This window comes from Shewanella sp. 10N.286.51.B2 (genome assembly GCF_041469265.1).
Lineage (GTDB): Bacteria > Pseudomonadota > Gammaproteobacteria > Enterobacterales > Shewanellaceae > Shewanella.
The window spans coordinates 1-49,276 of sequence record NZ_JBFRKH010000037.1 but is presented as its reverse complement, the minus strand read 5'-3'; the positions used below and the strand labels follow the sequence as shown (position 1 = coordinate 49,276).

Here is a 49,276-nt window from a genome sequence, read left to right as displayed (position 1 = left end):
TTTCTAGGTCTGGCCATCTTTAGTCACCAAGTAATGAGCAATAACTCAAGCCTAGTAAGGAGTACAATATTTAGCCACTTAGAATGGGTGGCCATGTTATGGTGAAGTGCCAAGCTTATTGGCTAAGCTCACCCCTTATGTACTGCAAGGTAAAATCAAACACCGCGCCCATGTACTTAATGGCTTAGAGTCATCAATCGACGGATTGAACTTATTCTTATCTGGTGCCAACAAAGGCAAATTGATGGTTAAGCTGTAATAGACTTCAACGCCATCACTGACAAGCGATAGGGTTAAAGCAACAAAAAGGTATTAATGCAGTGGCATTAATACCTTTTTATTATGTCATCTTCTCCATCTTTCGCTGTACAATTAATAGACAAAGATCATCGAAAAATATATTGGAATTAATTTATTCACATTTTACTAAATAGTATTACTGGTAGCATTGGCCATGCCATGAGCAGACCAATATTATTCGACCAAGCTGATTGAGTGCTTTCAACACCGGTTAATTGTTCACTTAAAATATCACCGATTGCGACTGAATTAATTAAACTATCAGGGCTTATGTAAAATTCATTGCCGTTAGCATCTGTAAAAATAACACCTAAACTTAATCCAAACGAAGGGTGGCTAATCTCAACTCGATCCATTGTCAGGGTAACATTTTCATCAAATAGCACTACCTCGAATGGGTCATTGGTATGTGATCGTTGTCGCCAATTTTCAATATTATCAGGCTTGATAAGATAAAACTGATTTGAATATGCTGCCCCCTGATAGCCCCAACCCGAAACTAACTCAACTTTTGCACCTAAATAAGGAAATATCAGTTTATTTGTGGGTTTGTCCCACATAAAAAATGCAAATACCATTGAAACAATAATAATCAGGGAGTACTTAAGTCGCTTGTGATAGTCCCTAATGATTATAAAGAATAAAACCATAAATGGCGTAGCCCAAAGAAAACCTGTGAAGCCTAGATTAACAGCCCCAGCAAAGATAAATAGCAGACTGACAGTTAAAAAAACAATATCTTTTGTTGGTTTAGATATAAATGCGATTAATAAATCGAGTCTCATAGAAGTCTTTAAACCTGAGCCCATTTAAGGGGTCTTATTTATAGTGGAAGTGAATACAATTAACAGACAAAGCAAAACGTTTAGCTCAAATAATCTCCACACAGAAAGAGATAAGCTCATCTAAGCCGACTTTAACTCGGATTGAGTAAACTCTTTAGACATAGCTTTTCTGATTGAGTCGTCCTCGATTCATTGTCACTTAAACCCCTGCTATTAAGCAGGGAAGTTATAACCAGCGCCTAACACTTTGTTTATATCTAATATAATCGTTTCCAAAAATAGAAGTTAACAATACTTCTTCTGGTTTTATTTGAAATTTATTCATATACCAAACAAATAAAATCAAAGTTATAAGGTTAATTGGATTGCTTAAATATAAACAGTAACCCAGTAACGCCATTAGCATGCCAACATACATTGGGTTTCGACTGTATCTATAGATACCAGAGTTAATGAGAGTCGTGACATTTTTAGTATTCACTGGATTAACTGTAGTTTTATGTTTCTTAAATGAAATAACACCAGCCAACGCAAAAACTACACCGAGAATAAAAAATGTTAGTAATATTTCAAGCTAGAATGGCAACTCAAAGACGACAAGTTTGATGTATAAGTTGATTAAGTACATTAATCCTGCAAAAACAACCGTAATAATCAATGGTGGTATTTATTGTTCGATACTCACAATACTGTCCTTGCATGCATAACGCCGCGCTCTATGGCAATTTGTGCTAATTAAAAGCCATCTATTCGATGGTGAAGTAACATCACTCTTTTCATTCAGATTGCGATTCAGTTAATAGCTTAGCATAGGATGATAATTAATCATGTGCCCATTTAATGAATTTTTCAATTTGATATATTTAGTAAAAAATCACAATAAGAGTTGTCATTACTACAAAATGTAAATCTTGCCATTCAAACACATCAATTGTTATCGTGGGCAGCGTTTCTAGAGCCTATCAATGCAAATTGTCGCACTCGTCGATACGCCATAAAACTAAAAAGACGAACCAGGCTGTGCTAAAAAAGCTAATTCTTCTATGGTTGATGTTCGACCAAGCAACTCATTTCGATGGGGGTAACGGCCAAAACGTTCAATAATTTTTAAGTGTTTTAATTCAAATTGATAATTAGATTCAAGCCCATTACTTTTAAATAGCGCTAACCCTTGTTGATGCACTTTTAACGACTCACTGTGCATATAGGGCATATACAAAAAAGTTCGCTCGATTGCGGTTAATTGTTGATCAAGCCCCTGTAAAATGGCCTCTTGGGATAAGGCTAATGCCATGGGATCAGCGCTAAATGCTCGAGCATCATCACGGTAAATATTGCGGGAGAACTGATCCAATATGATAATTTCAGCTAAGCGCCCTTGCAGATGCTGACGCCATAACCATAATTCCCCCGCTATGGCTTGAGTATGTAACTTACCAAAGCGTGTGCGAATTAATTCATCAAAGCTAACATCTTTTTTAAACCATTGGGCAGGCTCAATTTCAGTAAACCAAAAGTTAATAACCTGCTTTACCTCGTCCATTCAAACTCCTCGTGGTAAAAATAAATTTTTGGGGCGTATTCTAGGGTTTATTCTATGCTAGATTAAAATCAGGTTTAGCTTAGTCATAATAAAGCCGGCCTTACGCTAATAACTGGCTGATACCAAAATACAATGACTGCTATTTTGTTTGATAATTATGGAAAATATATGCCACAAAGCAATACGGATGTAGCTAAAAAAACCGCTAAAACTGACATTAACAATGAAGTTCAACCTAAAGTGACAGCGGCTTCGCCTGAGTCTATTAGGCAAGATCCTCTCATTGCAAAAATGCTTAAGCGTTCGCCGTCAGATATTGCCGATAGTTTCACTGATGCGCAGCTCAATGCGATTAAGCAAGCCTTGGGTCCATCGACTTGGGGTGGTCACTTTCTTGATAGCCGTGGCACCTTTAAGTTTCCTTTTATTAAATGGCGTTTTTATTACGTCTTATTATTAGGTAAAAACAAACGCGCCTATACTCGCCGCGAAAAACGAATATCGCTAGTGATGATGATTACCACTGTCACCGGTTTTATACTTTTCAGCATGTTATTTGGTTTGTTAGCTCTGTATTTATTAAAGTCTGCCTTAGGTATCGACTTGTTTCCTGATACCTCGTTAGGGATTTGGCATTACTTTAAAAGCTTGTTTAACTGATGTGTTTAGACTGAGTTTTTGAACCTTGTTCTAGTTGATGTTATCAATAGCGATTGTCATAGCCTATTCTCATAGCCAATTGTCAGTGCTTGTTGTAAGCGCCTAGTTACGCAATTGAAAATAAATTTTAACCAATAAAAAACGCGCTAGAGCGCATTTTTTATTTCTGCTTTTGAATGCAGTGATTCAACACCTAACACCTAGTCAATTCATCGCCCTGCTAATGCCGTTGCTGGCGCTATTTTGGTTGCTTTATAGGCCGGATAAATAGTCGCCAGTAAACTCATCACAAAGCCCATACCAACAACCACTAACACATCTTGTTGCTGTAGCTGTGACGGCAAGAAGTCGATAAAGTAAATATCAGATTCTAGTAATTTAATCCCAAAAAATTGCTCAACAGCATTGGCAAACGCACTCAGATTAAGTGCCAATGTCACGCCTATAGCAGCGCCAATAGTGCAACCTAAAGCACCATTGAGTGCACCTTGCATAATAAATATCGCCATCACTTGGGCACGCTTTAATCCCATTGTCATCAAAATAGCGATTTCGGCGCTTTTATCTCGCACTGCCATCACCAAAGTAGAAACAATATTAAAACAAGCCACGGCAATCACCAGTGCAAGTACCAAATACATCACCATTCTAACCAGCTGAATATCTTGATATAAATGCCCTTGTGAACGAGTCCAGTTATTTAAATGCAAATACTGATTTTGTGCATAACCCAAATCGCGAGTAATGCGCGGCGCACTGAAAACTTTATTAACCGTAATGCGCAGGCCTGTCACTGAGCCCACAGGCAGTTTCAGTACTTCAGCAAGATACGGCAAAGACACATAGGCTTGAGTTGATTCTATTTCTCCACCCAAGTCATACACACCAGCAACCACAAAGCGATGACTTTTCGCCGCAGTTAACTTATTGGTTTGCCCCATATCTGGGGTGTACATTGATAAGGTGTCACCGACCTTTAAACCAAGTTTGTCTAATAAGCTGCGACCAACGACAATGTTGTTGGAGTGAGTACTTAAAGAGGCCCACGCCTGTGCTGGCATAAATTCATCAATGGTTGAAACCTCTTTTTCAAGTGCTGGCTCAATACCATTAAGCTCTAGCCCTTGAAAGCCGCCCGGCTTTTGTACCAAGCCCTGCATTTTAATAAACGGCGCGGTAGCAACAATTTCTGGCATGCTTTTAGCCGTTTCTGCAATGCCTTGCCAGTCATGTAATGGCTCGTTAACGCTCAGCAGTTCACCATGTGCAACAACGCCTAATAACCTCTGCTCTAATTCAAGTTCAAAGCCATTCATGGCTGATAACACTAAAATTAACACTGCCACACCCAGCGCAATACCTGCGGTGGAGGCAAATGAAATAAAGCCAATAAAGCCGTTAGATTGTCTTGCGCGATAAAAACGCCAACCGATAACTAGTGGCAGTAATGACTTCATTATTTCTCTTCCGCTACTTGCTGTAAAACGCCGTCTTTCATGGTTAATTGACGATCCATTTTCGCTGCTAATTTATAATCATGGGTTACCACTACAAAGGCTGTGCCCAGTTGCTGAGCAAGCTCACGAATCAGTTCGTACACACTATCGCCGCTGCTGGCATCTAAGTTACCGGTTGGCTCATCGGCCAATACTAACTTGGGTTTATTAATCAGCGCCCGTGCAATGGCGACACGTTGGCGCTCGCCGCCTGAAAGCTGCGCAGGAATATGCTCTAAACGATGCCCTAGTCCAACTCTCTCTAATAAGGCTGTAGCTTCAGCTAACGATTGCTTTTTATCTCGACCTTGAATAAACGCTGGCATGGCGACATTTTCAAGCGCAGAAAACTCAGGTAATAGGTGATGGAATTGATAAATAAAGCCTAAGTCTTTATTTCTGACTTCAGCTTGTCTAGCTGCGCTTAGCTGATAAAGGTCTTCACCATCTAGCTTCACGGTGCCAGATGTTGGGATATCTAAGGTGCCCATAATATGCAGTAAGGTACTTTTACCTGAGCCAGAGGTGCCGACAATGGCCAATTGCTCACCTTGATAAACCGTTAAATCAACGCTCGAAAGCACCTTGGTGGTGGTTTCACCGTCATGAAATTGCTTAGTGACCTTGTTAACTTCTAATACTACTGGTTGTTTATTCATTATTCATATCTCAAGGCTGTTGCAGGTTGCACTCGCGCAGCCGTTAATGCGGGATAAATGGTGGCAAGTAATGTCATGATAAGAGTGCCTACAACAATGACCATAATTTGTTGACTTGCTATGATCACCGGTAAATTTTGCCCTACTCCAAGTACTGATATACCCAAGACATTAAGCATACTATTTAAATTTAAAGTAATTGTGACCCCAGCTAAGGTGCCTAATGCCAAACCAATAATGGCATTCAGTGAGCCCTGAACAATAAAGATGTTCATCACCGATTGCGTCGTTAAGCCTTGGGTTTTTAGCACTGCTACATCGGTGGTTTTATCTATTACCATCATCACTAATGCCGACACAATATTAAACGCCGCCACGGCAACGATTAAACTGAGCATCAATGACATCATGTTTTTTTCCATTTTTACCGCAGCAAATAAATGGCCAAAATCATCGCGCCAATCGCGGGTTTCAATAGCTATGCCTTGCTGAGCTAATTTATCTGTCAATGTAACGCCCATTTCAGGGGCGATGAAGGGATCGGTTAAGTAAACCCGTAATTCATTAATTTCACTGGGGCTTACACGCATTAACCGTCTTGCATCTTGATAATGCACATAGGCTAATACTCCATCCACTTGCGAGCCCATTTCAAATAAACCTGCCACGGTAAATTTACGCTGGCTTGGCACGGGGCCTAATGGTGAGTACACCACCCCATCGCCACTTAAAATGCGGATTTTGTCACCAACATTGATGGATAATTTTCTGGCAAGGTCGCTGCCTAGCACCACGTTGTAACTACCTGGAGTGAGCTGCTCAAAAGCGCTGGAATAGGTATTGGCAACGATGGCTGAAAGGTTTTGCTCATACTCAGGGAACACACCATACACTTGTACAGCGCTGATATTTTTACTTGATTGCACCATAGCTTGAGTGGTCACCGTGGGTGCGAGCCCTTGTACTTGCGGCAATGTTGTTAACGACTTAGCTTGGGTTTGCCAATCACTAAAGCCTGCATCATTAATGAGGGTTAGTTGTGGCACTGCGCCTAAAATTCGCTGTTTAAGCTGACCTTCTAGACCGTTCATCACTGAGCTGACAATGATCAGCGCGGCTACCCCTAAAAAAATGCCCGATACCGCAAAAAAAGTAATGAAAGATGCAAAAGCATTGGCTTTACGCGTCCGCCAATAGCGGTAGCCCATGAATAATGAAAACCGAAAGTTCATAAAGAAAAGTGCATCCTTGGTGTTTATTGGAATAAAAAACAGCAGTTTAATTTAACACAAAGGCTAAAACTTGCTAAATCATTAAGATGGGCATGATAATAGGGGTATTAGTCTGATAAATAAAGAGACAAACCTTGTTAACTGAATCCAATGCATATTTTACCGTGCCCCATGACTTTGCTGTTTATCTTGAAAACTGGTCAGGTTCTCAAGGCATTCCGTCTGAACAAGACTTACGCTCGATGCAATCGGTTGGGCTTAAATTACTGTCAGAAGTCAAAGAGTTAGAAGCAAGCTGTTTACTGCAATTAAGAAGTATTGATAACGATGCTAAAGCTGTGGTCGACTTTCTTAAACTGCAATCACGTAAAGTAGATTTAGTGCTGCATCATGTGCTAGAAAAAGAAGTCCAAAGCGGTGAAAAATTCCAAGGCAGCCATTTTGGTGGTAGCGGCATCAGTTTAATTACCCCTAAGCCACTGACCATTGGTGAGTATTTTAAAACCTCGATTTATATCAGTAGCGAGTTAGTGGCCATTTTGTGTCTTTGTCAGGTGAGCCAATGCAAGCTCATTAACTTTGATGATGACGCAGAGCAAAATAATAAAAGAAATCAGCCACAATATGCCGTCAGCTTAGATTTTAGTCAGATTTTAGATGCCGATGTAGAGCAACTGGTTAAAGCCAGCTTAACAGTGCAGCAAAAAATGCTTCAGCAGCGCAAACAAATTCGCCAACAAGCAGCCAAATAACACATATTGCCTGCATATTGTTTTAAGCTTGCTTATAATAGCTATCATAATCTGGTGCTAATCAACTATCGCCAATACAAATTTAGCCAAGCCTGATTGGTTTTGATGATCACAATCTGCGGGCTAAATTTATCACTTTTATAAAAGAAGTTAGTTAGATATTCAATGAAGAATTTTAGCGTTCTAACACCGCCAAGTGTAAAAAAAGGCCAACAGTTTCAAACCTTAACAACACTGGGGGGGGTCTCACAAGCTATTACGCTTTCTAGCCTAATTTCCCAGCATTCGGGTACTAGTCTGGTTGTTACCAATGACACCCCAAGCGCATTACAGCTTGAGGTTGAACTGGGTTACCTTCTGGCAGAATCTGACATCAATGTGTGTTTATTCCCAGATAGAGAAACCCTGCCTTACGACAGCTTCTCGCCCCATCAAGACTTGATTTCACAGCGCTTAGAAACCTTGGCAAAAATGAGCCAGTCACATCACAATGTGATAATCGTACCGGTGAACACCTTGATGGTGAAGTTACCGCCAAAATCGTTTTTAACCTCCAATGTCATGCTACTTAAAAAAGGTGACATTTACGGCTTACAGCAGGTTAGGCAGCACCTAACCGACACCGGCTACTACTTGGTTGATCAAGTTTATGAGCATGGTGAGTTTGCGATCCGTGGCTCGATTTTAGATATTTTCCCTACGGGATCTTCCCAGCCTTTGCGCATTGAATTATTTGACGATGAAGTAGAAACCATCCGCTATTTTGATGTGGACTCTCAGCGCTCAAAAGAAGAAATTGATTCAATACGCATGTTGCCCGCAAAAGAGTTCCCTACCGATACAGCGGGTATTGAAGGCTTTAGACAACGTTACCGTCGCCGCTTTGAAGTGATTTCAAAAGAAGCGGAATCGGTTTATCAGCAAGTGAGCCGTAATTTAATGCCCGCGGGTATTGAAAACTATTTACCGCTATTTTTTGAAGAGTGCGCCACTTTATTTGACTATATTCCTCAGGATACTCAACTGATCACCCTTGGGGATATTGAACAAGCCAGTGAGCATCATTTAACTGAAATTAAAACTCGCTATGAAGATCGCCGCGTTGACCCGTTAAGACCGTTACTGGCGCCCCAAGAGCTATACATAATCACCGATGAGTTATTTGCAGCCTTTAAAAAATACACCCGCTCGCAAATTAGCACGCCTAACAAAAATGCCGAGGGCGAGCTTGAGCTTATTGTAAAAGCCAAGCAGGCAAATGTAGCCAGGCTGCCTGATGTTAATGCCAACCATAAGCTCAAACAGCCGTTAATTAACCTGCAAGCGTACACCAAGGCCCAAGGTCAGACTAAAGGACAATTATTATTCAGCGCTGAATCTGAAGGGCGACGTGAAGCCTTAATTGAATTGCTTGGCAAAATTGACATCAAACCTAAGTTATTTAGCCATTTAAATGCCTTTATAACCGCTAAAGACAACATAGGTTTAATCGTCTCGCCGTTATCACAAGGTTGCATGTTACTTGACACCCCTAAAGGTGATATCAGCGTAATTTGTGAAACAGAGTTATTTGGCCAACGAATTTCTCAGCGTCGTCGCCGTGAAAAGCAAAAACAAGTTAGCTCAGATGTACTGGTAAAAAACTTAGCAGAGCTTAAAGTCGGCGAGCCTATTGTGCATTTAGAGCATGGTGTTGCGCTTTATCAGGGGCTTGTCACCTTAGATACGGGCGGCTTAGTGGCCGAGTACCTGCAACTTGAATATACCGCAGGCGATAAGCTGTATGTCCCAGTGTCATCGCTGCACCTTATTAGCCGTTACAGCATTGGCGCCGATGAAAAGCCGACATTAAATAAACTGGGTAATGAAACCTGGTCAAAAGCCAAGAAAAAAGCCATTGAAAAAATCCGCGATGTGGCGGCTGAATTACTGGATGTTTACGCTAGACGCCAAGCTCGCCCGGGTGATGCGCTAAAAATTGATGCAGAAGAATATGCCCAATTTTCACAAGGTTTCCCCTTTGAAGAAACCGTCGATCAAGAAACTGCAATTGAAGCCGTACTAAGCGATATGCAAACCCCAATGGCCATGGACCGCCTTGTGTGTGGTGACGTTGGTTTTGGTAAAACCGAAGTTGCGATGCGCGCAGCATTTGTGGCAGTCAATGCCGGTAAACAGGTGGTGGTGTTAGTGCCAACTACCCTACTTGCACAGCAACACTATGAAAACTTTAAAGATCGTTTTGCCGATTGGCCAATGGTAATTGAAGTGATGTCGCGGTTTCGCTCAGCTAAAGAGCAAACTCAAGTGCTGCAGTCATTATCAGATGGCAAAGTCGACATTGTCATTGGTACCCATAAGTTACTGCAGGCTGAAGCAAACTTTGAAAACTTAGGCTTATTGGTTATTGATGAAGAACACCGCTTTGGGGTGCGCCAAAAAGAAAAGATAAAAGCCCTGCGGGCTAATGTCGATATCTTAACCCTTACTGCCACGCCGATTCCACGTACCCTAAATATGGCCATGTCGGGTATGCGTGATTTATCCATTATTGCCACCCCACCGGCTAAGCGCTTAGCAGTAAAAACCTTTGTACGTGAGTACGATATTGCCACGGTAAGAGAAGCTATTTTGCGTGAAATTTTGCGTGGTGGGCAAGTTTATTTCTTACACAATAATGTCGAAACCATTGAAAAATGCGCTGAAAACATTCGCCAATTACTGCCTGAAGCTCGAGTGGTTACCGCCCACGGCCAAATGCGCGAACGTGAACTTGAAAAAGTCATGTCAGAATTTTATCACCAACGTTTTAATGTGCTGGTGTGTACCACCATTATTGAAACCGGAATTGATGTTCCCAGTGCTAACACCATTATTATCGACAGAGCGGATAAGTTTGGTTTAGCACAATTGCATCAATTACGTGGTCGTGTGGGCCGTTCACATCACCAAGCATATGCTTATTTGATGACGCCGCACCCTAAATTAATGAGCGCAGATGCCCGTAAGCGATTAACCGCCATTGATGCCTTAGAAGACTTAGGTGCAGGCTTTATGCTCGCCACTCAAGATTTAGAAATTCGCGGCGCCGGTGAATTACTCGGTGATGAACAAAGCGGCCATATTTCTAAAATTGGTTTTAGCTTGTACATGGAAATGCTTGAATCAGCAGTAAAAGCATTAAAAGAAGGTAAAGAGCCTTCACTAGATTATATGCTTAAATCCCAGTGTGAAGTTGAATTACGCATTCCAGCGCTACTGCCTGATGATTATGTTTCTGATGTTAATATGCGCTTATCGCTTTATAAACGCATTGCTAACTGCGAAACTGAACGCATGCTTGATGAGTTAAAAGTTGAGTTTATTGACCGTTTTGGCATGTTGCCAGAACCGACTAAAAACTTAATGGAATTAACCTTATATAAGCATCAGGCAACAGCTTTAGGTGCAACAAAGATTGAAATGCATGCCAAAGGTGGCAGCATTGAATTTAGTGACGACCATAAAATTGACCCAATGTTTATCATTGGCTTATTACAAAGTCAGCCACAAATTTATCGAATGGAAGGCCCAAATAAGTTAAAGTTCACCTTGCCTGCTGAAACCAGCAAGCAACGACTAGACTTAATTAAGACCTTGCTCGAGCAACTTGATAAACATCGTACTGGAGAAACTAAATAGTGCTGCGTAACATTGCTTTTTCTATTGCCGCTATATCGGCACTATCGACACCAATGCAAGCCCAAGCTAAAACATGGTTTGAGGTTGAAGTATATGTGTTTGAAAGACAAACCAACAGTGTCGAAAAGTGGCAAGACGATAATGCAGCGGCGCCAAACCGAAAGAATATCGATTTGATCACCCCAATGATCAGTAACGATATTACCGGGGTTGCACTAGGTTTAAACGGCTGCACCTCAACTGACTGGAGTAGCAGCGAAATCGACTGCCAAGATCCGTTAGTGAGCGCCAACAAAACCGCCTTTCCAAGCCAAGTGCCATTTTCTATTGCTGCTGCGAGTGAGCAGCAAGCCTATTTAGGTGATGGTCCTGTATTACTGGCTGAGTCTCAAAGTGAATTTGGTGAAATCATCCAAGCGGTGCGCCGCGAGTCAAACGTGCGCAGTTTACTTCACCTGACTTGGCAACAAGATATGCAATCTCGTAATCGTGCCAAACCGATACGTATTTTTGCAGGTAAAGATTACTCTGAAGACTTTGAATATTCTGGCAATGCTATTTCTGAGCAAGTAGAGGATGAATTTTCAGGCTTTGATTTTAATTCAAGTTTTGCCAGTTTAGCGCCAGAGCCTCAAACCACTCCAGTGTGGGAATTAGACGGTAATATTAATATTTACCTAAGTCATTATTTGTTTATTGAAACCAACTTAGCACTGCGCCAGCCAATCCAAAAGCAAACAGCGTCCAGTGAATACTTTCAATACTCTGAGCAAGCTGATATAGACAAGGTAATGAGTCCATTTTTACAATCGATTCCTATGGTGCAAAACCGCCGCGTGAGAAGTGGTGAAATCCATTATTTTGATCATCCAAGGCTCGGCATTGTGATGCAAATCCGTAAAATGGAACAACCGACGGAAACTCGTCCTGTGGCGTTATTGCTTGATGACACTGAGGTAAATACCGCGGTTACTGATACCAATCTTGATGCTATTGTTGATGCTATTGTTGATACTGAGGCAGAAAGCGGCCCTGAATCCATGGTTGAAAACGCAGTCGCAACTGAAGAGCGGACGCTGAAAAGCTTTTAACTCAAACCACTATAAACCTCTAGAAAAAAAACAGCTAATCATAGGATTAGCTGTTATCACAAGTCTCTAGTAAAACTTAAAAAAGCCCTAGAAATAAAGTTTTTAAAATAATATGACAGTGAGCTTGGGTCGCATGCCAAACTCACTGTATCAATATGTAACATAGGCGCTGCGGTTTTACTATTGTCTCACGTGTGACTGGCCGTTAATTAACCAGCCATAATTTATCGTGCAACTGCAAACAAACTCTGTCGTTTAACAGCAAGCCAAACTTAACCGCTCAAAAATCATCTAAGGCTCAATTTCTATTATTTTTTTGCCGCTAATATTTGCTTTGCCAATTGCTGCGCATGTTGCCAGCGCTCAGACTGTTCAAGGGCATTAATCACCTGCTTAGCATTCGCTCTTAATGCGAGTGCAGATTTAAATTCAGACAATTGCTCAGGCCAAGTAAACTCGGTTAATAAGGTTTTAACCCCTTCAGGATCATTACAAACCAAAATCATATTACAACCTGCTGATAATGCTGCTTGGGCTCTGCCAATATAATCGCCAGCAAAACTTGCGCCTTTCATGCCTAAATCATCTGAGAAAATCACCCCGTCAAATTTAAGCTCTTTACGCAGCACCTGTTGCAGCCAATAGTTTGAAAAACCTGCCGGATTTGGATCTACTTGCGAATAAACCACATGGGCAGGCATAACGCCATTTAGCTGCTGCTGGCCTATTAACTGCTTAAAAGGCTGCATATCATGATTAAAAATAGTCTCTTTAGTGCGCGTATCTACAGCCATCGCCACATGGGTATCTGCTTTTACACTGCCGTGACCGGGAAAGTGTTTACCCACTGTCGCCATACCCGCTTGAGTCATGCCTTGAATAAAGCTGTGAGCTAAACTGGTCACTTGCTCAGGTTCGGCGCTAAAGCTGCGAGTGCCAATAACATCACTGATACCATTAACATCTAATACTGGCGCAAAGCTTAAGTCGATATCACAAGCTAAAAGCTCAATCGCCATTAAAAAGCCTAACTCTTGGCTCCAACGTTTCGCAAGCGCCATATCGCCCTTGGCGGCAGGCAAAATATCCCCCATGGCTGGTAGCAGAGTAAACTCTTCACGAAAGCGTTGTACCCTGCCACCTTCATGATCAACCGCAATCAATAAATCACGGCGAATATGTCGAACAGATTTAATCAAAGCCTGTAATTGTGCTTTATTAGAAAAATTGCGTGTAAATAATATAATGCCGCCCACTTTATCGTGGCTTAATAGCTCGGCTTCTTCTTCGCTGACCGTAACGCCAGCCAAATCCATCATTAGATAACTCACGCTTACTCCTAAAATATCCTGTTAAATGTTAATTACCACTGTCATTGTTGATAAATTTAAAAACAACACCTTGATAACTGACGCTGCAATAAACTCACCTAATCTGAACCACTATGCATAAGAAAATCTAATGAAGTATCTCGTAAAAAGTATGGGATACTGCAGTTAAATGGCGCCATTGCTCTAGATAAAAATACCAGCTACTTAGGCTATATTGCTTGGTATAATCGCAGTTAATTGCAAACTTAGTCTGCCAAATTAACGCCATTATGCCGCTAAATTTTAATTTCCCTAAGGAAATTCCCAATAAAATGACCCGTTACAGGGAGATAACTAACATTGCCGCACAATTTTTACTCACTGCGAGCGCTAGAATAAAACGCCAAAAAATTTAAACGACTAAAATAATAAAAACTGATTAAAGGTTAATAACAATGATTAGTGTATTTGATATGTTCAAAATCGGTATTGGGCCTTCAAGCTCCCATACTGTTGGCCCGATGAAAGCGGGTAAATTATTTATGCAGCACTTAAGCGATCAAGGCTTGCTGGCACAAACTGACGAACTACAATCGCAACTGTTTGGCTCTTTAGGCCAAACAGGTAAAGGCCATGGTACCGGTAAAGCCGTCATATTGGGCTTAATGGGTGAAGACCCCGATACCGTCGACACCGATGCTATTGATGCCATTCTTGAACAAGTCTCCACTTCGCAAACCCTTAAAATTGAAGATGGCCGTTTCGTTAAATTTACCCGTGATAATGGGGTGACTTACCATCGCCGTAAAAGCCTACCAGCTCACGCCAATGCCATGACCTTGTATGCTTTTGCTAAAGGCGAATGCCTCTATGAGCGCACTTATTATTCCGTTGGTGGCGGCTTCATTTTAGACGAAGATGAAATCACTCAACGTGACGCCTCACCTGCGACCCCGATAAAATCCGCCCCTTATGATTTTAATTCTGCCGCGCAGTTACTGGATTTGTGTTGTGAAAATGGTTTAAGTATTTCTTCACTCATGATGTCAAATGAGCTAAGTATTGCCAGCGAAGAGGACGTTAAACAAGGCTTGTGGAATATCTGGCAAACCATGAAAACCTGTATTGAACGTGGTTACCAAAAAGAAGGCATGTTACCCGGAGGTTTAAAGCTGCGCCGCCGCGCGCCAGCTTTATATCGCCGCTTGCAAGCAGAAGGCCGTAATAACAATGACCCATTAACCGCCATGGACTGGGTTGATTTATTCGCATTATCTGTCAATGAGCAAAACGCCGCTGGCGATCGGGTCGTCACTGCACCAACCAATGGCGCTGCTGGCATTATTCCGGCAGTATTATGCTACTACCACACCTTCGTTCAAGAAGTTGATGAGGAAGTCTGTTGCCGCTTCTTATTAACCGCGGCCGCTATTGGTATTTTGTATAAGAAGAACGCCTCTATCTCGGGAGCTGAAGTAGGCTGTCAGGGTGAAGTGGGCGTGGCTTGCTCAATGGCAGCAGGTGCACTCACTGAAATAATGGGCGGCACTGTCGAACATGTGGAGAATGCAGCTGAAATTGGTATGGAACATAACTTAGGTTTAACTTGCGACCCTGTTGGCGGCTTAGTACAAGTGCCTTGTATTGAACGTAATGCCATGGGCGCAGTAAAAGCCATCAACGCTTCACGTATGGCATTGCGCGGCGATGGCAACCATAAAGTCACCCTAGACAAAGTCATCAAAACTATGATGGATACCGGTAAAGATATGCGCAGCAAATACAAAGAAACCGCCAAAGGTGGTTTAGCAGTAAATATTGTTGAGTGTTAAGCGCTTAATCTTAATCACTAAAGGTTAACTCAATCTCATATCTTGGTCTTTAATCTGTTCATAGATTAAAGACGTGATTTAAAAGAGGCTGCCAAGCCTCTTTTTTGTGGCTATTACAAGAACCAAGTGAAAACGGTGGATTTCAAACCATTGTTGCCGTCAAGAAAGTCACAGCCGAACATGAACGTTAACAAGGGGTGGTAGTACACATCATCATAAATAATCCAAAAACAAAAAGTCCGTTGGTGGTTAGCCAACGGACTTTTTGTTTGTGAAACGTGATGATATTTAATATAAATGCCATTCATATTTCACTATCTGGCAAGCTATTGATTTTACACAACTGATGCGGGCAGTAAATGTAATGAATCAATATCTTCAATCAATTTGTAAGCCATTAGTGGGGAGGCTAACAACTCAAATTGATTACGCTTCTTTAGCGTCAGCTGGCATTTCTTTAGCTTCAGCTTCAGCTACTTCAGGAAGTGCAGCAAGAAAAAGTGCACTAGCAAATAAATTTTTGAATGCTGTCATGTCATATTCCTTCAATTTAAACGGTTAACTGGTTTCTATGGAATAGACTATATTCTTAGGTTATAAATAAGTAAAATGACAAAAAATTACTTACTGGATTCCATATTGGCATGAACATATCAATTAAAAACTTACAATGTTTTTTAACTGTGATTGAGGTTGGTCACTTTACCCTCGCCGCTGAGCAACTTTATATGACGCAGCCGACCTTGAGTAAAACCATTAAAAAAATGGAACAAACCCTTGATCAGACATTGTTGATCCGTAACAACCAAAAAGTGGAAGTCACTGAAGCGGGTTTATTGCTGGCTAAAAGCGCTCAGCAAATCGTTGGTCAGTGGAATCGAATGTATGAAGATATGAATGCATTAACCGGTTTAAGAATTGGTCGTCTGCGCTTAGGTTTAAGCCCTATGACTGGCGGGATGTTTATTAATATGCTGGCATCTTTTACTCGCACTTATCCCGGCATTGATGTCAATGTGTTGGAGGTTGGCGGCGTTGCGGTCGAAAAAGCCCTACTCAATGACAGTTTAGATATTGGCGTAACCGCTTTGCCATGCAGTAACACTGACGAATTTAATATCTTACAGCTGCAAAGATACCCACTCAATGTATGCGTGCATGTTGAGCATGAACTGGCAAATCACAGCTGTATTCATTGGCAAGATCTCACCGGACTGCCTTTTGTGCAATACAACGACCAATTCTCTATCGGTAAAGTGATCAGTCAAAGTTGCCAAGATGCCGGTTTCAAGCTCAATGTAGTTTCTCAAACTGGGCAGTGGGAGTTTATGGCGGCAATGGCCAAAGTCAAAATGGCTTTTGCCATCTTACCGGCACCGATTTGTAAGCGAGTTACCTCAAAAAAATTAATTTTTATTCCCTTAGCTGAACAGGTCGCTTGGGAGTTAGCCTTTATTTGGCGTAAAAATTTACCCTTAACCGCTGCGGCCGCGGCTTTTATTGCTCAAGCAAAACCATCTTATAAAGAAGATATTTAACTTGAACTACAAATCATCGCACTAATAAGGGTCATGACGCTAAGTAAGGTTAACTTTGCAGCTTAAATTCGCCAGCTATACTTATTAGGTTATTTGAATTTAAGCTGAGTACACCCTATGGGCTCTGAATATGAAAAAGGTAAGATCGAAAAAAGCATTTTTGTTCGCTTTGCAGCAGCTGCAGGGCTAAATTTTCAATCGGTTGAAAAACAGTCCCCTGAAGAAGGAAAGCCTGATTTAAAATGCATGACCGATGGCAAGGTTATTTACTTTGAATTAACTGAGGCTTGCTCTGAAGATGTGGCCAAAGCCATCTCGCACCCTAAAAGCATTAATTGCAATGACTTAAGCGCAGAAAAAAGCACAGACAAAAGCACTGCCACATCAAGCAGTACAACTAATTACCCTAGCGACACTGACATTAAAGATTACACCTCTGAAACCTATAAAAAGAAGATCAATAAACGCTACTCGGTATCAGAGCCCATTGATTTACTGATTTATAATGTCGGCAGAACCTTACTTACCGATGATGTATTAGTTAACAATGTCAAAGCCTTAGCCAAAGATAATAAAGGCCCTTTTCGAAAGGTGTGGTATTTTGGCGAACATGTCACTGAGCTATAGTACTTAATTTTAGTACTTAATTTTAGTACTTAATTTTAGTACTGAGTATTAGTACTGCGTTTTGTTTTTGTGCAGTAACATGCTCAGGATTGATGACCGTAGTCACTCATATACTATGATGACTCGTCCGGTCGATTTAGCCCTAATCAATAAGGGCAGGATGAACACAAACAGTGTTAATCATGCCCGTAATAAATCATTGCTTTAATTAAGTCATTATTAATTAGACTTTAGCTACTTAAGCCTTATTTATACCTTAGTTTTCCAAACGCTTTCAATAAACAGTTAAAACGCTTCATAGGCATTGGCGGCGATAGGCTTGACTGCCTTCATCGCTGATACTCAATACTGCACTAGCATCTTTGATAATACAGCGACCATCCTCTACTTTGGCCGTTATATTGGTGCCATTATATTCAAAGGCTTTAACGCTACATTGCTCAAAATTTAATGCATCGGTTACGGTTTGACTACCATGATCCCAGTTAGAAAACAGTGTATTACCTTCACTCCAAAAAGTATTTTCAGCTTCAATGCTAAAATCACATGCTTGAAACCTTAAGGCATATATTGCCCCTGTCACACCTGCGCCGCCGCCCATGTTGACAGTAATAGTGCCCTGCTCTCTATTAGTATCAACCAATGACATTGAGCGGCTAAAACGTTCCTCTGAAGCTAAAGATAAATCAAAGCCGCCCTCGGTTTCATTAATGCGGCTATAAGATTTAACGCTTTTATCGGGGTTTAAATACAATACATAGCCCACCCCTGCGCCATATTGATTCGCGCCAGTGATTAAATCGGCCACGCCATCACCATTTAAATCACCAGCTGCCACTAAGGCATGGCCAAAGTGTCCACCAGCAGTGCCATTAGGGTTTGAATCTAAGGGAATGGTTTCATCAAAGCCTGCTAGACCTGGAGCAATTTTCAGTTTATCTACAACTTCATAAGTGTCGCTATCAAGAGACAAAACCCAAATAGCACCCATACCACTGTCTGACTCAAATGCACCGACTGCGAGCTCTTGAGTACCATTATTATCAAGATCCCCAAGCAACGCTGACTCTCGACCGCCAAAACTATCATTGGCAGTTAACCCATCACCAAAGCCACCCTTATTGCTGCCTATGGTGACGATATCATCATCAATAACCTCTGCATTTTCATCAAAAAATAACAGTTGAATGCTGCCACCATCAACACTACTGGGTTGGGCGGCCACTAAATCGATTTTACCGTCTTCATTTATATCCCCAATAGCGCTCAGACCTTGAGCCACAATACCGCCATTTTTAACCATGGATTTGACTGTGCCATCGCGATTAAGGTGCAGAATGTACACAGCCGGTATACTGGCTGCGGGCGCCGATACGGCAATATCGGGAATAGTATCGCCGTTGTAATCACCAATGCCAGCAACGCCATAACCAAAAAAATCGCCCTCATCTAGGCTATCTGAAAACCGGCCTTGCACCATGGAGATTTTTTGATTTGCCTTGACGGTACCGTCTTGATTCATAAATAAAATATACACAGCACCGGCATCCGTTGCGCCGTCATCATCCGAGCGAGCACCGACGACCAAATCATCAATACCATCACCATTAATATCACCGGCATTGTCATGATCGCGGCCAAAACGATCGCCACTGTCCAAATCTGCTAAAAAACCAGACTCACCTTCGGCAATACGAACAACCTCACTTGGGCCAAATGCTACAAAGTCGCCTAAACTGGGTTCAGTGGGAGTGGTCTGCGGCGGTGTGCTGGTTGGTGGATTGACTATCTCGTCTGTGGGTAAGCCAGTACTATCATCTGAACCGCCGCAAGCTTGCAGCGCCAGTGTTATTGTTACGAGAAGTGTGAATAAGTTTGGTCGCGATTTATTGTAATCCATCAGTATTCCCTATTGCTGAAGTTGTTATTGTTAATTTGGATATCTCGAGGCTGTTTAGGTCGCTATCAAAATGTGACCTTGCGCACTTTTAATAATGATTTTTTAATCAACACATTGTTTTTAAATCATCATATATGAAAAGCTAGCCAAACTACGTCAAGACAAGTTAAAGAAATGTAAAGCGGGTAGTCGCGATAAAATAAAGGTGTCAGCGGATTTGACCACAAGGCGGATTCTGAAGAGATAAAATAGCTAACGTTAAATAATCACCTTGAATTATACCTCTTTGGGGCTAACTCAAAAATTGAGTTCTTAGATATTGATGACGTCAGTTAGGCAGTAAAAAGAGCCTTGGGGGGCTTATCAAAAGCCATAAAATACTTGAGCAGCAAACAATCACAACAGACAATTTAACTTCTTTAACACAAAATCACAGAATAATCGCATTGTAACCACGCTAAAAATGAGATCTTCATCACTATAAGTAATACCCGCTACAATTACAGCTCACACTTTGAGCTAGAGTATTAAACAATGTTCATCTAGATGATCTCGATCAAAAAGCAACATCCCTAAATGCAGTCTATTGTAGCCACTTTAGCAAAAGCGAATAATGGGTTTACGCTTTCGTTAACAAAGTCACTTAAACTAGTAAAAATCTAAAATATTATAATATGCACTCCAATAGAGGTACGCATGACCATATTACAACTGCTCGCAAGTCTGACACCAATCATCAGTGTCATGGTGTTTTTAGTTTTATTACGTATGCCCGCATCGAAAGCGATGCCGATATCTATGGTAGCTACCGGCTTAGCTGCTTTATTTATTTGGCAAATGGATACCACTTTAATCGCCGCCTCAGTGGTAGAGGGACTGTTATCCGCACTCACTCCTCTCACCATCATTTTTGGTGCTGTATTTTTACTTAACACCCTTAAATATTCTGGTGCAATGGATACTATCCGCGCTGGTTTTACCAATATTAGTGCTGATGCTCGTGTTCAGGTCATTATTATCTGTTGGTTGTTTGGCTCATTCATTGAAGGCTCAGCTGGTTTTGGTACCCCTGCAGCGATTGGTGCGCCACTATTAGTGTTACTGGGTGTTCCGCCGATTGCATCTGCCGTTGTGGCATTGATCGCTGACTCAACCTCTGTGTCATTTGGTGCTATTGGTTTGCCTGTGCTATTTGGTATCGAGCAAGGATTAACTGAAGGCGGCGTGAACATGGCTGCTGTTCAAATCGCCCAACATGGCGGTAATTTTGCTGACTACGCTCAGTATATTGCAATGCACATGATCACCATTGACTTAATCACTGGTAGTTTATTGCCTTTGGTCATGGTGTGCGTACTAACCGGGTTCTTTGGTAGAAACAAGTCTTTCCTTGAAGGTCTTCAAGTTTGGAAGTTCGCTATTTTTGCCGGCCTAGCATTCACTGTACCCGCTTGGTTAATTAACTATTTTGCAGGTCCTGAATTCCCATCAGTGATTGGTGCATTAGTCGGCATGGCTGTGGTTATTCCTGTAGCTAAAAAAGGTTGGTTACTGCCATCAAAACCTTGGCATGATTTTGCTGAATCTGACTTTGATAATGCCGCGGTAACAGAGCAGTCTGCTACCCCTGCTAAATTCAGCCAAATGGCAGCATGGTCTCCTTACCTCATCATGGCTGCGTTATTGGTCTTGTCACGTGTTGTTGAACCATTCAAAGCCTTCTTAAACAGCTTCAATATCAGCTGGACTGGCTTACTCGGTACTGAATTAAAAGCAGGTTTTGCGACCTTCTATGCCCCTGGTATTTTCTTTATCGTGGTATGTTTAATTGGTTTTGTATTATTCAAAATGAATAGCAAATCTATTAAGCAATCATTCACCACATCTTGTTCTTCAATGCTGCCTACGATTATTTCTTTAGGTGCTTCAGTACCTATGGTGAAAATTTTCCTTAACTCAGGTGAAAACAGCGCAAACTTAGCATCAATGCCTGTAGCACTAGCTGACTTACTGGCTAACACTATGGGCGCGGTATGGGCATGGACAGCACCGGTTGTGGGTATCTTCGGTTCGTTCTTATCTGGCTCTGCCACTTTCTCTAATATGATGTTCTCTGGACTACAATATTCTGTTGCAGACAACATTGGAATGAACCATGCGCTAGTTTTAGCACTCCAAGGTATTGGCGCTAACGCAGGTAACATGATGTGTGTCATGAATGTTGTTGCTGCTGCTACTGTTGTTGGCATGGCAGGTCGCGAATCAGAAATCATTCGTAAGACCATGCCTATCGCACTAGTTTATGCCTTTGTTGCTGGTACTATCGCAGTCGCTTGGGGCGGTTTCTAAGATTGAATTAATTGCAAGCAATCATCAGGTTGCTTGCTCTCATTGTAGATAACAAAATATGAGTACAAAATATGACTATTAATTATCAAACAGTCATGGATGAGTTATTGGTTAAGTTAGGCAAAGATGCCGTTAGTAACGACCCTGTACGTCGTTTCGCTTGGTCAACAGATGCAAGTTATTTCAGAATTGTCCCTGAAATTGTTGTTCATGCAGATGACGTCGAGCAAGTTAAAGCCACGCTAGAAATTGCCAATAAACATCAAGTCCCTGTGACTTATCGCGCTGCTGGTACCAGTTTATCAGGCCAAGCCATTGGTGAAGGTATTTTGCTTATCTTAGGTCATGATGGCTTCAGAAAAATTGAAATCACTGAAGACAGCCAAAAAATCACTTTAGGCTCAGCAGTTATCGGCTCTGATGCTAACGCAGCCTTAAAGCCATTAAACAAGAAAATCGGTCCAGATCCAGCAACCTTAACCTCTGCCAAAATTGGCGGTATTGTCGCTAACAATGCCTCGGGTATGTGCTGTGGTACTGCGCAAAACTCTTATCAGACCATTGCATCAGCTAAGTTAATCTTTGCCGATGGTACTGAACTTGATACTGGCTGTGATCAGTCTAAAGCCGCATTTAAAGCAACACATGGTGAGTTACTGCAGTCGTTAATGGACTTAGCAGAAATGACGCAAAATAACCCTACCCTTGCGGCGCGAATTAAGAAAAAGTTCTCTATCAAAAATACCACGGGTTACAGTATCAATGCGTTAATTGACTATAGCGACCCATTTGACATCATTAACCACTTGATTGTGGGCTCAGAAGGCACACTGGCTTTCGTTAATGAAGTGACCTACCACACTGTGGAAGAAGCGAAATTTAAAGCTTCTGCCATGGCAGTATTTTTCAGTATGGAAGATGCCGCTAGTGCCGTACCACCATTAAACATTGATGCGGTAGCAGCAGTAGAATTACTTGACTGGGCATCGATTAAAGCCGTAACAGGTAAACCTGGCATGCCAGAGTGGTTGTCACATTTGCCTGAAGGTTCGGCGATTTTACTTATCGAATGTCGCGCAAATGACTCAGAAACCTTAGCGCAATACACTGAAACAGTAACCGCTAAAATAGCTCATATTAAAACTGAGCGCCCAATTACCTTCAGTGCCGACCCTGCGGTATTTAGTAAATACTGGGCAATGCGCTCGGGGTTATTCCCAATTATTGGCGGCGCGCGCCCAAAAGGTACTTCAGTTATCATTGAAGATGTGGCATTTGAATTACCACACCTTGCACAAGCTGCGGCTGATTTAACCGCACTATTCCATAAGCACGGCTACCCTGAAGGGGTTATTTACGGCCATGCATTGGCAGGTAACTTCCACTTTATTATCACCCCAACTTTTGCCAGCGACGCTGATATCAAGCGCTTCCATGCGTTTATGGAAGATGTGGCTGAAATGGTGATTAATAAGTACGATGGCTCAATGAAAGCTGAGCATGGTACCGGCCGTGCTGTCGCGCCATTTGTAGAAATGGAATGGGGTGCTGATGCTTATACGTTAATGAAACAAATTAAGCATATTTTCGACCCAACCACGTTATTGAACCCAGGTGTGTTATTAAACGATGACGCCGAAGTTCATGTTAAAAATATTAAACCTTGCCCAGTTGTGGATGACTTTGTCGATCGTTGTATTGAGTGTGGTTTTTGTGAAAAAACCTGCCCAACTTCAGCGCTAAACTTTTCCCCTCGTCAACGTATCGCAACCTTGCGTGAAATTGAGCGTTTAGAGCAATCGGGTGAAAAAGAAGCCGCCGAAGCAATGCGCGTCAGCTCAAAGTATGACGTGATTGATACTTGTGCAGCTTGTCAACTTTGTACTATTGCTTGTCCAGTTGACAACAGCATGGGTAATTTGGTGCGTAAATTGCGTACTCCGCACATTACTACGACAGAGCAAAAAGTACTCGACTTTCAAGCTAATCACTTTGGTTTAGTTAACCAAGCGATCAGTACAGGCTTTGACGCCTTAGGTGTTATTCATAAAATCACTGGTGATGGTGTCACCAACTCAATTATGAATGTCGGCCGTATGATCACTAAAGAAGTGCCATATTGGAATCCTGACTTTCCTAAGGGCGGCAAAGTCGCTAAACCATCGGCTCATATTCCTGGTCAGCAGACGGTATTGTACTTCCCTGCATGTGGCGGTCGTACTTTTGGCCCGACACCAAAAGACCCTAACAAGGTAACGCTGCCAGAAGTAGTTGTGACTTTGCTAGAACGTGCAGGCTACAACGTGATCACCCCAGACAATACTCGTGAGCTGTGTTGTGGCCAATTGTGGGAGTCAAAAGGTGATTTCAAAAACGCGGATGCTAAGCGTGATGAACTGATTGATACCCTGAGTGAGCTAAGCGAAAACGGTAAAGTCCCTGTGCTTGTTGACGCATTGTCTTGTACTTATCGCACTCTAACCGGTAATCCTAAAGTAGCGATTACAGATTTAGTTGAGTTCATGCACGACAATATTTTGCCGAACATTAAACCAAGTATCACCAAGAAATCTAGCGTGACCCTGCACCAAGGTTGTAGTGCCCGCAAGATGAAACTTGAGCCAAAACTTCAAGCCATTGCTGATGCCTGTTCTGAAAAAGTGGTATTGCCAGATGGTATTGCTTGTTGTGGTTATGCCGGTGAAAAAGGTCTTTATAAACCAGAAATTAATGCCAGCGCCCTGCGTAATATTAAAAAGCTGATCCCAGCTGAAACCAAAGAAGGTTACTACGCTAACAGAACCTGTGAAGTGGGCTTGACCCAGCACAGTGGCATTTCGTATCGCCATTTAGCATACCTACTGGAAGAATGTACTCGCTAGGCATTTAAGCTAAGCAAGTATAAAAAGCACTGAAGTTGATATTATCAATTCAGTGCTTTTTTTTGTGCCAATTAAAACGACCTCCTCGATTGATTTAGATGATTTATCGCGCAAATTATGTTTGTATGAATGGGCAAAAAACCTTTTATGGATAGCATTAAAGATTAAGACTCGAGGCGAGTGAATGAAAAATATTATCTGCGACATTGATGGCGTTTTACTGCACGACAACAAGCTCATACCAGGAAGTGACAAGTTTATTCATCGGGTACTTGAACAAGGCAACCCACTGGTTATTCTCACCAATTACCCTGTGCAAACCGGAAAAGACTTACAAAATCGCCTTGGCGCTGCAGGCATTAACGTTCCTGAAACCTGTTTTTATACCTCAGCCATGGCCACCGCTGACTTTTTAAAGCATCAACAAGGCAGTAAAGCCTATGTGATTGGTGAAGGCGCCCTCACCCATGAACTTTACAATGCAGGCTTTACCATCACAGATATTAATCCTGATTTTGTAATTGTCGGTGAAACCCGTTCATTTAACTGGGACATGATCCATAAAGCATCAAAATTTATAGCTGCAGGAGCGCGTTTTATTGCCACCAATCCTGATACTCACGGGCCAGCTTATAGTCCTGCATGCGGCGCATTATGCTCACCCATTGAGCGTATCACTGGCAAAATGCCTTTTTATGTGGGCAAACCCAGTTCGTGGATTATTCGCTCAGCACTTAATCACATAAAAGGTCATTCAGATAACACCATCATTATTGGCGATAACATGCGCACGGATATTTTAGCTGGATTTCAAGCGGGACTAGAAACCATCTTGGTTACCAGTGGCGTTAGTCAATTTACCGATATTGATAAAGAGCCATTTAGACCTAACCATGTGTTCAAATGCGCAGGCGATATTGATGTGGTTTAAGCCATTATTTCCTGTTGATTAACATTAGGTAACATAATTTCAAGCCTATGCTCTTGTGTGATGCATAGGCTTGATTCATTATGCGGCTACAATAATCTTTATTGCCTTTATGCCGCTGTAGTTTTGTCTGAAATATCGTCTACAAATATAGCCTGTAAACCTGCAATAACACATAAAAACGATAACAATAGGAATAAGACCTATGAAGAAAATACTCCCCTTATGCGCACTTACCCTTTTAAGCGCCTGCAGCCAACAAAGTACTGATACCAATCAAAGTTTACAAAGTCAGCAATTAGCAGCAGAAACCAGCACCATCACTTTTGATGAAGCGCGTTTTAGACAAGATATTAAAACCTTATCCTCAGATGAATTTGAAGGCCGAGCGCCAACAACTCACGGCGAAAAATTAACCTTAGATTACCTAACAGCAGCTTTTGAAGAAATGGGCTTACAAGGGGCTTATCAAGGCAGTTATCTACAACCAGTGCCCATGGTCAGTTACACCGCCAGTGAGCAACAAGCGGTCAGTTTAGCCGGCATTGAGCTTAAATATCGCAAAGACATCGTCCTAATCACCCGCCATGATAAAGGCGGAGTCAATATTAGCAATGCCCCATTAGTGTTTGTTGGCTACGGTATTAACGCTCCAGAATACCAATGGAATGATTATGACGGTCTTGATATGACGGGTAAAATTGCCGTTATATTAGTTAATGATCCAGGCTTTGCTAACCCAGAATCGAAAAAGTTTAACGGTAAAGCAATGACCTACTACGGTCGCTGGACATACAAGTACGAAGAAGCCAGCCGCCAAGGCGCCTTAGGCGCTATCATCATTCACGATACTGCACCTGCGGCATATCCATGGTCAGTTGTTGAAAATAGCTGGACAGGTCCACAGCAAGACTTGGTATTCAGTAAAGCGGTACAAGATGAGCGCATTGCGGTTGAAGGTTGGATAACCATGGACAGCGCTACTGCCTTATTCAAAAAATCAGGCTTTGAGCTTGATACTTTAATGGCCAGAGCCGCTAACAGCGCCATAAACATCGATCTTAAGCAAAGCGCAGATATCGCCTTTAGCAGCAAGGCAGAGTATGCCGACAGTTACAATGTTGTGGCCACCTTACCAGGTAGCGATGCCGCAGATGAACATGTGTTATTTACAGCTCACTGGGATCACCTTGGGGTTGACCCAACTAAAGACGGCGACAATATTTACAATGGCGCACTTGATAATGCCACTGGCACCGCGGGTATTATGGAAATTGCCCGCCAGTTTGCCAAACAGGCAAAAGCAGGAAACCCCTTACAACGTTCAGTTACCTTTATTGCCACCACAGGTGAAGAGCAAGGCTTATTAGGTTCACGCTATTATGCCGCGAACCCTATCTATCCTATTGATAAATCGGTGGCGGTATTTAATTTAGACAGCACCAATGTTTATGGTAAAACCCAAGATTACACCATAGTGGGTAAAGGCCAATCTGAACTTGAACGCTATTTAACAGAGATAGCGACATCGCAAAATAGAACGGTCACCCGTGAACGCAATCCTGCATCAGGTGGTTTTTTCCGCTCAGATCATTTCAGTTTTGCAAAACTCGGTGTCCCAGCTGTATTTGCCGGTGGTGGTAGTGTGCCGTTAGATGAGCAAACTGCCCAATACAAACAGCAAATGCAAAAGTTAATGAAAGGCTGCTACCACAACGTCTGTGATCATTACCGTGAAGAGTGGGACTTATCAGGCGCGCTGCAAGATATTAGCGTGTACTACCAAGCGGCAGAAACATTAGCCAACAGCCAAGATTGGCCTGGTTACTATGAAGCTTCTGAGTTTAATCGCCTTCGACCAGCGAAAACTGAGTCAATAACCAACTAGGGCCAAATAAATTTTCGTGAACTTGGCGCTTAATTTGAGCATGCCAATAAAAAGATAAAATCAGCAATGCCGTTTTGTGTTAATCATAAAGCGGCATTTTTGTACAAATAACACCCAAAATAACAATGTTTTTATTGATTTTTTATTTATTAATTTTGATTCCATAATCATAAAATCTGAGTCTATATCCACACCGTTAAATATAGATACCTCAACAAAAACTCACTATATTTAAACGATCCTCAAAATAGATAGCCTCAAAGTTAGATTTTGCCGCACCAAAAGGCTAATTTAACAAGAATAATTCAACAAAAGAGTTTGTACACTGATAAAAATGCTGTCAAAGTAGATTTCAGATACAGATCCTTAAGTTTGTAATCATCAATTTTAAGTGACCTTTTAAATTAGATTTAACCTGATATTTGCTGGAGCCACATTATGTGTTCAATTTTTTCGATTTTAGATATCCAATCAGACGCTAAAGAATTGCGTCAAGTGGCTTTAGAAATGTCTAAGCTATTGCGTCACCGTGGACCAGACTGGTCTGGTGTCTATGCCGATGATAAAGTCATTCTTGCCCATGAAAGACTTGCCATTGTCGATGTCGATCATGGCGCTCAGCCATTAATCAGTGAAGACGAAACCATTGTGCTGGCGGTTAACGGTGAAATTTATAACCACAAACAACTGAAAGCTGAGTTAGGCGACAAATACCGCTACAAAACCAACTCTGATTGTGAAGTTATCTTGGCCTTATACCAAGAATACGGTGTCGATTTTTTAGATAAATTAAACGGTATTTTTGCGTTTGTGCTTTACGATAAAACTCAAGATGCCTTCTTAATTGGCCGTGATCACATGGGGATTATTCCATTGTATTCAGGCCGCGATAGCTTAGGTAACTACTATATTGCATCAGAAATGAAAGCTCTAATGCCAGTATGTAAAACCGTTGAAGAATTTAAACCAGGCCATTACCATTTCTCAAAAGATGGCGATTTAACCCAGTATTATCACCGTGACTGGTGTGATTATGACGCAGTAAAAGATAACCCAGCCAGCAAAGAAGAATTACGTGATGCGCTAGAAGCCGCTGTAAAACGTCAATTAATGTCTGATGTCCCTTATGGGGTATTGTTATCTGGCGGCCTAGATTCATCGGTAATTTCAGCGATTACTCAAACTTATGCTAAGCATCGTATCGAAAACGACGGTGAAACCGATGCTTGGTGGCCGCAACTGCATTCATTTGCAGTGGGACTTGAAGGCGCACCAGATTTAATCGCTGCCAAAAAAGTTGCTGATTCAATTGGCACTATTCACCATGAAATTCATTTCACCTTCCAGGAAGGTTTAGATGCGATTAAAGAAGTGATTTACCACTTAGAAACTTATGATGTCACCACCATTCGTGCGGCGACACCTATGTATTTAATGGCCCGTAAAATTAAAGCTATGGGTATTAAAATGGTACTGTCAGGCGAAGGGGCTGATGAATTATTTGGTGGTTACTTGTATTTTCATAAAGCGCCAAATGCACAGGCATTCCATGAAGAATTAGTCAGAAAGCTGGATAAATTACATTTATTTGATTGCTTGCGTGCTAACAAAGCCATGGCAGCTTGGGGACTAGAAGCCCGTGTACCATTCTTAGATAAAGAGTTTATGGATGTGGCAATGCGCATTAACCCCGAAGCCAAGATGTCTAAAGATGGCCGCATTGAAAAGAACATTTTACGTGAAGCCTTTGAACACGCTCTTCCCCATGAAGTGGTATGGCGTCAAAAAGAGCAATTTAGTGATGGTGTTGGTTATTCATGGATTGACGGCCTAAAAGATATTGCCGCAGAACAAGTTGATGACTTGCAGCTCGCAAATGCTAAATTTAGATTCCCATACAACACCCCAGAATCTAAAGAAGCTTATTACTACCGCTGTTTCTTTGAAGAGTTCTTCCCCCTAGAAACCGCAGCCGAAACAGTGCCAGGAGGCAAAACGGTAGCCTGCTCAACCCCTGAAGCCTTACTTTGGGATGCAAGCTTACAAGGCATTAACGACCCATCAGGCCGTGCCGTTAAAAATGTGCATGACAGTGCTTATTAAGCATAATCTAGTGTCATAAGTCATTTAACAGCCATCTAAATTATAGGTGGCTGTTTTAGTTACTGTTCACCAATTTTCATTAATGATTCAATTCAAACTTTATTCGTTTCCAGTTAAACTGCAGCTACAACTTCCACCATATAAAAAGCCACTATGACTGCCGTTTCCATTTTTCATCTTGAAATGCTTTGCCTTGAACAATTCAATCCCAAATTAGATGCTAAAGATCTCACCGTCATCAAAGCTGAAAAACAACAATTTGAATTTAATAAATTTTTATATCAGTTTGTGGGGAGTGCTTGGCAATGGACCGACAAGTTGTCTTGGACTGATGAGCAATGGCAAGCTTACAGCGAGGCTGACAACTTGCATCTGTATGTGGCTTATTTTCAAGGCTCACCAGCGGGCTACTTTGAGCTGCAACAACAAGCACAGGGTAACGTTGAAATCATGTATTTTGGTTTAGGCAATCGTTTTATCGGCCAAGGAATGGGCGGTTATTTACTAAGCCAAGCCATTGAGAATGCATGGGCACTTTCAGGCACCCAACGCATCTGGGTTCATACCTGCTCTTTAGATCATCCTAGTGCCTTACTCAATTATCAAGCTCGCGGCTTCAAACTGTTCAAAACTGAGATCGAATAATAACTCTAAACCCATGATGATTTAAAAGCCCCATTATCCAAAAAGCGCTGCTAAACATGTCGTTTAGCAGCGCTTTTTAATCAGCATAAATTTAATCGCTCGATTAATAGGGCTTTCTTTGCTCTGCCCTAATTTTTAAACTATCAACTAAAGCCAATTTTTCAGCATCATTCATAGTATGCCAAGCAAGAATTTCATCATAGCTTCGGTGGCAACCAAGACAAATATCAGCTTCATCTAAGCAGCAATTTGCCATACAAGGATTACGTGGGCCATTCGGGCCACTGGAGGCGATCATTATTCTGACCAAACGGCATATTCATTGCCGTTAACATCGTCAAAATGAAATCGTTTTCCGCCAGGAAAGTTAAATATCGCTTTAACAATACTGCCACCAGCAGCAATAATGTTCCGCTGGCTAGTTTCTAAACATTGGCTGTATAACACGATAAGTGGGCTACCACAGCTCACCTTGAAGTTTTCATCAGCAACATAAAAGCCGCCTTCAATACCTACATCTAAAAAGCAGCTGTATTCAGGGCCGTAATCTTTAAATTGCCAACCAAATGCTTCGGTAAAGAATGCCTTTGTCTTGATCAAGTCTTTAACCGGTAATTCGATATAGTTAATCTTATGATGCTGGGACATTGGCACTCCTTCAATTTAAACTCACTCGCTTAAAAGTAGTGGAGATTAGGACTATTGTCGATTATTAATCGAGCAAAGCAAGAAAACTTACGCTTGTACTAACGCCGCTACAGCACCAATGATACCGCCAAATACGCCGCCCCAAACAACCAGCCAGCCTAAATGTTTACGGATCATTTCTTGAATAATATCTTTAACCATTTCTGGGGTTAATTCATTTAAACGTTGCTCAACAATATTTGCGACTTTCGCTTGTAAGTCCGCCATCACGTTGGGCTGTTCTAACTCGTTTATAAGGATTTGATTAAACGCTTCACTTTGAGCAAGGTCAGTCAGCGATAGCTTCATTTTTTCGATAAAAGGCTCTTTTAACGGTATTAAAGCTTCTGTACCGCCAAACATTGCTAGCATTCCACCAAATGAGGATTGCTCTACTGTAGTGATTAACGCATCAAATGATGGCTCTAAATCCACCTTTTCAATAACGGGTGTTAAGTCTATTGCTGAAGCATTATTTTCCGTCAGTAATCTATCAATATTTTCTTGAGTAAAAAACTGCTCCATCATCAGATGCTTAATGCCACCTTTAAACTCTTCAAAGCGAGATGGGATCACACCTGAGCCATATAAGCCTGGTACTTTTTCAAATAACATATGCACTGCCAGCCAGTTTGTCACTGCGCCTGACAAGGCAAATAAACCAATAGTAAAAACCACTGGTAAAGCTAAAAAATGCCCCGCAACAACTAATGCAGCGGCGATGACATTGACTATTAAACTCTTGTTCAATCTAAAATCCTCGGACATAAAAAAACCTTTGGCATTTTATCAATTTCCAAAGGTTATACTAGGGGCTGACTCAATAATAAAATTTATAACTAAGGTTCACTGTGGTAAAGGTACATTCCCTCAACTTCAGTCATATTCGTCAAGCTTGAGCTTAGCTCATTTTTATTGACCTGAGTTCGTTTTACAAAAAGGACCTCTGTGCCTAGTGCTAACGTTTTAGCTTTATCGAGCAGAGCAGTCGCGATCCCCTTGCCTCGAAACTCTTCAGCAACGAACACATCATCAAAATACCAAACCGATTTTAATAATAAAGAAGAATAGGATGGGTATAACTGAACAAAGCCTAATGCTTGTTCATCTTCTAACGCCACGAATATCATCGAATCATTTTCAGCTAAACGGGAGGTAACAAAGTGGCGACATTTTTGCGGTTCAGCATTAAAGCCTAAACTTTGCCTATAATCATCAAATAATGTGACTAGAACATTGAGATCAAGTTCAGAGGCGAGTCTAATTTGCATCCTTGCATCCTTTTTTTAAGAGAATCAAACCATACAGTTGCTACATCTGAGTAAGAAATTACCCTTGGCTATTACACCACGAGATAAAGCATTGATTAATCTATATAGCTAACCAAGACAGGTAATTTGATACCACAGCAGCCCAAAAATCTAAATGAAGAAATTATTCATTAATACATAAGCTTAATTTGTAACCTCGCAATTGTCTATTTAAAAAGCAAATGAAGATAAATTGTAAAAAAGTTTTAAAACCGACGAGTAACTGAACCTTAATTTGGTTAAAATGTCTAAATTCAACTATAGCCATTATTCAGCAATAGGCTCGATGTTTATGAAGTCATCTTTAAAAGCGTTAACATTAGCATTCAAACAGCGCCCTCGTTACCAAAAAATCGTCATTTACACTGCGATGTTGTATCTGATTTTTGTCATGATATTAGGATTATTAATCCCTTTTATCGCAACAAAACAACTGCCTAAAAGCCTATCAGCTTTACTCGGTAGAGATGTCAGCATTGAAGCCATCAAGATTAACCCTTTCAGCTTTGAATTGAGTGTCGATAACATCAATATCGCAGAAGATGACACAGCTAACACCTTCATGCACATTAACCATATTGCCACCGATATTATGGTGTGGAAGTCTCTTTTTAACTTAGATGTATCACTAGACTACCTGACTATTGATGGTACTGATGTCGCCTTAGCAAGATTTGCGTCAAGCGCTAACGGTTCTAATAGTGCTTACCAATATAATTTTTCAGATATTGTCACCACCTTAGCCAACAATTCGATTGATGAAGAAGTTAAACCAGAGCCCAATGACAGTGACCCTATCTCCTTCAACATCAACAATTTCACTTTTGCCAATGCAAATATTAAGATTACCGATGCCATTACCGATTCAGCTTTAAGCTATAACGAGATATCAATATTACTAAAGCAATTTAGCACCACGGCGCTATTAGATAGCAGCACTAACGCCAATCAATTTTCATTGAAGCTTGATGATAATCAAACCGGTAAAATTACCCTCAATGGCCAAGTGCAACTTAGCCCACTGATAGTTAATGGCCAATTGGATGTCAATTCACTGTCAGTAACGCCTTATTGGCGTTTGGTCGATAGCTTATTTGAGGCTAGCCTGACATCAGCTGATATCAAGCTCAATAGCACCTTTTTAATCACGCAAAAAAGCCCTGACACCCCAATAGAAGTTTCACTAACAAACACTGATTTTGCCCTAAAAAATTTAACCGCCAAAGATGCTAACAGAAACGTAGCCAGTATTGGTTTACTTGCTCTTAATGGGATAACCGTATCAACGGCCAAGCGCAGCATTGATATCAATGAGCTGCAAACAAACAATGCTGACTTCTGGCTTACTGCAGCGCCAGAGAATATCAATTTCGTGAATTTATTCTCACCAAAACTTGAACAGCTTGAGCACATTTTAGGCACCTCAGAGCCTGCAGCTAATTCAACGATTAATGCACCTAAAAACGCTAACACTGACGTCATTGAGCCAAACTCAAATACTGAAAGTGAACCACAATGGCTAGTCACGTTAAATAAACTGAACCTAAGTGACTATAAAATTGAAGTCACTGAAAGTGTTGCCACTGAGCTTGAAAATTATTGGCTGTTTAGTGGCTTATCACTGTCAACAGAGCAATTTAAATCTGATCTATCATTACCCCTAAGCTACCAGTTGGGCGTTGATATCAATAATCAAAGCCGCATTGATTCTAGCGGCCAATTTGATGCTAAAAATATCAATTTAGAAGCCGAACTTGATTATCAAAATGCCAGCTTAGCTAAGTTACAGCCCTATATATCGCCATTTATGAACATCACCCTTGAATCCGGTTTTTTCAGTACCAAAGGTCATATCAGTGCCGATACTAAGGATAAATTAATCTATCAAGGCCAAGCTTCAATCATTGATTTAAAGATAAAAGATAATTTGCTTAAACAGCCACTGCTAAACTGGCAAGCGATGACTGTTAGTGAGCTTAAGTTTGATCAACACGCTAAATCCCTGTCCATTGATGAAATCTTGTTTGATACCCTATTTAGCCGTTTGATCATTGCTGAAGATAGAAGCACTAACATTGCCGATTTAGTCGTTAGCCAAGTTCAGCCCGCTGATAGTACGATCGTCACCGAAGCAGCACCTGAAACAGCACCTGCAGAGACCGCATTATCTTCAAACAATGAGGCAAAAGCGCAAATCAACGCCCAAGTCGCCACCTCAGATACCACTGAAGCAGCATTTAACTTATCGATTAATAGAGTTGCTTTTAAAGATAGCTCCGCCTTCTTTGCCGATAATTCATTAACACCAAACTTTGCCTCAGGAATTGAGCAACTTAATGGTGAGATCACCCAATTATCTTCCAATCCAGACACTAGAGCTTCAGTTGATTTAGCCGGTAAAATCGATAAATATGCCCCTGTGACGTTAAAAGGCGATGTAAACCCGCTATTAGCTAACCCATACCTTGATTTAAACTTAGCCTTTAATAAGGTGGAGCTCACTTCAGTTAACCCCTATTCTGGTACTTACGCGGGCTATTACATCGACAAGGGCCAATTGTCGCTAGCGCTTAATTATCAGCTGGAAAATAATCAATTAGTGGGCAGTAATCACTTGGTTATTGATCAATTACAACTGGGTAAACCCACAGATAGCTCCCTCGCCACTTCTTTGCCTATCACCTTAGCCATTGCCCTATTACAAGACCGACATGGTGTGATAGACCTCGGGGTTGATGTTGATGGTGATTTAGACTCGCCAAGTTTCAGCATTGGCGGCATTGTGATGACCGCTATCACTAACGTCATTACCAAAGCCATCACAGCGCCGTTTTCACTGTTGGCAGGTTTAGTTGGCGGTGATGATGACGAGATGGATAAAATTGCATTTGATTATGGTCAATTTGATATTACTGATAAGCAGCAAAGCACATTAACATCACTGGCAAAGGCCCTTAACGATAGACCGCTACTGAAGCTTAATGTTAGAGGTGACGTTGATCTAGTTAACGACCAACAAGCCTTGCAAGTACAGCAGTTACATCAAAAGCTGGCGCAATTAGCACAAATACCCGCAGAGGAATTACCGGCGGATTTATCTGCTAGCCAATACCCTCAGCAAGGGCCATTAACTGACACATTAATAGCTTTATATCAATCAGATTTACAACTAGATCCGCAGTTAATTAAACAAGCCATTAGTGAAGAGCACCCACAAATTGACAGTGTCGAGCTTCAAACTCGCTGGCACATCGCTTTATATAACTTTACTCTTAATCAGCAAGATATCTCAGAAGACGAACTCGGCGAATTAGCTCAGCAACGTGCTAACGCGGTTAAAACCTTTTTGGTAGAGCAGGCTCAAATCGACCCAAGTCGAGTGTTTATTTTAGAAAGCAGAGTCAATACCGACAAAAATGCGGCCTTAGCGACCTTAAGTCTGGATGCTAACTAAGTAAAATTCGATTCAAAACAGAGCGTCACTAACATTTTAGAACAGCACTGTAATAGATACAGTACTGTTCTCTGTGATAAACATCACGTAAACTGTGGCAAAATGGATTGCGGTAAAAATGGATTATCGCAAAAGCTGTTTAATCCATTACATAAAATAACAAGATCAATTATTAAAACTGAATATTTAAGGAAGCAGTATGTTTGTCATTCGTTGGATCCTTGGCCGTATCATCTTATTACTTAACTTTGTTTTCCCTCCTAAAAAGCGTCAGCGACCTATCATTGAACAAGCTAAAATTGATGAGCAAACAAAGTCGTTAGCCCTTTATCAATATGCCGCTTGTCCTTTTTGCGTTAAGGTACGCCGTTCAATTCGCCGCCAAGGCCTTAATATTGCTACAGTTGATGCCAAACAAGACGTTCATAAACAGCAACTGGTTAATGAAGGCGGTCACTTAAAAGTGCCATGTTTAAAAATACAACAAGATGGTCAAACTCAGTGGATGTATGAGTCTAAGGACATTATTGCTTATTTATCGAAACAATACGCTTAAGCGCTTTTATTGAGATAACTGCTGGCTTGAATTGATTTAAGCCAGTACATTTGTTTTACGCCCTTGATAACAAGCAGCCTCAAGCCCCCAATCATCCATCGCCAATATCTGACAGCTATTTTTTACAGATAAAATCCAGAAGGATTAATTTAGTGTTCAAGTTTTTATTTACGCTTACCAGTACATTACTCCTCAGTGCATGTGCAACCCAAGCACCCGATCCCGAATTATTCGCAGGTAAATATAGAGATACCTTTAGCTCATCAATAAAAGGCGAAGGCATCAAACTATTTACTTATAAAGCTAAGGTCGCTAATGCAACAGACCGCGGTATAGAAGATCCACTGCCACATCAGCAGCGTATTGATCGCCGTAAGCAAGATGCCCGCAGTTATGCAAGAGAACAGGAGCGTCGAGCCGACTTTTTGGCGCTATGGAGTGCTCAGGTGGATTTAGGTCTAGAGAAAACCCTCGATATGAATGGCTACTGTAAAGAAGGCTATATTGTACTTCATCGCAATGTCAGTGAAGGCAGAGGTGAGATTCGAGGCGAATGCAATGATGGTGCAACTGCAGCCGACATTCAGAAATTTAGCCGTAAGTATTAACCTTTGGTGCCTAAATGTTAATTCCATTAACATTCAAACTGGCTAATTAGCACAAGATCAATAAATAACGCAGTTATACTGTATACCCATAGTAGATTGCGCTAAACTTAGCGCTATTCAAGACATTTAGCTTAGCGCACCACTAGCTAATTTTATTTTCCAAATCGTGCCCTGCTGGCACTTTTTAAAAGAGTTACCAAGTATCATGAACAGAAAACAGCTAATGATAAAAAAGACCGCCAAGCGGGCTAAAGCCAAAAAAAATAAAATTACGCCGGATAATCCGCAAAAAAATCCAAAGGTTGGCTATATTTCAAAAGCTGAGCGAGCGCGAATTGCTTTAGAAGAAGAGCAACAATTGTTAGCAGCAGACAACAACTCTGCAGCTGAAGTGCTTGAAGCCAAGGAAAATACCCAAGCTTAATCGCCACAAAGGTTTTTATAAAAAGACCTTTATAAAAAGATTATTAAAAAAGCCCTCAACATACTATGTTGAGGGCTTTTTACATCTTGTTGCCCATTGAGTTTTACAAGGCAGCATTCAGACAGCGACTTGAGTCAATCTGTGATGCACTAGCTTTTCGGCGTTCGCGGGTTATCTAAATCCCCATCACGGACAATCTCTTCACACAATGGCTCTTCGTTTAATTGCGCTAACTGAATATATGATGACGACTGCGGTGAGCTGGTCGGGCTCATTTCTAATTCAATCTCATCATCAATGGTCTGTGGCTTAATTAGCTGCTGAGGCCCTTGTGAAGCCGCTTGAAGCTTATCAACCAAACGATAACCCAACCACACTCCGCCAACACCAAATAAAATAGACCCAATCGCTTGACCAATTAATACGCCGTATACGCCGCCCATTTGCGCGCCAAAATAAACAAAAGGAATGGTGCCTAAGGTCGCTTTACCTACGTTAAAAAAAGTTGAGTATTTGGGTTTACCAAGATTATTAAATGCGGCATTAGCGACAAATAACACCCCTGAAAACACGAAAAATATTGCAATGTATTTACAGAAAAACAAAATAATATCTGCCGCGTCACCTTTCATATCAAAGGCTGACACAATCACATTTCTGGATAAAAACAGCAATAACGACACCACTAACACGTAAACAAAACAAAATTGAATCGCCTTAGTTAAGCTTTCTTTTACTCGTTCAAATTCTTGCGCGCCATAGTTTTGCCCGATAATAGGCCCTACTGCGCCGCTTAAAGCAAAAATCATCCCAAAGCTTACGGGGATTAACCTACCAAGCACCGCCCAACCAGCAACATAACTGTCACCAAAATCAGCAACCGCTTTAGTGACCACCGCGTTACCAATTGGTGTCGCCACATTGGTAATCATCGCAGGCAGAGCAATGGAATAAACAATGCTAATATCTTCAACAAAATGCTGACGGTTAAACTGACCTAACATCTTATGCTTCACAATGACCCCTCTGGCAGAGACCACAAATACCGCAATTCGGGCAATAACTGAGGCAATTGCTGCGCCTTCAATGCCCATCCCTAAGGCAAAAATGAATATCGGATCTAGTACCAGATTTACACCGCCACCCGCTAAGGTAGACAACATGGACAATTTCGCATCGCCAATGGCTCTTAAAGCGCCACCTAACGCCATAGCTAAACAAATAAAAGGTAAAGAAGGCACCAAAATTTGCAGATAACTTTGCGCCAACACCGCAGTTTTCCCCGTTGCGCCAATGAGAGCCAGTAACTCGGGAATAAATATAAACACCACAATCGCAACAAAAATACTGGTTAGCAGAGAGATCAACGCGCTGTTAAGCAACATTCTTTTAGCTAGCACCATATTTTTAGCGCCAACAGCACGGGAGACAAGCGCCCCAAGCGCAATGGATAAACCAATCCCAATTGAAGTCGTAAAAAAAGAAATCGCCCCGGCATAACCCACGGCGGCAGCTAATTCCAACTCACCGAGCAAACTGAGGAAAAAGATATCTAATAAATCCACCACAAACAGCGCAGAAATTCCCACTGCGGCGGTGGAGCTCATAACCAATATATGACGAAATATTGGCCCTTGAACAAATTTAGCTTCGGTCATGACTCCCCTTCAAGGTTGCTGATTTCTAACTCACTGCCACAGTGATGGCAAAACAATGCATGTAATTGATGACCACGAGCGCCGCAGTTACTGCATTTTCTTAAATCTTTATTCAGTTCTCTTTCTGCGCCCATTTCATGGGAAATTTCAGCAGTTAATATTCCCGTTGGTATCGCAATAATAGAATAACCTATCAACATGGTCAGCGATGCAATGGCTTGGCCTAAATTGGTTTGCGGAGTGATATCACCATATCCAACCGTGGTTATGGTAACGATAGTCCAATACATGGACTTAGGGATCGAAGTAAACCCGTTACTTGGCCCCTCAACCACATACATCACCACACTCAGCGCCATAATAATCAGACTCACTGAAAAGAAGAAGATGAAGACTTTGCGTCTAGCGTGGATCATCGCCTTAAGTAAAATATTGCCTTCACTTAAATAGCGTAATAACTTTAACACTCTGAAAATTCTGAATAACCGTAATACTCTAAAGGCCAATGAAATATTGGCTCCTGGGATAATCAGCGCTAAAAAGCTTGGCAGAATTGACATTAAATCCACAATGCCATAAAAGCTACGCATATAGGACCAGCGATTAAGTGAGCCGTATATTCTCAGCAAATACTCAAAGGTAAATAACCAAGTAAACCCCCATTCAGCGTAATAAATCGCTTGGCCATACTGAGCATGTACGCTATCTATCGTGTCTAAGACAATCAGCGTTACACTGAGTAAAATACAAATAATCAGTGTTATATCAAAGCCTTTACCCAAAGGGGTATCGGTACCAAATATAATGGTTCGGATTTGCTTTTTATAATGGTTATCGTGTTTATCTTCTAACGTCATGGGTTACTCTACAATCCACTTAAATTTAATACCGCCCTAAGGAAAAAGTAAGGTATTATCACTAACGATATCTGCTCTAATCATTTTTATGTGAAGCATATTTTGAACTGATACTCATGTTAACATTATTAACATAAAACAAATTAGAAAATCCTGCTTTTTTGGAGTCTGCATGCGCTTGGTTAAATCCCTTATTTTTATCGTCATTTTACAGTCTAGTACGGTTCTTGCGTCTGTTGATAAATTAACTCAAGCAAAAGTTGATTTAGTTGTTGTGAACAAGTCAGAAGCTAAAATGTCTATCTACCAGCAAGGCAAGGTATTAAAAACCTATCAAATTGCCATGGGCGATGCCCCACAAGGCCATAAATTTAAAGAAGGCGATCAACGCACTCCCCAAGGCCGCTATGTTTTAGACTATAAAAAGTCAGACAGTGCATTTTATAAATCAATTCATATTTCTTACCCTAATGAAGAAGATAAATTACGTGCCAATGCCCTAGGTGTTAGTCCTGGCGGCATGATTATGATCCACGGTCAAAACCCCAACTCAGAATTACCCCCTGAACAAGCTCAGCAATACAATTGGACTAACGGCTGTATTGCGGTGACTAATAAAGAAATGGATGAGTTGTGGCGAGTCATCGAAGAAGGCACCCCAATCGAAATTTGGCCTTAACCTTCACAGCTTAATAATATTAACAATATCGTGATAGCGGTTGAGTGCGACTAATACTCCAGCCTATACAAACGGATACTACCGATGAATTACCCTTATTTAATAGAAACTTGGCCAGAATTTAGCGCACGCATTGAGGCCTTCATTAGCCAACTTGGTTTAGATAAACTGTCTCTTGAATGTGATCACTGCGCTTTAAGAGTCAATGACGCAGATAAAGCAAAATTACTCACAGAGCAATTCAGTGAGCACGGTGAAGTGATTTCGAATAATATGATTAACGGCCGACCGATATTGATCATTAAACTGACCCAGCCACTGACACTGGCAGATAAAAACGTTACTTGTGTTGAGCTGCCCTACCCATCAGATAAAAACTATCCCGTTGAAGGCTGGGAACATGTTGAGCTAGTCATGCCTTCTACTGCACAAACCTGCGAGCAATTAGTTACCGAGTTAGTTGAAAAAGTACCGACACTCGCCCCTATCATCGCTGGTGAAACAGCCATTAAAGTTAAGCAAAGCTCGCCTAAAGGGGATAATGAACGCTTAGCCAATCCCACAATTGCCTTTAAAGCCGAGGGCATTTGCGTCAAAGTGCATCCATTAGGGATCGAAGCCATTATTGCGAGCGAGCTAAATTAAAACGGCATAAAAAAGCCGTTATTAACATAACGGCTTTAAGTACCAGCCCTGTTTAAGAAGGGTTATTTGTCGTAATATTGGCTTATTGCTTTTCTGCGGTTTTAGCCTTGTTTTCAGCCGCAAGCACACTCTCCATTGACGGCACAATTGACACTGGATCCAGACGCTTTTGGAACCAGTTCAAACGCCAATCGAGATGCGGTCCAGTCACCCGCCCTGTCGCACCAATTTCAGCTAGTGGTTGGCCTTGAGTGACCACATCACCTTCTTTGGCATATAACTTACTCAGATGTAAAAAAGTCGAGTTAATACCATATCCATGGTCAATGATTAACGTGCCACCTGAATAGAACATATCTGGCACTGATAAGGTAATAACCCCATCAGCCGGAGACACGACAACCGTTCCCGTAGGACGGGCAACATCTACACCATAATGCGGGTTACCCGGCTTACCATTGTAAACTCGCTGACTACCATAAACCCCTGAAATCCTGCCAGTTACCGGCCAGATAAACGCTTGCATAAAGGCATCTTGCTCACTGAACACATTACGTGCGGCGCGAGTTTGCTTTGAGTCCTTTGCAGCTCTAGCTTGCGCCACAGGATCTGGCTGCATGATTTTTTTACTAATGCCGGTTAAGCGATCAATTTTATATTCACGGCTCGCAATTGTCAGTGGTTTAAGTTGTGTTAACCCATCAGTATAAGTCACTTCTAGCAGCTGCTCTGTTTTTGCTTCGCGCTCAAAACCAATAGCAAATTGGCCTTTTGGAGTCACTTTTACCACTTCGCCATTAAGCTTGACTGCGCTACCAGCAGGAACAGTGCCACGCACTAACGCGCCTTGCTCTAACTTGCCTTGTATATTAATACTGCCATAACTGGCAACAGAAAACAGCGTAACCATAACCAATGAAGATAGTTTTAATCCCTTCAAAAACATATAAATAACCTTAATCCTTGCTAATTCAGCTCACACTCAAAATGCTAAGTTTACTTAACGGCGATGGCGCCTTTACCCACACCTTCAAAGGCAATGACTTTGAACACAGAATCTGGAGATTTAGCAGCCATAGTGTCAGCAATAAATTGTGCTAACAACTCAACGGTGGTGTCGTGGGGAATGATGTCACAATTCGCTTTGGGCATTGCCAATTGAAAGTCACCTTGTGGGGCTTGATAATGAAAGCCCAAATGGCTGTCATCAGAGATACGGGTTTGCGGTGATAATGCTAAGGCGTGCACAGAGACAACATCTTCTTCACTGCCTAAGTAAATATCTTGCCAGCGATCGGCCCAGTATTTATCCCATTTAGGCGCAGCAATGCCGTTTTCAAACACAGTTATAGGGCTACGGTGACCGTGAGCAATACGCTGGCAGTTACCGTCATGCTTTCGTAAACCATGGGTGTAGTGGTAATAAGGGCTTTCAAGCACTTCGGTGCGCAAAGTTAAGCTAATGCCTTGAACATTATCAGGCAGTGCCTGACGTAATGCTTTAATTAAAAAGGCATTAACGCTTTCAAAATCGATAACTTCAGTAGGTATAAGCGCAAAGGCTTGTGATGGGCATGCCAGATGAATATCACCTTGCTGACTGGTGAAATCCATCCATACTCTGTCGCCCTGCTGCTGCCAACGAACGTCACTGCATGCGGTAGGTATTAATAGTCGGTGATCTGCTACATCATCAATGGTACTTTTGATGGTCTTTTTGACTTTAGAAAAATCGAGCACCATATTTTGCTCATCTAAACCACCATCAAGCAATACATCAACAATCCAGCTTTCGCCCACCATGCCCCGAATTGGACATAAATAAGAAAAGTCGATTACGGTTAAATCTTTTACAAACAGTTGCATTCAAGCTCCTAGACAGAAAAACAGTCCGTCTCAGTTTAAAAGTGTCCCAAATAGCGATAGCTAAGGGGATCCTAAAATTAAAGCTATTCTAAACAAAAGCAGACCAAGGCGCGAGAAACATCAGCAAATATAGTAAAAAACTCATAAGCACAATTAATAGGGGTAAAAGGAAAACTACTCAATTTTATAACCCACACCGTAAATAGAGTGCAGTAAATCAGCTTGTTTATTATTGAGTAATAATTTTGAACGTAAGTTTTTGATATGACTGTCAATGGTGCGAGAGCTCACAACGCGGTCATCGACATAGCAAACTTGCATTAAACTATCACGGGAATGCACCACGCCCGGTCTTTTAAGCATAGTATGCAAAAGCCTGAACTCAACGGGGGTTAAATCGACCTCTACGCTAGCAGCGTGGCATTTAAAACGCTCAAGATTTATCACTAGATGCTTATAGGCTATTTCATCTTCAGCAAGTTGAGCGCTAGGCTCCATTCGTCTAATAATTGCTTTAACCCTTGCTACCACTTCCCTTGCTGAAAAAGGTTTACAGACATAATCATCAGCGCCAATTTCTAAGCCAATTAAACGATCAATCTCTTCAACGCGCGCAGTTAACATCAAAATCGGCACGTTTGAAAATGACCGCACTTCTTTACAGATAGTCAAGCCATCTTTGTGCGGTAACATTAAATCTAAAATGACAAAATCAATAGCGTCATTTTGGATCCTTGCGACAGCATCAAGCCCATCGTGTAAAACCGCAGTGACAAAGCCTTCAAGGGTTAAAAAATCCACAAGCACTTGGGCTATTTTGGGCTCATCCTCTACAATCAATACGCGTTTATTTTGATAATGATTATTCATGATCTATGAATACTCCGTTACTTGTAACAACAGCCAAGTAGCTAGGCCAATGGCAATACAATCTCAATACATAAACCGCCAAGATTAGAAGGCCTTGCGGTAATTGTCCCTTTATGGGCTTCTACAATATTTCGGCAAATCGTGAGTCCAAGGCCTGCGCCATTACTACGGCGCACCCGAGAGCTATCTTGTCGATGAAGCGCCTCAAATAGTAGCTCGCAATCGTCTGTCGCTACTGAAGGTTTAGTATCATTAATTAATATCAGCACCTTGGTATTTTGCTGAATTAAATCGACATCAATACTACCTGGAGAGTCTGTATAAGCGACTGAATTTAATAAAACATTAGAAATTAGTTGCTGAATTCTCATTTTATCAGCATTGATTAATACCGGCTCAATATGGTTAAAACGGTAGCCTAACCCTTTAGCAGAAATTTTATTGCCTAATGAGGCTATTGTTTCTGAAATGCACTCAGTGAGATCCATCGGTTGGATATTGTATTTAAGTCCACCGACATCAGATAAAGACAGCTGATACAAATCATCGACTAGATGTTTGATGCGCATGACTTCTTGCTCTAGTGACTCAAGTTGTTGTTGATCAAATTGACGAATTCCCGCTTTGATGGCGTCAATTTCACCACACAAAATACTTAAGGGGGTTCGAAGCTCATGTGATATATCGGCAAACCATCTATTTTTTGCAGTACGGTTTTTATCTAAAATCATCGCTAAATGGTCAATGTCATTCATCAATTGACCTAATTCATCTTGACGTTGCTGAGTAAAACGTTCGCTATAATTGCCCTTTGAAAGAAAGGAAATACCTTTAACCACCTCTTTCACAGGTACTAATAAAAATCGAGCTAACAGCCATGAAATAATACTTGCCAATAACAAGCAGCCCAAACCTATCCAGAGTGTGGTCCAAAGCTGTTGTTGCGAAAAAATAGCTGCAGATTCACTATTAACCTTAACGATTGGTGAGCTATATAACTTAGCAATAAGCTCTCCTTTATAGGTAACAGGAACATAAGTTGCCTTATTACGGTCATCGATAGCCACGCCGGCAAGTAACTTATTCTCTAAGTTGTAAATTGCTGTAGGAGGTCCAAAGCGCACCTGAGGCTTCACCTCTCTATCCCTTCTTTTGCTGTCGGGTCTTTTATGAGGCGGCGGTTGCCGGTGTTCTGGCTCAAAGCCTTTAGCGGGTTTTCGATGTTCAGATAAGTGTGGCGGTCTTCGATCTGGGTGTGGTATACCTTGCCTATTCGACAATGAATCATTTCGCCCCAAATGCCTTGGAGCCGGCCCTGGTGAATGTAGTCTGAGTAATTGCTTATATTGGTCTGAGCTAATGTTACTCCAATTAAAAGCTGACTGCTGATACAAATCAGCCACTGCAGTTGATAAACGAGCTAAACGTTCTTGTTCTAGGGTATTAATATAATTTAGAAAGCCTTGATCAAAGCTCCACCTTGCTAACGATAACGTCGCAAGTAACACTATGCTAGTTAAGCCCACAAAGGCTAAAAATAATTTCTTTGATATTTTCATAAACTAAGTATATCGACCTACAAGGCTGCAAACTAGCAACAACAATGACTTGGCTGTAATCTCCATGAAATCTGCACAATTACTGCATATTTAATTGCTAACCTAATGATGAATCAAACAAAGGCTTTAATAAAAAGTCATATCGTTATCACTAGGATGGATTAAAAATGAAAAGAATAGCCTCTTTACTTGCCCTTATTCCTTTACTGACATTGATGTCAGCCAATATCATCGCACAAGAAAAAAACCGTCAAATGCGTAAACCACCACAAGAAGCTTATGCAATCTGTGAAAATAAAAACGCTGAAGATCAAGTTAGCTTCACGACGCCAAAAGGCGATGAAATCGAAGCCACCTGTATTTTAATCGATGAAGAACTGGTTGCTGTACCTAATAACCACACACCGCCAGAACATAAACAAAAACGTGGTCAATAAATAGGAGCCTGATATGCAAGTCTTAATGAGCAATAACATCTCGGCACAACAAAGTCAGCTAAACACGCAATCAAGCAGCAAGCCTGAAAGACCACAAGGTCCACCGCCACCTGGGAGCACTCCACCAGGACTAGAAAAAGCAGTATCGACCTTAACTGAAGAACAACAAGCTGATATTTCATCAATGTTAAGTGCATTAACCCCAGAGCAGCATGAGTCTTTGAAATTAGCGTTAGATGAGCTAAAACCTATGGCTGAAACCTTATCAAAAGATGATATGGGAGACGTATTTCTAACAACGTTAACTGAAATAGCAAACACTTCAACCGAAAATGATATCAGCAACACAATAGATATATACGCATAAATCAGTTTAAAAGTGGACTTTTCTATTACAGTAAAGTCCTTAAATAATCGCCTATAAACAAAATTTAAGGACTTTTATTTACTGTTTGTTAAGAGAGGCGTGAGTGTTGATGCTAATTGCGGACGACTAAAATAATAACCTTGTGCTTGATCGCAGCCATTTTCCAATAAAAAAGCCGCTTGCTCTTTAGTTTCTACCCCTTCAGCAATGATGTCGAGATTAAGTGCATGACCTAACACAATAATAGCTTTGGCTATTGCGGTATTATGACTATCAAATGGAATATCGCAGACAAAAGACTGATCGATTTTAAGCACATTAATAGGTAACTTTTTAAGGTAACTTAACGATGAATAACCGGTTCCAAAATCATCAACAGATAATTGAATTCCCATGTCCCCCAAGCGTTTTAAATCACTGATCACTTTTTCAGGTTCATACATCATGCAGCTTTCAGTCATCTCTAACTCAAGACAACTAGCAGGCATTCCAGTTTCTTGCAAAATCATTGCGACATTGTCGATAAAATTACTGCGCTGAAATTGTATACTGGCAACGTTAACGGCAATACGACCAAAATGATAGCCATTATCAAGCCATTGCTTGCCTTGAAGACAAGCCATTCGAAGTACTACTAAACCAATTTCGTGAATTAAACCGGTTTTTTCAGCAATAGGAATAAACTCAGCTGGTGAAATAAAACCATACTCCCGATGCTCCCAACGGATCAACGCCTCTAGTCCCACCAATTGACAACTACTCAATGATAATTTTGGCTGATAAACTAAATAAAAATGCTGCTCTTGAATTGCTTCGTGTAACGCATTTTGGATTTTCAAATGCGCTACTGAGTTCATTGTCATAGCTGAATCGTAAAAGGTTACTGTATTACGACCACTTTGTTTTGCTATATGTAATGCTGTATCGGCATTTTGTAATAAGTTTTCGCTATTTACAGAATCATGGGGGAAAACTGAAACGCCCATACTCACGGTAATTCGAATTAAAGAACTATCATCAAATCTAAATGGCTGCTCTATTAGAGACTTAATATGATTTACACGGGATGCCACCATATCGCCCTGAGTAATATCATTTAAAACAAGCACAAACTCGTCACTGCTTAGGCGGCCAACATTACAATAATCATGACTGATATTAGATAGTCTGCGGCCGACTTCAACTAATAGTTTATCACCCACCTCGTGACCTAAACTGTCGTTAATATGTTTGAAAAAATCAATATCGAACATGATAACAGCAAGTTGAGATTGTTTAGTTGCCGCATGCTCAACTTGAACTTGTAAATTAGACCGTAATAAAATTCGATTAGGTAATTGGGTTAAGTTGTCGTAATAAGCTAAATTCTCGAGCTTTTGTTCGTTAATTTTCTGCTTTGATATATCTGAAAATACAGCTACGAAAAAATTAATAGTATCATCTTGGCCATAAACCGCATTAATGGTAGCTCCTTGGAGGAATATGTTACCGTTTTTTCTTTTATTCCAAATTTCGCCACGCCACTTACCTTTTACTAGCAAGGTATTCCACATTTTGGCAAAAAACTCAGCATCATGTTTGCCGGAATTTAAAATACGTGGATTTTGACCTATAGCCTCTTCACGTTCAAAGCCGGTAATATTGGAAAATGCACTATTAACTTCAGTTATATTGCCATCTCTGTCGGTAACTAATACACCATCAATCGTGTTCTCAACCACACTTTCGGCCAGTAACAATTGTTTTTCATTTTGTCTATGCCGACCAATATTTCGGGTAATACCGATAACGCCTTGGATAGTATTTGTATTATCGATTAATGGCGCTTTAACCGTTTCTAACCAGTGACGGTTATTGTTTGGATCTGTGCCTTCACACTCAGACACTACAATCGGTTTTCTTGCCAAAATCGCACTGTTATCGGTCTCGATAAAAAGCTTTGTTGTTTCAACATCAAATAGATCATGGTCCATTTTACCGACTATTTGACCCGTCTTTTTATTCCAAGCTTTTTCTATACTCTGATTACAAACAATATACTTACCGTCAAGATCCTTTACCCAAATATGTTCACTAAAAGCATCAATGAAATTCTGTAAGTTAATGGATTGATATTGTTGCTGTTGGGAGTGAAGCTTAGATAAAGAGTGTTCCAGGCTATCAACAGTGAGATTAATTAAAGCTAAGTTAAAATCTTTAGATAACAATTTAGAATAAATCGCACAAAAGCAGCCCAGTTGTTTACCGTAATCATCAACAAGAGGTTGCAGATGGATACTATATTGTTTTTGTTTATGGGTTATTGATATGACTTGATTAGTGGCTAATTCCGATAAAGGAATATTATTGATGACTGGAGTGGTAATTTGCTGTAATTCGCGTAAATCTCTATCGATGATTTCTTCATTACATGCCAAATAACGCATCATCTGCTGAGCATCTAACAAAAAGGCACACACATCAGTACTCAGTGCTTTTGCCGTTATATCTAAGGTTTTTTGCCAATAAGCTTTGATATTTTGAGTTGTATGCATTGCTAAAAAGAACCTACTTATTGGACTTTACACTTATATATACATTTGATTATATAGCCACACAGAAAGTTAATAAATCAGTAAACCGCGGATCTGCTAGCTAGATCATTTAACTGATAAAAAACCACTTAAATATTTGTATGATTTTATAAGATACTGATATTGGCATGCTGTTTTAAGGGAGGGTTACAGTTGAGGGTACTGTTCTTTACTTAAAACAGTGCAAACGGTTGAAATAGGCTTTATAAACTGATCGAGATACTGTAACTACTATTGGCTTACGATGATAAAACTTCATAGAAACATAATTTCAATAATATAGTTCTACTCAGCGGCAGATATTTAATTGAATTCGACAACGAAAAAGTCATATTCTAAAGGCACAGACAACTCAGCTAACATTCTTTTTCTTTATCAATATAAAGCTGAAAATAATTATATTACAAAACGAAAAAAACCTCTACATTGCTGTAAAAGCTTTCGTCTTTGTGTCAGCGGAGCGAACTTACTCTTATCAAGAGACGAACCCTCGCCCACGGCATGTCAGGCCGTTGATCTCTAATC

Annotated in this window: 40 protein-coding genes and 1 pseudogene; 22 read left to right on the top strand and 19 right to left on the bottom strand. The window is 41.0% G+C overall.

The annotated features are described in order from the left end of the window. Window positions 1–97: 97 nt before the first annotated feature. Window positions 98–259 (top strand): annotated as a pseudogene (locus tag AB4140_RS09960) (NADP-dependent oxidoreductase); the annotation flags it as partial. A gap of 157 nt (window positions 260–416) precedes the next feature. On the opposite strand, the gene AB4140_RS09955 reads toward AB4140_RS09960, so the two are convergent. The 3 genes from AB4140_RS09955 to AB4140_RS09945 form a co-directional block, all read right to left on the bottom strand. Further along, window positions 417–1,085 (bottom strand): hypothetical protein, encoded by a 669-nt coding sequence (locus AB4140_RS09955; RefSeq protein WP_372000799.1) that lies wholly within the window; start codon window positions 1,083–1,085, stop codon window positions 417–419. Window positions 1,086–1,311: 226 nt separating this feature from the next. Next, window positions 1,312–1,635, bottom strand: coding sequence for an isoprenylcysteine carboxylmethyltransferase family protein (locus tag AB4140_RS09950; protein WP_372000801.1), 324 nt, complete (start codon window positions 1,633–1,635; stop codon window positions 1,312–1,314). Window positions 1,636–2,085: 450 nt separating this feature from the next. Continuing rightward, on the bottom strand, window positions 2,086–2,628 hold the full coding sequence (locus AB4140_RS09945) for a DUF924 family protein (RefSeq protein ID WP_303462067.1): 543 nt from the start codon (window positions 2,626–2,628) through the stop codon (window positions 2,086–2,088). Window positions 2,629–2,796: 168 nt separating this feature from the next. Here AB4140_RS09945 and AB4140_RS09940 point away from each other — a divergent pair, with 168 nt between their 5' ends. Beyond that, window positions 2,797–3,288: a hypothetical protein gene (locus tag AB4140_RS09940; protein WP_241905026.1), complete on the top strand. Its 492-nt coding sequence runs from the start codon at window positions 2,797–2,799 to the stop codon at window positions 3,286–3,288. Between the two features lie 209 nt (window positions 3,289–3,497). Here the strand turns inward: AB4140_RS09940 and lolE are convergent, their stop codons facing one another. The 3 genes from lolE to AB4140_RS09925 are packed head-to-tail and all read right to left on the bottom strand — an operon-like array spanning window position 3,498 to window position 6,675. Further along, a complete protein-coding gene (gene lolE / locus AB4140_RS09935) occupies window positions 3,498–4,745 on the bottom strand; it encodes a lipoprotein-releasing ABC transporter permease subunit LolE (protein ID WP_372000797.1) in 1,248 nt (415 codons plus the stop codon). Then, window positions 4,745–5,443 carry a lipoprotein-releasing ABC transporter ATP-binding protein LolD gene (gene lolD, locus AB4140_RS09930; RefSeq protein ID WP_102436866.1) on the bottom strand — a complete coding sequence of 233 codons (699 nt, stop codon included), beginning with the start codon at window positions 5,441–5,443 and terminating at the stop codon, window positions 4,745–4,747. The genes lolE and lolD overlap by 1 nt, the downstream gene beginning before the upstream one ends. Beyond that, window positions 5,443–6,675, bottom strand: coding sequence for a lipoprotein-releasing ABC transporter permease subunit (locus tag AB4140_RS09925; RefSeq protein ID WP_102519639.1), 1,233 nt, complete (start codon window positions 6,673–6,675; stop codon window positions 5,443–5,445). The genes lolD and AB4140_RS09925 overlap by 1 nt, the downstream gene beginning before the upstream one ends. A gap of 134 nt (window positions 6,676–6,809) precedes the next feature. Here AB4140_RS09925 and AB4140_RS09920 point away from each other — a divergent pair, with 134 nt between their 5' ends. From AB4140_RS09920 to AB4140_RS09910, 3 genes are all read left to right on the top strand, one after another. Beyond that, window positions 6,810–7,427, top strand: coding sequence for a hypothetical protein (locus AB4140_RS09920; RefSeq protein WP_102436862.1), 618 nt, complete (start codon window positions 6,810–6,812; stop codon window positions 7,425–7,427). Between the two features lie 165 nt (window positions 7,428–7,592). Beyond that, window positions 7,593–11,108, top strand: coding sequence for a transcription-repair coupling factor (gene mfd / locus AB4140_RS09915; RefSeq protein WP_372000795.1), 3,516 nt, complete (start codon window positions 7,593–7,595; stop codon window positions 11,106–11,108). Next, a complete protein-coding gene (locus AB4140_RS09910; RefSeq protein ID WP_372000793.1) occupies window positions 11,108–12,199 on the top strand; it encodes a peptidoglycan binding protein CsiV in 1,092 nt (363 codons plus the stop codon). The genes mfd and AB4140_RS09910 overlap by 1 nt, the downstream gene beginning before the upstream one ends. 308 nt (window positions 12,200–12,507) lie before the next feature. Here the strand turns inward: AB4140_RS09910 and nagZ are convergent, their stop codons facing one another. Beyond that, on the bottom strand, window positions 12,508–13,530 hold the full coding sequence (gene nagZ / locus AB4140_RS09905) for a beta-N-acetylhexosaminidase (RefSeq protein WP_102436857.1): 1,023 nt from the start codon (window positions 13,528–13,530) through the stop codon (window positions 12,508–12,510). Window positions 13,531–13,964: 434 nt separating this feature from the next. On the opposite strand from nagZ, the gene AB4140_RS09900 reads away from it, so the two are divergent. From AB4140_RS09900 to AB4140_RS09890, 3 genes are all read left to right on the top strand, one after another. Next, complete coding sequence (locus tag AB4140_RS09900) at window positions 13,965–15,341, top strand: L-serine ammonia-lyase (RefSeq protein WP_372000791.1); 1,377 nt, start codon at window positions 13,965–13,967, stop codon at window positions 15,339–15,341. 644 nt (window positions 15,342–15,985) lie between these two features. Continuing rightward, a complete protein-coding gene (locus tag AB4140_RS09895; protein WP_372000789.1) occupies window positions 15,986–16,879 on the top strand; it encodes a LysR family transcriptional regulator in 894 nt (297 codons plus the stop codon). Between the two features lie 117 nt (window positions 16,880–16,996). Beyond that, the gene (locus tag AB4140_RS09890; RefSeq protein ID WP_102436849.1) at window positions 16,997–17,506 is read left to right on the top strand and encodes a hypothetical protein; all 510 of its coding nucleotides are present in this window, start codon (window positions 16,997–16,999) and stop codon (window positions 17,504–17,506) included. 295 nt (window positions 17,507–17,801) lie between these two features. Here the strand turns inward: AB4140_RS09890 and AB4140_RS09885 are convergent, their stop codons facing one another. Continuing rightward, complete coding sequence (locus AB4140_RS09885; RefSeq protein WP_102519635.1) at window positions 17,802–19,406, bottom strand: FG-GAP-like repeat-containing protein; 1,605 nt, start codon at window positions 19,404–19,406, stop codon at window positions 17,802–17,804. A gap of 696 nt (window positions 19,407–20,102) precedes the next feature. Between AB4140_RS09885 and AB4140_RS09880 the strand changes: the two genes are divergently transcribed. From AB4140_RS09880 to AB4140_RS09855, 6 genes are all read left to right on the top strand, one after another. Continuing rightward, a complete protein-coding gene (locus AB4140_RS09880) occupies window positions 20,103–21,755 on the top strand; it encodes an L-lactate permease (protein ID WP_303503412.1) in 1,653 nt (550 codons plus the stop codon). 71 nt (window positions 21,756–21,826) lie between these two features. Then, the gene (locus tag AB4140_RS09875; RefSeq protein ID WP_372000786.1) at window positions 21,827–24,637 is read left to right on the top strand and encodes an FAD-binding and (Fe-S)-binding domain-containing protein; all 2,811 of its coding nucleotides are present in this window, start codon (window positions 21,827–21,829) and stop codon (window positions 24,635–24,637) included. 184 nt (window positions 24,638–24,821) lie between these two features. Next, window positions 24,822–25,568: an HAD-IIA family hydrolase gene (locus tag AB4140_RS09870; protein ID WP_102436842.1), complete on the top strand. Its 747-nt coding sequence runs from the start codon at window positions 24,822–24,824 to the stop codon at window positions 25,566–25,568. Between the two features lie 202 nt (window positions 25,569–25,770). After that, complete coding sequence (locus AB4140_RS09865; RefSeq protein WP_372000784.1) at window positions 25,771–27,453, top strand: M28 family metallopeptidase; 1,683 nt, start codon at window positions 25,771–25,773, stop codon at window positions 27,451–27,453. A 438-nt stretch (window positions 27,454–27,891) separates the two neighbouring features. After that, window positions 27,892–29,556, top strand: a complete 1,665-nt coding sequence (gene asnB, locus AB4140_RS09860; RefSeq protein WP_102476607.1) for an asparagine synthase B — start codon at window positions 27,892–27,894, stop codon at window positions 29,554–29,556. A 153-nt stretch (window positions 29,557–29,709) separates the two neighbouring features. After that, a complete protein-coding gene (locus tag AB4140_RS09855) occupies window positions 29,710–30,201 on the top strand; it encodes a GNAT family N-acetyltransferase (protein ID WP_372000782.1) in 492 nt (163 codons plus the stop codon). Between the two features lie 103 nt (window positions 30,202–30,304). On the opposite strand, the gene AB4140_RS09850 is transcribed toward AB4140_RS09855, so the two are convergent. The 4 genes from AB4140_RS09850 to AB4140_RS09835 all read right to left on the bottom strand — a co-directional run bounded on the left by AB4140_RS09850 (window position 30,305) and on the right by AB4140_RS09835 (window position 32,159). Continuing rightward, window positions 30,305–30,499 carry a DUF1289 domain-containing protein gene (locus AB4140_RS09850; protein WP_102436834.1) on the bottom strand — a complete coding sequence of 65 codons (195 nt, stop codon included), beginning with the start codon at window positions 30,497–30,499 and terminating at the stop codon, window positions 30,305–30,307. Next, window positions 30,499–30,849 carry a VOC family protein gene (locus AB4140_RS09845; protein WP_102530802.1) on the bottom strand — a complete coding sequence of 117 codons (351 nt, stop codon included), beginning with the start codon at window positions 30,847–30,849 and terminating at the stop codon, window positions 30,499–30,501. Before AB4140_RS09845 ends, AB4140_RS09850 begins: the two co-directional genes overlap by 1 nt. An 87-nt stretch (window positions 30,850–30,936) precedes the next feature. Next, complete coding sequence (locus tag AB4140_RS09840) at window positions 30,937–31,638, bottom strand: DUF445 family protein (RefSeq protein WP_102436830.1); 702 nt, start codon at window positions 31,636–31,638, stop codon at window positions 30,937–30,939. A gap of 89 nt (window positions 31,639–31,727) precedes the next feature. Beyond that, window positions 31,728–32,159: a GNAT family N-acetyltransferase gene (locus AB4140_RS09835; protein WP_102436828.1), complete on the bottom strand. Its 432-nt coding sequence runs from the start codon at window positions 32,157–32,159 to the stop codon at window positions 31,728–31,730. 331 nt (window positions 32,160–32,490) lie between these two features. Here AB4140_RS09835 and AB4140_RS09830 point away from each other — a divergent pair, with 331 nt between their 5' ends. The 4 genes from AB4140_RS09830 to AB4140_RS09815 all read left to right on the top strand — a co-directional run bounded on the left by AB4140_RS09830 (window position 32,491) and on the right by AB4140_RS09815 (window position 37,240). After that, complete coding sequence (locus tag AB4140_RS09830; RefSeq protein WP_372000780.1) at window positions 32,491–35,652, top strand: DUF748 domain-containing protein; 3,162 nt, start codon at window positions 32,491–32,493, stop codon at window positions 35,650–35,652. 199 nt (window positions 35,653–35,851) lie between these two features. Further along, window positions 35,852–36,208 (top strand): glutathione S-transferase N-terminal domain-containing protein, encoded by a 357-nt coding sequence (locus AB4140_RS09825; RefSeq protein WP_102436824.1) that lies wholly within the window; start codon window positions 35,852–35,854, stop codon window positions 36,206–36,208. 152 nt (window positions 36,209–36,360) lie between these two features. After that, entirely contained in the window at window positions 36,361–36,816 is a 456-nt protein-coding gene (locus tag AB4140_RS09820; protein WP_102519629.1) for a hypothetical protein, read from the top strand. A 223-nt stretch (window positions 36,817–37,039) separates the two neighbouring features. Continuing rightward, the gene (locus AB4140_RS09815; protein ID WP_372000778.1) at window positions 37,040–37,240 is read left to right on the top strand and encodes a DUF2986 domain-containing protein; all 201 of its coding nucleotides are present in this window, start codon (window positions 37,040–37,042) and stop codon (window positions 37,238–37,240) included. A 149-nt stretch (window positions 37,241–37,389) separates the two neighbouring features. On the opposite strand, the gene AB4140_RS09810 is transcribed toward AB4140_RS09815, so the two are convergent. Beyond that, window positions 37,390–38,898, bottom strand: a complete 1,509-nt coding sequence (locus AB4140_RS09810) for an MATE family efflux transporter (protein WP_102436818.1) — start codon at window positions 38,896–38,898, stop codon at window positions 37,390–37,392. Then, window positions 38,895–39,755 carry an ion transporter gene (locus AB4140_RS09805; RefSeq protein ID WP_102436816.1) on the bottom strand — a complete coding sequence of 287 codons (861 nt, stop codon included), beginning with the start codon at window positions 39,753–39,755 and terminating at the stop codon, window positions 38,895–38,897. The genes AB4140_RS09810 and AB4140_RS09805 overlap by 4 nt, the downstream gene beginning before the upstream one ends. 172 nt (window positions 39,756–39,927) lie before the next feature. Here AB4140_RS09805 and AB4140_RS09800 point away from each other — a divergent pair, with 172 nt between their 5' ends. Together AB4140_RS09800 and AB4140_RS09795 are read left to right on the top strand one after the other, a co-directional pair. After that, the gene (locus AB4140_RS09800) at window positions 39,928–40,434 is read left to right on the top strand and encodes a murein L,D-transpeptidase family protein (protein ID WP_102436814.1); all 507 of its coding nucleotides are present in this window, start codon (window positions 39,928–39,930) and stop codon (window positions 40,432–40,434) included. Window positions 40,435–40,518: 84 nt separating this feature from the next. Next, window positions 40,519–41,079 carry a VOC family protein gene (locus AB4140_RS09795; RefSeq protein WP_303445835.1) on the top strand — a complete coding sequence of 187 codons (561 nt, stop codon included), beginning with the start codon at window positions 40,519–40,521 and terminating at the stop codon, window positions 41,077–41,079. An 82-nt stretch (window positions 41,080–41,161) separates the two neighbouring features. Here the strand turns inward: AB4140_RS09795 and AB4140_RS09790 are convergent, their stop codons facing one another. From AB4140_RS09790 to AB4140_RS09775, 4 genes are all read right to left on the bottom strand, one after another. Beyond that, complete coding sequence (locus AB4140_RS09790; RefSeq protein ID WP_372000775.1) at window positions 41,162–42,025, bottom strand: M23 family metallopeptidase; 864 nt, start codon at window positions 42,023–42,025, stop codon at window positions 41,162–41,164. A gap of 50 nt (window positions 42,026–42,075) precedes the next feature. Then, window positions 42,076–42,945 (bottom strand): 6-carboxytetrahydropterin synthase, encoded by an 870-nt coding sequence (locus AB4140_RS09785; protein ID WP_102436809.1) that lies wholly within the window; start codon window positions 42,943–42,945, stop codon window positions 42,076–42,078. Between the two features lie 174 nt (window positions 42,946–43,119). After that, complete coding sequence (locus AB4140_RS09780; RefSeq protein WP_102519626.1) at window positions 43,120–43,815, bottom strand: response regulator; 696 nt, start codon at window positions 43,813–43,815, stop codon at window positions 43,120–43,122. Between the two features lie 41 nt (window positions 43,816–43,856). Beyond that, window positions 43,857–45,374, bottom strand: a complete 1,518-nt coding sequence (locus AB4140_RS09775) for an ATP-binding protein (protein ID WP_102436805.1) — start codon at window positions 45,372–45,374, stop codon at window positions 43,857–43,859. A 167-nt stretch (window positions 45,375–45,541) separates the two neighbouring features. Between AB4140_RS09775 and AB4140_RS09770 the strand changes: the two genes are divergently transcribed. Next, a complete protein-coding gene (locus tag AB4140_RS09770; RefSeq protein ID WP_102436803.1) occupies window positions 45,542–45,811 on the top strand; it encodes a hypothetical protein in 270 nt (89 codons plus the stop codon). Window positions 45,812–45,824: 13 nt separating this feature from the next. Continuing rightward, window positions 45,825–46,178 (top strand): hypothetical protein, encoded by a 354-nt coding sequence (locus AB4140_RS09765; protein ID WP_102476612.1) that lies wholly within the window; start codon window positions 45,825–45,827, stop codon window positions 46,176–46,178. Between the two features lie 74 nt (window positions 46,179–46,252). Here AB4140_RS09765 and AB4140_RS09760 read toward each other — a convergent pair whose 3' ends face one another. Beyond that, window positions 46,253–48,712: an EAL domain-containing protein gene (locus tag AB4140_RS09760; RefSeq protein ID WP_372000772.1), complete on the bottom strand. Its 2,460-nt coding sequence runs from the start codon at window positions 48,710–48,712 to the stop codon at window positions 46,253–46,255. Window positions 48,713–49,276: the final 564 nt, after the last annotated feature.

Coding starts and splice junctions, on each gene's coding strand:
- AB4140_RS09885 (WP_102519635.1), bottom strand. CDS start 19,406: ATGGATTACAATAAATCGCGACCAAACTTATTCACACTTCTCGTAACA.
- AB4140_RS09855 (WP_372000782.1), top strand. CDS start 29,710: ATGACTGCCGTTTCCATTTTTCATCTTGAAATGCTTTGCCTTGAACAA.
- AB4140_RS09850 (WP_102436834.1), bottom strand. CDS start 30,499: ATGATCGCCTCCAGTGGCCCGAATGGCCCACGTAATCCTTGTATGGCA.
- AB4140_RS09835 (WP_102436828.1), bottom strand. CDS start 32,159: ATGCAAATTAGACTCGCCTCTGAACTTGATCTCAATGTTCTAGTCACA.
- AB4140_RS09870 (WP_102436842.1), top strand. CDS start 24,822: ATGAAAAATATTATCTGCGACATTGATGGCGTTTTACTGCACGACAAC.
- AB4140_RS09875 (WP_372000786.1), top strand. CDS start 21,827: ATGACTATTAATTATCAAACAGTCATGGATGAGTTATTGGTTAAGTTA.
- AB4140_RS09845 (WP_102530802.1), bottom strand. CDS start 30,849: ATGTCCCAGCATCATAAGATTAACTATATCGAATTACCGGTTAAAGAC.
- mfd (WP_372000795.1), top strand. CDS start 7,593: ATGAAGAATTTTAGCGTTCTAACACCGCCAAGTGTAAAAAAAGGCCAA.
- AB4140_RS09895 (WP_372000789.1), top strand. CDS start 15,986: ATGAACATATCAATTAAAAACTTACAATGTTTTTTAACTGTGATTGAG.
- AB4140_RS09890 (WP_102436849.1), top strand. CDS start 16,997: ATGGGCTCTGAATATGAAAAAGGTAAGATCGAAAAAAGCATTTTTGTT.
- AB4140_RS09765 (WP_102476612.1), top strand. CDS start 45,825: ATGCAAGTCTTAATGAGCAATAACATCTCGGCACAACAAAGTCAGCTA.
- AB4140_RS09880 (WP_303503412.1), top strand. CDS start 20,103: ATGACCATATTACAACTGCTCGCAAGTCTGACACCAATCATCAGTGTC.
- asnB (WP_102476607.1), top strand. CDS start 27,892: ATGTGTTCAATTTTTTCGATTTTAGATATCCAATCAGACGCTAAAGAA.
- AB4140_RS09795 (WP_303445835.1), top strand. CDS start 40,519: ATGAATTACCCTTATTTAATAGAAACTTGGCCAGAATTTAGCGCACGC.
- lolE (WP_372000797.1), bottom strand. CDS start 4,745: ATGAAGTCATTACTGCCACTAGTTATCGGTTGGCGTTTTTATCGCGCA.
- AB4140_RS09830 (WP_372000780.1), top strand. CDS start 32,491: ATGAAGTCATCTTTAAAAGCGTTAACATTAGCATTCAAACAGCGCCCT.
- AB4140_RS09770 (WP_102436803.1), top strand. CDS start 45,542: ATGAAAAGAATAGCCTCTTTACTTGCCCTTATTCCTTTACTGACATTG.
- AB4140_RS09785 (WP_102436809.1), bottom strand. CDS start 42,945: ATGCAACTGTTTGTAAAAGATTTAACCGTAATCGACTTTTCTTATTTA.
- AB4140_RS09775 (WP_102436805.1), bottom strand. CDS start 45,374: ATGAAAATATCAAAGAAATTATTTTTAGCCTTTGTGGGCTTAACTAGC.
- AB4140_RS09955 (WP_372000799.1), bottom strand. CDS start 1,085: ATGAGACTCGATTTATTAATCGCATTTATATCTAAACCAACAAAAGAT.
- AB4140_RS09900 (WP_372000791.1), top strand. CDS start 13,965: ATGATTAGTGTATTTGATATGTTCAAAATCGGTATTGGGCCTTCAAGC.
- AB4140_RS09805 (WP_102436816.1), bottom strand. CDS start 39,755: ATGACGTTAGAAGATAAACACGATAACCATTATAAAAAGCAAATCCGA.
- AB4140_RS09865 (WP_372000784.1), top strand. CDS start 25,771: ATGAAGAAAATACTCCCCTTATGCGCACTTACCCTTTTAAGCGCCTGC.
- AB4140_RS09760 (WP_372000772.1), bottom strand. CDS start 48,712: ATGCATACAACTCAAAATATCAAAGCTTATTGGCAAAAAACCTTAGAT.
- lolD (WP_102436866.1), bottom strand. CDS start 5,443: ATGAATAAACAACCAGTAGTATTAGAAGTTAACAAGGTCACTAAGCAA.
- AB4140_RS09925 (WP_102519639.1), bottom strand. CDS start 6,675: ATGAACTTTCGGTTTTCATTATTCATGGGCTACCGCTATTGGCGGACG.
- AB4140_RS09945 (WP_303462067.1), bottom strand. CDS start 2,628: ATGGACGAGGTAAAGCAGGTTATTAACTTTTGGTTTACTGAAATTGAG.
- AB4140_RS09940 (WP_241905026.1), top strand. CDS start 2,797: ATGCCACAAAGCAATACGGATGTAGCTAAAAAAACCGCTAAAACTGAC.
- AB4140_RS09780 (WP_102519626.1), bottom strand. CDS start 43,815: ATGAATAATCATTATCAAAATAAACGCGTATTGATTGTAGAGGATGAG.
- AB4140_RS09825 (WP_102436824.1), top strand. CDS start 35,852: ATGTTTGTCATTCGTTGGATCCTTGGCCGTATCATCTTATTACTTAAC.
- AB4140_RS09815 (WP_372000778.1), top strand. CDS start 37,040: ATGATAAAAAAGACCGCCAAGCGGGCTAAAGCCAAAAAAAATAAAATT.
- AB4140_RS09800 (WP_102436814.1), top strand. CDS start 39,928: ATGCGCTTGGTTAAATCCCTTATTTTTATCGTCATTTTACAGTCTAGT.
- AB4140_RS09790 (WP_372000775.1), bottom strand. CDS start 42,025: ATGTTTTTGAAGGGATTAAAACTATCTTCATTGGTTATGGTTACGCTG.
- AB4140_RS09810 (WP_102436818.1), bottom strand. CDS start 38,898: ATGACCGAAGCTAAATTTGTTCAAGGGCCAATATTTCGTCATATATTG.